The 57,005-nt window shown below is 73.4% G+C and carries 47 protein-coding genes and 1 pseudogene (1 of these 48 running past the window's edge); 35 read left to right on the top strand and 13 right to left on the bottom strand.

What is annotated here, in order from left to right; all coding sequences use genetic code 11:
- Nucleotides 1-1,111 carry the 5' portion of a CocE/NonD family hydrolase gene (locus tag Q7L73_RS22575; RefSeq protein ID WP_304691778.1) on the bottom strand. It extends 620 nt beyond the left edge of the window, so the window shows 1,111 of its 1,731 coding nt (coding positions 1-1,111); the start codon lies at nt 1,109-1,111; its stop codon lies beyond the left edge, outside the window.
- A 171-nt stretch (nt 1,112-1,282) separates the two neighbouring features.
- On the opposite strand from Q7L73_RS22575, the gene Q7L73_RS22570 reads away from it, so the two are divergent.
- The 17 genes from Q7L73_RS22570 to Q7L73_RS22490 are packed head-to-tail and all read left to right on the top strand — an operon-like array spanning nt 1,283 to nt 18,589.
- Nucleotides 1,283-2,899, top strand: coding sequence for an ABC transporter substrate-binding protein (locus tag Q7L73_RS22570; protein ID WP_304691777.1), 1,617 nt, complete (start codon nt 1,283-1,285; stop codon nt 2,897-2,899).
- Nucleotides 2,900-2,901: 2 nt separating this feature from the next.
- A complete protein-coding gene (locus tag Q7L73_RS22565) occupies nt 2,902-3,864 on the top strand; it encodes a dihydrodipicolinate synthase family protein (RefSeq protein WP_304691776.1) in 963 nt (320 codons plus the stop codon).
- Entirely contained in the window at nt 3,861-4,811 is a 951-nt protein-coding gene (locus Q7L73_RS22560) for an ABC transporter permease (RefSeq protein WP_304691775.1), read from the top strand. Before Q7L73_RS22565 ends, Q7L73_RS22560 begins: the two co-directional genes overlap by 4 nt.
- A complete protein-coding gene (locus tag Q7L73_RS22555; RefSeq protein WP_304691774.1) occupies nt 4,811-6,736 on the top strand; it encodes a dipeptide/oligopeptide/nickel ABC transporter permease/ATP-binding protein in 1,926 nt (641 codons plus the stop codon). The genes Q7L73_RS22560 and Q7L73_RS22555 overlap by 1 nt, the downstream gene beginning before the upstream one ends.
- A 5-nt stretch (nt 6,737-6,741) precedes the next feature.
- Nucleotides 6,742-7,704 (top strand): ABC transporter ATP-binding protein, encoded by a 963-nt coding sequence (locus Q7L73_RS22550; protein ID WP_370552416.1) that lies wholly within the window; start codon nt 6,742-6,744, stop codon nt 7,702-7,704.
- Between the two features lie 14 nt (nt 7,705-7,718).
- Nucleotides 7,719-8,519, top strand: coding sequence for an IclR family transcriptional regulator (locus tag Q7L73_RS22545; RefSeq protein ID WP_304691772.1), 801 nt, complete (start codon nt 7,719-7,721; stop codon nt 8,517-8,519).
- Between the two features lie 2 nt (nt 8,520-8,521).
- On the top strand, nt 8,522-9,325 hold the full coding sequence (locus tag Q7L73_RS22540) for an SDR family NAD(P)-dependent oxidoreductase (RefSeq protein WP_304691771.1): 804 nt from the start codon (nt 8,522-8,524) through the stop codon (nt 9,323-9,325).
- Entirely contained in the window at nt 9,322-10,134 is an 813-nt protein-coding gene (locus tag Q7L73_RS22535) for an SDR family NAD(P)-dependent oxidoreductase (RefSeq protein ID WP_304691770.1), read from the top strand. The genes Q7L73_RS22540 and Q7L73_RS22535 overlap by 4 nt, the downstream gene beginning before the upstream one ends.
- 50 nt (nt 10,135-10,184) lie before the next feature.
- Nucleotides 10,185-11,324: a Zn-dependent alcohol dehydrogenase gene (locus Q7L73_RS22530; RefSeq protein WP_304691769.1), complete on the top strand. Its 1,140-nt coding sequence runs from the start codon at nt 10,185-10,187 to the stop codon at nt 11,322-11,324.
- A complete protein-coding gene (locus Q7L73_RS22525; RefSeq protein ID WP_304691768.1) occupies nt 11,324-12,115 on the top strand; it encodes an SDR family NAD(P)-dependent oxidoreductase in 792 nt (263 codons plus the stop codon). Before Q7L73_RS22530 ends, Q7L73_RS22525 begins: the two co-directional genes overlap by 1 nt.
- Nucleotides 12,116-12,161: 46 nt before the next feature.
- Nucleotides 12,162-12,815: an RraA family protein gene (locus Q7L73_RS22520; RefSeq protein WP_304691767.1), complete on the top strand. Its 654-nt coding sequence runs from the start codon at nt 12,162-12,164 to the stop codon at nt 12,813-12,815.
- Between the two features lie 4 nt (nt 12,816-12,819).
- Complete coding sequence (locus Q7L73_RS22515; RefSeq protein ID WP_304691766.1) at nt 12,820-14,355, top strand: M81 family metallopeptidase; 1,536 nt, start codon at nt 12,820-12,822, stop codon at nt 14,353-14,355.
- The gene (locus tag Q7L73_RS22510) at nt 14,352-14,819 is read left to right on the top strand and encodes a RidA family protein (RefSeq protein WP_304691765.1); all 468 of its coding nucleotides are present in this window, start codon (nt 14,352-14,354) and stop codon (nt 14,817-14,819) included. The genes Q7L73_RS22515 and Q7L73_RS22510 overlap by 4 nt, the downstream gene beginning before the upstream one ends.
- Nucleotides 14,819-15,901, top strand: coding sequence for a succinylglutamate desuccinylase/aspartoacylase family protein (locus Q7L73_RS22505; protein ID WP_304691764.1), 1,083 nt, complete (start codon nt 14,819-14,821; stop codon nt 15,899-15,901). Before Q7L73_RS22510 ends, Q7L73_RS22505 begins: the two co-directional genes overlap by 1 nt.
- Nucleotides 15,898-17,007, top strand: a complete 1,110-nt coding sequence (locus tag Q7L73_RS22500; RefSeq protein WP_304691763.1) for a pyridoxal-phosphate dependent enzyme — start codon at nt 15,898-15,900, stop codon at nt 17,005-17,007. The genes Q7L73_RS22505 and Q7L73_RS22500 overlap by 4 nt, the downstream gene beginning before the upstream one ends.
- Entirely contained in the window at nt 17,004-17,861 is an 858-nt protein-coding gene (locus tag Q7L73_RS22495; RefSeq protein WP_304691762.1) for an SMP-30/gluconolactonase/LRE family protein, read from the top strand. The genes Q7L73_RS22500 and Q7L73_RS22495 overlap by 4 nt, the downstream gene beginning before the upstream one ends.
- 23 nt (nt 17,862-17,884) lie before the next feature.
- Nucleotides 17,885-18,589: an SDR family NAD(P)-dependent oxidoreductase gene (locus Q7L73_RS22490; RefSeq protein ID WP_304691761.1), complete on the top strand. Its 705-nt coding sequence runs from the start codon at nt 17,885-17,887 to the stop codon at nt 18,587-18,589.
- Between the two features lie 4 nt (nt 18,590-18,593).
- Here Q7L73_RS22490 and Q7L73_RS22485 read toward each other — a convergent pair whose 3' ends face one another.
- On the bottom strand, nt 18,594-18,839 hold the full coding sequence (locus tag Q7L73_RS22485) for a DUF2630 family protein (protein ID WP_304691760.1): 246 nt from the start codon (nt 18,837-18,839) through the stop codon (nt 18,594-18,596).
- Between the two features lie 68 nt (nt 18,840-18,907).
- On the opposite strand from Q7L73_RS22485, the gene Q7L73_RS22480 reads away from it, so the two are divergent.
- The gene (locus Q7L73_RS22480; protein WP_304691759.1) at nt 18,908-19,435 is read left to right on the top strand and encodes an Lrp/AsnC family transcriptional regulator; all 528 of its coding nucleotides are present in this window, start codon (nt 18,908-18,910) and stop codon (nt 19,433-19,435) included.
- A complete protein-coding gene (locus tag Q7L73_RS22475; RefSeq protein ID WP_304691758.1) occupies nt 19,432-20,853 on the top strand; it encodes an FAD-binding oxidoreductase in 1,422 nt (473 codons plus the stop codon). Before Q7L73_RS22480 ends, Q7L73_RS22475 begins: the two co-directional genes overlap by 4 nt.
- A 431-nt stretch (nt 20,854-21,284) precedes the next feature.
- On the opposite strand, the gene Q7L73_RS22470 is transcribed toward Q7L73_RS22475, so the two are convergent.
- A complete protein-coding gene (locus Q7L73_RS22470) occupies nt 21,285-22,376 on the bottom strand; it encodes a HoxN/HupN/NixA family nickel/cobalt transporter (protein WP_304691757.1) in 1,092 nt (363 codons plus the stop codon).
- Nucleotides 22,377-22,614: 238 nt separating this feature from the next.
- On the opposite strand from Q7L73_RS22470, the gene Q7L73_RS22465 reads away from it, so the two are divergent.
- The 3 genes from Q7L73_RS22465 to Q7L73_RS22455 all read left to right on the top strand — a co-directional run bounded on the left by Q7L73_RS22465 (nt 22,615) and on the right by Q7L73_RS22455 (nt 28,223).
- Nucleotides 22,615-25,902: an HtaA domain-containing protein gene (locus Q7L73_RS22465; RefSeq protein WP_304691756.1), complete on the top strand. Its 3,288-nt coding sequence runs from the start codon at nt 22,615-22,617 to the stop codon at nt 25,900-25,902.
- Nucleotides 25,903-26,030: 128 nt separating this feature from the next.
- A complete protein-coding gene (locus Q7L73_RS22460; protein ID WP_304691755.1) occupies nt 26,031-26,720 on the top strand; it encodes a YoaK family protein in 690 nt (229 codons plus the stop codon).
- Between the two features lie 93 nt (nt 26,721-26,813).
- A complete protein-coding gene (locus tag Q7L73_RS22455) occupies nt 26,814-28,223 on the top strand; it encodes an ATP-binding protein (protein WP_304691754.1) in 1,410 nt (469 codons plus the stop codon).
- Nucleotides 28,224-28,239: 16 nt separating this feature from the next.
- Here Q7L73_RS22455 and Q7L73_RS22450 read toward each other — a convergent pair whose 3' ends face one another.
- The 3 genes from Q7L73_RS22450 to edd are packed head-to-tail and all read right to left on the bottom strand — an operon-like array spanning nt 28,240 to nt 31,969.
- Nucleotides 28,240-29,400, bottom strand: coding sequence for an ROK family transcriptional regulator (locus tag Q7L73_RS22450; RefSeq protein ID WP_304691753.1), 1,161 nt, complete (start codon nt 29,398-29,400; stop codon nt 28,240-28,242).
- Nucleotides 29,401-29,447: 47 nt separating this feature from the next.
- Complete coding sequence (gene eda / locus Q7L73_RS22445) at nt 29,448-30,101, bottom strand: bifunctional 4-hydroxy-2-oxoglutarate aldolase/2-dehydro-3-deoxy-phosphogluconate aldolase (RefSeq protein WP_304691752.1); 654 nt, start codon at nt 30,099-30,101, stop codon at nt 29,448-29,450.
- Nucleotides 30,098-31,969 carry a phosphogluconate dehydratase gene (gene edd / locus Q7L73_RS22440; RefSeq protein ID WP_304691751.1) on the bottom strand — a complete coding sequence of 624 codons (1,872 nt, stop codon included), beginning with the start codon at nt 31,967-31,969 and terminating at the stop codon, nt 30,098-30,100. Before edd ends, eda begins: the two co-directional genes overlap by 4 nt.
- 138 nt (nt 31,970-32,107) lie before the next feature.
- Here edd and Q7L73_RS22435 point away from each other — a divergent pair, with 138 nt between their 5' ends.
- Nucleotides 32,108-35,497, top strand: coding sequence for a pyruvate carboxylase (locus tag Q7L73_RS22435; RefSeq protein ID WP_304691750.1), 3,390 nt, complete (start codon nt 32,108-32,110; stop codon nt 35,495-35,497).
- 21 nt (nt 35,498-35,518) lie between these two features.
- Here Q7L73_RS22435 and Q7L73_RS22430 read toward each other — a convergent pair whose 3' ends face one another.
- From Q7L73_RS22430 to Q7L73_RS22420, 3 genes are all read right to left on the bottom strand, one after another.
- Nucleotides 35,519-35,821 carry a hypothetical protein gene (locus tag Q7L73_RS22430; RefSeq protein ID WP_304691749.1) on the bottom strand — a complete coding sequence of 101 codons (303 nt, stop codon included), beginning with the start codon at nt 35,819-35,821 and terminating at the stop codon, nt 35,519-35,521.
- Nucleotides 35,822-35,915: 94 nt separating this feature from the next.
- Nucleotides 35,916-38,963: a M14 family zinc carboxypeptidase gene (locus Q7L73_RS22425; RefSeq protein ID WP_304691748.1), complete on the bottom strand. Its 3,048-nt coding sequence runs from the start codon at nt 38,961-38,963 to the stop codon at nt 35,916-35,918.
- Nucleotides 38,963-41,281, bottom strand: coding sequence for an Ig-like domain-containing protein (locus Q7L73_RS22420; RefSeq protein WP_304691747.1), 2,319 nt, complete (start codon nt 41,279-41,281; stop codon nt 38,963-38,965). Before Q7L73_RS22420 ends, Q7L73_RS22425 begins: the two co-directional genes overlap by 1 nt.
- A gap of 391 nt (nt 41,282-41,672) precedes the next feature.
- Here Q7L73_RS22420 and Q7L73_RS22415 point away from each other — a divergent pair, with 391 nt between their 5' ends.
- The 7 genes from Q7L73_RS22415 to Q7L73_RS22385 all read left to right on the top strand — a co-directional run bounded on the left by Q7L73_RS22415 (nt 41,673) and on the right by Q7L73_RS22385 (nt 48,829).
- Complete coding sequence (locus Q7L73_RS22415) at nt 41,673-41,990, top strand: L-rhamnose mutarotase (protein WP_304691746.1); 318 nt, start codon at nt 41,673-41,675, stop codon at nt 41,988-41,990.
- Nucleotides 41,991-42,095: 105 nt separating this feature from the next.
- Nucleotides 42,096-43,211, top strand: a complete 1,116-nt coding sequence (locus tag Q7L73_RS22410) for a sugar ABC transporter substrate-binding protein (protein WP_304691745.1) — start codon at nt 42,096-42,098, stop codon at nt 43,209-43,211.
- Between the two features lie 7 nt (nt 43,212-43,218).
- Entirely contained in the window at nt 43,219-44,718 is a 1,500-nt protein-coding gene (locus tag Q7L73_RS22405) for a sugar ABC transporter ATP-binding protein (protein ID WP_304691744.1), read from the top strand.
- Nucleotides 44,715-45,731, top strand: coding sequence for an ABC transporter permease (locus Q7L73_RS22400; RefSeq protein WP_304691743.1), 1,017 nt, complete (start codon nt 44,715-44,717; stop codon nt 45,729-45,731). The genes Q7L73_RS22405 and Q7L73_RS22400 overlap by 4 nt, the downstream gene beginning before the upstream one ends.
- Entirely contained in the window at nt 45,728-46,861 is a 1,134-nt protein-coding gene (locus Q7L73_RS22395; protein WP_304691742.1) for a mandelate racemase/muconate lactonizing enzyme family protein, read from the top strand. Before Q7L73_RS22400 ends, Q7L73_RS22395 begins: the two co-directional genes overlap by 4 nt.
- Nucleotides 46,862-46,946: 85 nt before the next feature.
- Nucleotides 46,947-48,059: a Gfo/Idh/MocA family protein gene (locus Q7L73_RS22390; protein ID WP_304691741.1), complete on the top strand. Its 1,113-nt coding sequence runs from the start codon at nt 46,947-46,949 to the stop codon at nt 48,057-48,059.
- A complete protein-coding gene (locus Q7L73_RS22385; protein ID WP_304691740.1) occupies nt 48,056-48,829 on the top strand; it encodes an SDR family NAD(P)-dependent oxidoreductase in 774 nt (257 codons plus the stop codon). Before Q7L73_RS22390 ends, Q7L73_RS22385 begins: the two co-directional genes overlap by 4 nt.
- A gap of 5 nt (nt 48,830-48,834) precedes the next feature.
- Here Q7L73_RS22385 and Q7L73_RS22380 read toward each other — a convergent pair whose 3' ends face one another.
- Complete coding sequence (locus tag Q7L73_RS22380) at nt 48,835-49,629, bottom strand: SDR family oxidoreductase (protein WP_304691739.1); 795 nt, start codon at nt 49,627-49,629, stop codon at nt 48,835-48,837.
- Between the two features lie 66 nt (nt 49,630-49,695).
- Between Q7L73_RS22380 and Q7L73_RS22375 the strand changes: the two genes are divergently transcribed.
- A complete protein-coding gene (locus Q7L73_RS22375; protein WP_304691738.1) occupies nt 49,696-50,241 on the top strand; it encodes a TetR/AcrR family transcriptional regulator in 546 nt (181 codons plus the stop codon).
- On the opposite strand, the gene Q7L73_RS22370 is transcribed toward Q7L73_RS22375, so the two are convergent.
- The 3 genes from Q7L73_RS22370 to Q7L73_RS22360 form a co-directional block, all read right to left on the bottom strand.
- Nucleotides 50,238-51,173, bottom strand: a complete 936-nt coding sequence (locus Q7L73_RS22370; RefSeq protein WP_304691737.1) for a hypothetical protein — start codon at nt 51,171-51,173, stop codon at nt 50,238-50,240. The genes Q7L73_RS22375 and Q7L73_RS22370 overlap by 4 nt on opposite strands.
- Nucleotides 51,174-51,239: 66 nt before the next feature.
- The gene (locus Q7L73_RS22365; protein ID WP_304691736.1) at nt 51,240-52,304 is read right to left on the bottom strand and encodes a LacI family DNA-binding transcriptional regulator; all 1,065 of its coding nucleotides are present in this window, start codon (nt 52,302-52,304) and stop codon (nt 51,240-51,242) included.
- 13 nt (nt 52,305-52,317) lie between these two features.
- A complete protein-coding gene (locus tag Q7L73_RS22360; protein ID WP_304691735.1) occupies nt 52,318-53,469 on the bottom strand; it encodes a mandelate racemase/muconate lactonizing enzyme family protein in 1,152 nt (383 codons plus the stop codon).
- 160 nt (nt 53,470-53,629) lie between these two features.
- Here Q7L73_RS22360 and Q7L73_RS22355 point away from each other — a divergent pair, with 160 nt between their 5' ends.
- The 4 genes and pseudogenes from Q7L73_RS22355 to Q7L73_RS22340 all read left to right on the top strand — a co-directional run.
- On the top strand, nt 53,630-54,511 hold the full coding sequence (locus tag Q7L73_RS22355; protein ID WP_304691734.1) for a sugar phosphate isomerase/epimerase: 882 nt from the start codon (nt 53,630-53,632) through the stop codon (nt 54,509-54,511).
- Nucleotides 54,508-55,467, top strand: a complete 960-nt coding sequence (locus Q7L73_RS22350) for a thiamine pyrophosphate-dependent dehydrogenase E1 component subunit alpha (RefSeq protein ID WP_304691733.1) — start codon at nt 54,508-54,510, stop codon at nt 55,465-55,467. Before Q7L73_RS22355 ends, Q7L73_RS22350 begins: the two co-directional genes overlap by 4 nt.
- Nucleotides 55,464-56,441, top strand: coding sequence for an alpha-ketoacid dehydrogenase subunit beta (locus Q7L73_RS22345; protein ID WP_304691732.1), 978 nt, complete (start codon nt 55,464-55,466; stop codon nt 56,439-56,441). Before Q7L73_RS22350 ends, Q7L73_RS22345 begins: the two co-directional genes overlap by 4 nt.
- Before the next feature lie 350 nt (nt 56,442-56,791).
- Nucleotides 56,792-57,005, top strand: a pseudogene (locus tag Q7L73_RS22340) (sugar isomerase); the annotation flags it as partial.

Here is a 57,005-nt window from a genome sequence, read left to right as displayed (position 1 = left end):
CGCCGCCGAGGTGCCAGCGCTGCTCGCGCATCCGCAGCGGCGGCCAGGTCTGCTCCTCGCGCCAGCCGGCGCCGAGCGTGTACAGCCGGACCGGCGGGCCGGGCGGCTGCTCGCCGCGCAGCACGGCGGTCGCGAAGTCGAGCTGGAGCGAGACCGGGTCCAGCCAGGCGCGCGCGGCTCTGCGGCCGAGCAGCAGCTCGCCGACCGCCTCGCCGCGGGCGGCGTGGGTCCAGGGGCCGACGATCAGCCGCTGGCCGGCGCGCGCCTGCTCGGTCAGCGCCCGCTCGTGCAGGCGCGTGTAGTTGGCGATCGTGCCCGGCAGGAAGATGTCCCACCAGCCGGCGAGGTGGAGCGCGGGGACGGCGATCTCGCTGCCGCGCTCGCGCGGGGAGACGCGCCGCCACCAGTCGTCGCGGGCGGGGTGGGCGAGCCAGTCGCGCAGGTACGGCGTCAGCGGCGCGAGCGCCTGCGCGAGCCGCTCGGGCGACTGCAGCAGCGCGCCCTCCTGGTCGTCGGCGAGCGGGTCCAGCGCCGCCGCGAGCCGCTCCGCCAGCGCCGGCTGCTCGCGCCGCAGCCGCGCCAGCTGGTTGGGCGCGAACGTGTTCAGCAGCCAGCGCATCACGAAGCCGTGGCAGAGCGCGCCGCCGCGGTAGGTCCAGCCGTCGTGGTAGTCGTCGGCGGTCATCCACGGGATCACGCCGCGCAGCGCCGGCGGTCGGCGGGCGGCGGCGAGCAGCTGCGTCGCGCCGTTGTAGGAGGCGCCCCAGGTGACGACGCGGCCGTCGCACCAGGGCTGTGCGGCGACCCACGCGATCGTGTCCTCGCCGTCGTCGCCCTCCTGCTGGAACGGTGCGAACTCGCCGCCGGAGGCGAAGCAGCCGCGCACATCCTGCACGACGACGGCGAACCCGCGCGCGACCGCGACCGCCGGCTCCAGGCCCGGCGCGCCGTAGGCGGCGAGCGAGCTGGTGCGGTCGTAGGGCGTCCGCTGCAGCAGCGCCGGTCGCGGGCGCTCGTCGCCGGCCGCCGTCCACACGTCGGCGCGCAGCTCGACGCCGTCGCGCAGCGGGACCGCGACGCCGCGCCGCAGCAGCAGTTCATCCACCGTCACCGTCACTCCGTTTCATTCACCGGCACAAGCGGGCAAGAAAGTTCGTGAAATTCTTGACACGTCTCTCTCGTGGCGGCAATCTATCGCACTGAGCGGACCACTGTTTGCACCTAGCGAAACGCCCCCCGCGTGAAGTGCTGGTGCCGCCAGTCCCCAAAGGAGAGGAAATCCATGGTGAGGGTGAGCGGGTCGGAGGACCCCAACGCGATCGGCCGCCGCAGCTTCCTGCAGCGCGGCGCGATGGTCGGAGCGCTGGTGGCGCTGCCGAGCACGGCGCTTGCCGCCTGCGGCAGCGGCGGCGAGGCGGTCGGCGGCGCGAGCACCGGCGGCAGCGGCGGGGCGGCCGCGCCGGCGGAGGCCGTCGGCGGCTTCTCGCACAACTTCCGCGAGATGGACCCGCACGTCGGCGTCGACGTCACGACCTACACGGTCGGCTGGCACGTGCACGAGGGCCTGATGGACCTCAACCCCGTCACGCGCGAGGTCGAGCTGGGGCTCGCCGCCGCCGACCCGGAGGAGGTCAGAGAGAACGTCTGGCACGTGAGACTGCGCGACGGCGCGACCTTCCACGACGGCACGCCCGTCAGAGCCTCCGACGTCGTCTTCAGCTTCGAGCGGATCCGCAACCCGGAGACGGCCTCCTTCTTCATCTCGTACCTCGACTTCATCGGAAGCGCGAGAGCGGTCGACGACACGACCGTCGAGTTCGTCCTCAGACAGCCGTTCGCGCTGTTCAGAAACCGCCTGATCTTCATCAGAGTCGTGCCGCAGGCGATCGTCTCCAGAGACGCCAGAGCGATGTCGACCAGACCGGTCGGCACCGGCCCGTACGCCTTCGTCGAGCTGGCCGCCAACGACCACATCACGCTCAGAAGAAACGGCAGCTACAACGGGCCGAAGAAGGGCTCCTACGCGACGATCAGACTGCGCGCGATGGAGGACATCAGCGCCCGTCTCGCCGCCCTGCGCGCGAGCGAGATCGGCGTGATGGAGGACCCCGCCGACCGCGACCTGCCGTCGCTCGGCAAGCAGTCCGGCATCAGAACGGCGTCTGAGAAGGGCTTCAACCAGACGATCCTGATGTTCAACCACAGCAGAAGACCGTTCGACGACACGCGCGTGCGGCAGGCGATCATGTACGGCATCGACCGCGACGCGCTCGTCAGAACGGTCTACGCCGGCAACGGCACGGTCGCCGAGTCGATGATCCCGGCCGACTACCCGGCCTTCGCGAGACCGTCGACGATCTACACGTACGACCCCGAGCGCGCGAGAGCGCTGCTGGCGCAGGCCGGCCACGGCGACGGGCTCGACTTCGAGCTGATGGTCAACTCGCTCAGCTACATCGGCGAGCAGGGGCCGTTCATCAAGGAGCAGCTGGCGAAGGCCGGCATCAACGCAAACCTGCGGATGGGCGACTCCTCGGCGCTGTTCGAGCGCGTCTCGGCCGGCGACTACAGCGCCTTCATCACGATCAGCGACGTCAGCGTCTTCGGCGAGGACCCGGACCTGTGGCTGCGCTACTTCCACACCGGCGCGTTCGCGAGACAGTTCCTCTACTGGCAGGGCGCGCAGCAGAGAGAGGTCCAGGGCCTGCTCGACGGCGCGCTCTACGAGACCGACACGACCAAGCAGCAGGCGGCGTGGACGAGAGTGCAGGAGCTGCTCGCGGCCGAGGCCGTCTGCCCGACGCTGATCCACCGCTCGCAGCCGACCGCCTGGCGCGACTCGCTCGGCGGCTTCCAGCCGATCAACACGACCGGCCTCTACTTCCTCGAGGCGGCGTGAGCATGACGGCTCCGCAGGAGGCGCTCGCGCGAGCGCTGCCGGCCGGCATGCTGGCCGCGATGGTGACGCCGCTGGACGGCGACGGCGAGCTCGACCTCGCCTCGCTGGACCGGCTCGTCGACGCACTCGTCGGCGCCGGGCTCGACGGGCTCGTCCCGAACGGCTCGACCGGCGAGAACTGGAACCTCTCCGAGACGCAGCGCGCCGTCGTGCTCTCTCGCGTGCTCGAGCACGCGGCGGGCCGCGTGCCGGTCGTCGCGGGCGTGCCTCCGCTCGGCACGCCCGCGGCAGCCGCCGAGGCGCGCGCCGCCGCGGCCGCCGGCGCCGACGCCGTGCTCGTCTCGGCGCCGGCCTGGTCGGCCTGGTCCGAGGACGAGCTGCGGCGCCACTTCACGCTCGTCGCCGAGGCGGCGGGCGTGCCGCTGGCGCTGTACGAGGTGCCGACCCGCACGAACGGCAACACGCTCTCGGTCGACTTCGTGACGGCGCTGGCGGAGGAGGGGATCGCGCATGCGATCAAGGACTCCTCCGGCAACCTGCCGCGCGCGCGGCTGCTCAACGACGCGACCCGCGAGCTGCCGTTCTTCCGCCGCTGGACCGGCGTCGAGGAGGCGATCGACGGCGCGCTGCTGGGCGGCGCCGACGGCGCCGTCGGCGGGCTCGCCAACGTCGCTCCGCGCGCCTACGCGGAGCTGTGGAAGGCGGCGCAGGCGGGCGACTGGGCGGCTGCCGCGACGGCGCAGCAGACGCTCGTGGAGGCGCGCTCGATCTTCATGGTCCCGCGCCGTGACGCCTCCTTCACCGGCCAGGCGGTCGGCGCGCTGAAGGCGGCGCTGGTCGCTCAGGGCGTGATCGCGCAGGCGACGATGGCGGCGCCGCTGCTGCCGAGCGACCCCGAGCAGGAGGCGGCCGTCGCCGCGCTCGTCGCGCGGCTGGGGCTGGAGCGGGAGGTCGCCGCGACATGACCGCGCTGCGGCTGATCCTGCGGCGCGCCGCGATCGTCGTGCCGCTGCTGCTGGCGGTGACGGTGATCGTCTTCCTGATCGTCCAGCTGCTGCCGGGCGATCCGGCGACCGCCGTCCTCGGCGAGTTCGCCAGCAAGGAGCAGCGTGCCGAGTTCGCCGCCGCCAACGGACTCAACGACCCCCTGCCGACGCGCTACCTGCGCTTCCTCGGCGACCTGCTGCACGGCGACCTGGGCGTCTCGATGACGAGCGGCCAGGACGTCGGCGCACTGCTGCAGAAGGCGGTCCCGGTGACGATCCAGCTGACGCTGCTGGCGATGCTGCTGGCGGTCGTCTACGCGCTCGTCTTCGGGATCCTGTCGGCCGTCCACCGCGGCACGTGGTTCGACAAGCTCGGCCGCGCGCTGTCGATCGGCGGCCTCGCCGCGCCGTCGTTCTGGGTCGGCCTCGTGCTGGTGCAGATCTTCGCGCTGGAGCTGGGGCTGCTGCCCTCGGGCGGCTACCTGCCGATGAGCGCCGGCCTCGGCTCGTGGTTCGAAGCGATGATCCTGCCGGCCTCGGCGCTGGCGCTGTCGACCGGCTCGACGCTCGTGCGCGTCGTGCGCGCCTCCGTCGTGCAGGAGCTGGAGCGCGACTACGTCCGCACCGCGCGCGGCCTCGGCCTGCCGCCGTACGTCGTCATCGGACGCAACGTGCTGCGCAACGCGCTGATCACGCCGATGACGGTGCTCGGCCTGCGGATCGGCTACATGCTCTCCGGCGCCGTCGTGATCGAGTCGATCTACTCGCTGCCCGGCGTCGGGCGGCTGCTGCTGTCGGCCGTCGACTCCGGCGACCTCGCGATCATCCAGGGCGTCGTCCTCTTCGGCACGCTCGCCTTCATCGTCGTGAACCTCGTCGTCGACGTGCTCTCGATCCTGCTCAACCCGCGACTGAGGACGGCGTGATGCTGCCGAGCTGGCGACAGGACCTGACCCGCCGCCTCGTCAGGGACGGCGGCCGCAGACTCGACCTCAGCCGCCTCGGCTGGGGCTCGCGGATCGCGCTCGGCTGGATCGTCGTGCTCGTGCTGGTGGCGATCTTCGCGCCGCTGATCGAGCCGTTCTCGCCGACGCAGACGAACGCCGGCCCGATCGCGACCGGGCCGAGCCTCGACCACCTGATGGGCACCGACCAGTTCGGCCGCGACGTCTTCTCGCGGCTGATCGCCGGCACGCGCGTGTCGATCGCGGTCGGCCTCGGCGCGACGCTGCTGGCGCTGCTGCTCGGCGCGCTGCTGGGCGCCTTCGCGGCGACCTCGCACAAGCTCGTCGACGAGGGCATCATGCGCTTCCTCGACGTCTTCATGGCCTTCCCGGCGGTGATCATCGCCGTCTGCGTCGCGGCCGTGACGCGCGCCGGCGTGCTGACGACGACGCTCGTCGTCGCGGTCATCTACACGCCGCAGCTGGCGCGCGTCGTCTACGCGAACGTGCGCGAGCAGCTCGGCGAGGACTACGTCGCGGCCGCGAGCGTGATGGGCAGCGGCAAGGTCCGCGTCGTCGTCCGCCACGTCGCCGTCAACTGCGCGGTGCCGGTGCTCGTCTTCACCGCGACGATCGTCGCCGACGCGATCGTGTTGGAGTCGACGCTGTCGTTCATCGGCGTCGGGATCCAGCCGCCGACCGCCTCGTGGGGCAACGTCGTCGCCGAGGGCAAGGACCTGATGTACACCGGCGGCTGGTGGGTGACGACCTTCGGCGGCCTGACGATCTTCGCCGCCGTGCTCGCGCTGAACGTGCTTGCCGAGGGGTTGACCGACGCGCTCTCGCGGCCGCCGCGCGGGGCCGGCGAGGAGGCGGTCGACCGGCAGCGGCTGGAGAGCTGGGAGCGCCCGCTCGACGAGCTGCTGGCCGCGCCCGAGCGCGGCGCGCTGCTGCAGGTCGACGACCTCACCGTCCGCTTCCCGGACGCCTACGGCCCGCTGCCGCTGCTGTCGGCGATCTCGTTCGACGTGCGCGAGGGCGAGGTCGTCGGCCTCGTCGGCGAGTCCGGCTGCGGCAAGTCGCTGACCGGGCTGGCGATCATGGGCCTGCTGCCCGACGGCGCCGAGGTCAGCGGCTCGATCCGCTTCCAGGGGCGCGACCTGCTGCAGATGGCGGCGCGCGAGCGCCGCGCGCTGCTCGGCGGCGAGATCGCGATGATCTACCAGGACGCGCTCTCCTCGCTCAACCCGGGGATGACGGTCCGCCAGCAGCTGCGGCAGGTCTGCCGCCGCGGCGCGCGCCGCACGCCGGAGCAGCTGCTGGAGCTGGTCGGCCTGTCGAGCGCGCTGCTCGGCTCCTACCCGCACCAGCTCTCCGGCGGTCAGCGCCAGCGCGTGCTGATCGCGCTCGCGCTCGCGCGCGACCCGAAGCTGCTCGTCGCCGACGAGCCGACGACGGCGCTGGACGAGACGATCCAGGCGCAGGTGGTCGACCTGCTGCGCGAGCTGCAGGCCGAGCTGGGCTTCTCGGTCGTGCTCGTCTCGCACGACCTCGCGCTCGTCGCCGAGCTGGCCGACCGCGTGCTGGTGATGTACGCCGGCCAGCTGGTCGAGGCCGGCGGCGCGCGGCGGGTCGTGGAGGCGCCCGGCCACCCGTACACCGACGGCCTGCTCGGCGCGATCCGCTCGCTCGAGGAGGGCCGCGAGCGGCTGGCGCAGATCGACGGCGTCGTGCCGCCGCCGGCCGCCTTCCCGTCCGGCTGCCGCTTCGCCGGCCGCTGCGCGCGCGAGACGGCCGAATGCCGCGTCGCGGCGCCGCCGATGCTCGACAACGGCGACGAGCGCTTCCTCGCCTGCTACCACCCGGTCGTCCCGGCAACCCGCGAACGAGAGGCGGTGACGCAGTGACCGCGATCAGCACGGGCGGCCTCGCCTGCGAGCAGCTCAGCGTCCACTTCCCCGTGCGCGAGGGGCTGCTCGGAAAGGCGGTCGTGCACGCCGTCGAGCAGGTCGACTTCCGCGTCGCGCCGGGCGAGGTCGTCGGCCTCGTCGGCGAGTCCGGCTGCGGCAAGTCGACGCTCGCGAAGGTCCTCGTCGGCCTGCAGCGGCCGACCGGCGGCACGCTCCGCTACGGCGAGCGCGACGTCTGGTCGATGAGCCGCGACGAGCGCCGCAGGCTGTTCGCGCGCGAGGTCGCGATGGTCTTCCAGGACCCGGCCTCGTCGTTGAATCCGCGCTGGCGGGTCGGGGACCTCGTGCGCGACCCGCTCGACGTCCACGAGGTCGGGACCGCGTCCTCGCGCAAGCAGCGCGTCGCCGAGCTGATCGAGCTGGTCGGCTTGAGCGCCTCGGTCGCCGACCGGCTGCCGCGGCAGCTGTCGGGCGGCCAGCGCCAGCGCGTCGCGATCGCGCGGGCGCTCGCGCTCGACCCGGCGGTCGTGATCGCGGACGAGCCGACCTCGGCGCTCGACGTCTCGGTCAAGGCGCAGATCCTCAACCTGCTCGACGACCTGCGCGCGCGGCTCGACCTCAGCATGGTCTTCATCTCGCACGACATCCACGCCGTCCGCCATGTCGCCGACCGGATCGCGGTGATGTACCTCGGGCGCGTCGTCGAGGAAGGCCCCGCGGAGGCGCTGGCAGCGTCCCCGCGCCATCCCTACACGAAGGCGCTCTTCTCGGCCGTGCCGACGCTGGCCGGCCGCGCGACGGAGCGGATCGTGCTCGAAGGACCGGTGCCGTCAGCGCGCAAGCCCCCTCCGGGCTGCCCGTTCGCGACCCGTTGTTGGAAGGTTCAAGACGACTGCCGGGCGGGTTTCCCCGTCCCGAAGGTCGACGGAGATCGGAGGCATTGGTGCTCCCATCCGCTCGCGTGAGCGACGATGCAGATGTGAACGAGCCCGCACACGACGCGAGCGAGGGCAGCGGCCGGTACTCGGTCCGCGCCGTCGAACGCGTCGCCGACATCCTCGACACGCTTCAGCGTGCCGAGGGCGGCGTGTCGCTCGTCACGCTCGCGGAGGTCACCGGACTGCCGAAGTCGTCGGTCTTCCGCTACCTCGCGACGCTGGAGGCGCGCGGCTACGTCGAGAAGGATCCCGATGGCGGCGACTACACGCTCGGCGTCGCGCTGCCGTCGCAGCAGCGCCACTTCGAGCTGCTGTCGGCGCGGGCGCGGCCGGTGCTGGAGCGCTTCCGCGACCGCTTCGGCGAGACCGTCAACTTCGGCGTGCTCGACGGCGACCGCGTGCTCTACCTGGAGATCGTCGAGAGCCACAGAGCGATGCGGCTGGCGGCCAGACGCGGCGACCGCGACTACGTCCACTCGACGGCGCTGGGCCGTGCGATCGCGGCCGGGCTGCCGGAGGAGCAGGTGCGGCGGATCGTCGCCAGCGCGGGCATGCCGGCGCTGACGACCCGCACCGTCACCTCCGCCGAGGAGCTGGTCGCCTCGCTCGCCGACGTGCGCGCCAACGGCTACGCGATCGACGACGAGGAGAACGAGGAGGGCGCCCGCTGCGTCGCGATCGCGCTCCCGGGCGCGCGCGTGCCGGCCGGCATCAGCGTCAGCGCTCCCGCCGTGCGGCTCTCACGCGAGGACGCGGCCAGAGTCGCGGCCGCGCTCGCCGAGGAGGCGAGCTACCTGGGCAGGCGATTGCGCCCGAGGGGAGGCGACCGGGTCGAGGCGTGAACGTGCGACCGCGCGTTGCGCTCGTGATCGGCGCCGCCAGCGGGATGGGGCGGGCGACCGCCCTGCGGCTGGCCGCCGACGGCTGGAAGGTCGCGGCGGCTGACCGCGACGAGGAACGGCTGGCCGGGCTCGCCGAGCAGCTGGAGGCCGCGGGCGCGGCGGGGGCGATGACGCTCCCGCTCGACCTCGCCGGCTCGGCCGCGTCGGTCGAGGCCGCGGTCGCCGAGGTTGTCGAGCGGCTCGGGCCGCCGTGGCTGCTGGCGGTCGCCGCCGGCGTGCTGGAGGGCGGGCTGGCGCTCGACGCCGACGAGACGCACTGGCAGCGCGTGCTCGGCGTCAACTTCCACGGCGTCGTGCGCGCGAACGTCGCGGCGGCGCGGGCGATGGTCGCGGCCGGTGAGGGCGGGCGGATCGTCAACTGGTCGTCGAACAACGCCGCCGGCGGGACCGCCGGCTACGCCGCGTACGCCGCCTCGAAGGCAGCGATGGAGGCCTTCTCGCGCTCGCTCGCGATGGAGCTGGGGCCGGACGGGATCACCGTCAACACGATCCGTCCCGGCTCGGTCCGCACGCCGATGCTCGGCGCGCTGACGCAGGCCGAGATCGACGCCGAGAACGCGCGCATCCCGCTCGGCCGCTTCGGCGAGCCGGAGGACGCGGCCGGCCTCGTCGCCTTCCTCGCCAGCGACGACGCCGGCTGGATCAGCGGCGCCGACATCCCGCTCGACGGCGGCACGCTCGCCGCCCGCGGGCGCGCGAACGTGCAGCAGATCCGCGCGCGGCTGGCGCGGGAGGCGGGCAGATGAGCGCGGCAGCGCCGGCAGGCGCGGGCGCGGCGGGCGCGGGCGGCGGGCGCCTCGCGGGGCGGGTCGCGCTCGTGACCGGCGCCGCGCGCGGGATCGGCGCGGCGCTCTGCCGCGGGCTCGCGGCCGAGGGGGCGGCGGTCGCGATCCACCACCGGCCCGGCGCGCAGGACGCCGCCGAGGCGGAGGCGCTCGCGCGCGAGCTGCGCGCGAGCGGCGCCCGCGCGGCCGTCGTCAGCGGCGACGTGAGCGACAGGGCGCAGGTCGAGGCGTTCGCCGCGCACGCACGCGAGCAGCTCGGGCCGGTCGACCTGCTCGTCGCCAACGCCGCCGCGACCGCGCGCGTCGCCTGGACGGAGATCGATCCGGACGAGTGGCGGCGCGTGCTCGGCGCCAACCTCGACGGCCTGCTGTGGTGCGCGCAGGCGGTCCACCCGCAGATGCTCGAACAGGGCGGCGGCGCGATCGTGACCGTCTCCAGCGTGACGGTCGAGCTGGGCGCCGCCGGCGCGCTCCACTACGTCACCAGCAAGGCCGGGATCCTCGGCTTCACGCGGGCGCTCGCGCGGGAGGCCGGCGGCGCCGGGATCCGCGTCAACTGCGTCATGCCGGGCGCGATCCGGACCGAGGCGGAGCTGGAGCAGTTTCCCGACCAGGACGCGCTCGCGGCCGAGCAGGCAGCGCTCCAGAGCATCCCGCGGCGCGGCCTGCCGGAGGACCTCGTCGGCGCCGTCGTCTTCCTCTGCGCGCCCGAGAGCAGCTTCGTCACGGGTCAGGTCCTGACCGTCGACGGCGGCTGGACGATGCGCTGATGCGCGACTCAATTGTCATCACCGAGATCGATTGGTAGAGTGTTTTTGAGATGAGCGTTTCACTTAATGAAACGTCGCAGACGGCGGGGACGACGCTGGAGGTCGACGTCCCGGTGCTCGTCGCGACCGGCCGGCCGCTGGAGATCCAGCGCCTCACCGTCGACCCGCCGCAGGCCGGCGAGGTGCGGATCCAGATGGCCGCCTCCGGCGTCTGCCACAGCTGCCTGCACGCGGTCGACGGCAGCCACGAGGGGCTGCCGCTGCCGCTCGTGCTCGGCGACGAGGGCGCCGGCACGATCGAGTCGGTCGGCACGGGCGTCGTCGGGCTCGCGCCGGGCGATCGCGTGATCATCTCGTGGGCGCCCGGCTGCGGCCGCTGCCGCTCCTGCCAGGCCGGCAAGCCCGGCGTCTGCCTCGACCCGCCGCCGTTCGGCGGCGGCATCGACGGCACGCCCCGCTTCCACCGCGACGGCGAGCCCGTCCACCACTACGGCCCCGCCACCTACGCGCCCTACACGGTGATCCCGGCGCGCGGCGCGATCAAGCTGCCCGACGCGATGCCGCTGGAGCTGGCCGCGCTCGTCGGCTGCGCCGTCACGACCGGCTGCGGCGGCGTGCTGAACGCCGCGCGCGTCCGCGCCGGCGAGTCGGTCGCCGTCTTCGGCTGCGGCGGGATCGGCCTCAGCGCCGTGCTCGGCGCGGTCGTCGCCGGCGCCACGCCGATCGTCGGCGTCGACACGCGCGCCGCCAAGCTCGACTACGCGCGCGAGCTGGGCGCGACGCTGACCGTCGACGCCTCCGCCGGCGACCCGGCCGAGCAGATCAAGGCGCTCGTGCCCGGCGGCGTCGACCACGCGATCGTCGCCGTCGGCGACGCGACCGCCGTCGAGCAGGCGTTCGCCGCGCTCGCCGTCGGCGGCACCTGCGTGCTGCTCGGCAACCCGCCGACGAGAACGAAGCCGATCGAGCTGCCGCCGCATCAGCTGCTCGTCGGCGAGCGGACGCTGGTCGGCTCCGTCTACGGCTCCTCCAACCCGCCGCTCGACTTCCCCCGCTTCGTCGACCTCCACCTCGCCGGCCGGCTGCCGCTGGACCGGCTCGTGACGCGCCGCTACCCCCTCGACGAGGCCGACCAGGCGTTCGCCGATCTCGCCGCGGGTGAGCTGGCACGAGGGCTGATCGTCTTCTGATGCGGGTCGCGATCGTCACCGGAGGCGCGACAGGGCTCGGCCGCGCGACGGCCGCGGCGCTGAGCGCCGCCGGCACCGCCTGCGTGATCGCCGGCCGCCGGCAGGAGCGGCTCGACGCGACCGTCGCCGCGCTGTCCGCGCGCGAGGGCGTCGCCCCGGTCGTCGCGGTCGTCGCCGACGTGACCGACGGCGCCGACCGCGCGCGGCTGCTGGCGACCGCCGTCGAGCGCTTCGGCGGCCTCGACGCGCTCGTCAACAACGCCGCCGTCTCCGCGCTCGCGCCGCTGCTCGACTACCCGGAGGAGGCGTGGGAGCGCGTCCTCACGACCAACGTCAGCGCCGGCTTCGAGCTGGCGCGCGCGGCGCTGCCGCTGCTGCGCGAGCGCGGCGGCGGGCGGATCGTCAACATCGCCTCGGTCTACGGCTCGGTCGCGTTGAACAACGCGCACTACGAGCCGCTCGTGCCGGGCGAGACGGCCGGCGACCGCGGGCCGATGCGCGAGGTCGCCTACGCCGCCTCCAAGGGCGCCGTCAAGCAGCTCACGCGCGAGCTTGCGGCCGCCGTCGGCCGCTGGAACATCACCGTCAACAGCGTCAGCCCGGGGATGTTCCCGGTCGAGGACGCGCCGATCGATCCGTCGGTGCGCGAGCAGCTCGCGCAGGCGACGCCGCTGCGCCGCGTCGGCCGGCCCGAGGAGCTGGCCGCGGCCGTGCGCTTCCTCTGCTCAGAGGACGCCTCGTTCGTGACCGGCGCCGATCTCGTCGTCGACGGCGGCTGGTCGATCTGGTGACACCACCGAACCCACCACACCTGAATGAAACGCGGGGAATCAACTGATGAGCGCTGACTACGACCTGTTGGCGGAGAAGCTCTACTCGGCGGTCGTCTCCGACGTGCTCGACACGATCGGGCTGCCCGACCAGGTGATCCGCAGCGAGCTGAGACCGGTCGTCGAGGGCGACTGGGTGCTCGTCGGGCGGCTGCGGCCGACGCGCGCGATCGCGGTCGCCGAGCGGCCCGAGAAGCCGTACGCGAAGCTGCTGGAGATGATCGACTCGCTGCAGCCCGGCGACGTCCTCTTCATCGACGCCGGCGGGCGCAACTCCTCCGGCCTCTTCGGCGGGCTGCTGGCGACCGCGATCAGAGCGGCCGGCGGCCGCGGCGCCGTGATCGACGGCGGCACGCGCGACGTGCGCGAGCTGAACAGGCTCGCCTTCCCGACGATCACGCGCGGCCTCTGCCCGGCCGACTCGCTCGGCCGCGACGAGGTCGTGACCGCCGACGAGCCGGTCGAGTGCGGCGGCGTGACGATCCACTCCGGCGACCTCGTCGTCGGCGACGCCGACGGGCTGGTGGTCGTGCCGCAGGACGTCGAGGAGCGCGTGATCGCGCTCGCGCTGGAGAAGGTCAGCGGCGAGAACCACGTCCGCCGCGAGCTGGCCAACGGCATGAAGGCGTCGGTCGCCTTCGAGCGCTACGGCATCCTCTGAGGCGGTGACGGCGGTGGCACGGGTCGCGCTCGTCGGCATCTGGCAGGAGACGAACACGTACTCCGCCCGCGTCACGACGCTCGCCGACTTCGAGCGCTTCGAGCTCGTCTCGGGCGACGCGCTGCTCGGCCACCATCGCGGGACGGGGTCGGTGATCGGCGGCTTCCTCGACGGGCTCGCGGACGCGGGGCTTTCGCCGGTCGGCGTGCTGTCGGCCGGCGCCTGGCCGGGCGGGCCGCCCGACGCCGAGACGACGCATGCGCTGCTGGAGCGGTTGGAGGACGCGCTGGCGTCCGCTGGCGACTGCGACGCCGTGCTCGTCAACCTGCACGGCGCGATGGTCGCCGACGGCGCGTCCGACATGGAGGCCGAGACGCTCCGCCGCGTGCGCTCGCGCTTCGGCGCGGTGCCGCTGGCGGCCGTGCTCGACCTGCACGCGAACCTGTCGCCGGAGGCTGCCGCGCTGTGCGACGCGATCGTCGGCTACCGCACCTACCCGCACGTCGACATGCACGCGTGCGGACGGGACGCGGCGGGGATCGTGGCCAGCGCGGTGGGCGCTGCGGCCGGCGAGGCGTCGGACGCGGACGCGGACACGGCGCGCGGCGGCGTCCCGGTGACCGCCTACGGCAAGCTGCCGGCGCTGACCTCGCCGGTCGCGCAGGGGACCGACGACGAGCCGATGCGCGGGCTGCTCGCGCGCGCCGAGGCGCGCGCCGCCGCGGCCGGCGCGCTGCGCGTCTCGCTGCTGCCCGGCTTCCCCTACAGCGACGTCGCGCGCGCCGGCTTCGGCGTCGCGGTGACGGCGCCGGCGGGCGCGCTGGAGACGGCGCGGGCGGTCGTCGCGGAGACGCTCGCGGACGTCGAGGCGGCGCTGCCCGCGTTCGCGGGGTCGTATCCGCCGCCCGCGGAGGCGGTCGCGCGGGCGCTGGAGAGCGCGGCGCGGCCGGTCGTGCTCGCCGACCTCGCCGACAACGTCGGCGGCGGCGGGCCGGGCGACGGCACCGCGCTGCTGGCGGCGATGGTCGCGGCGAGAGCGCGCGGTGCGATCGTGACGGTCGTCGACGCCGCGGCGGTGCGCGCGGCGCACGCGGCCGGCGCCGGCACCGTCCTGTCGCTCGCGCTCGGCGGCCACACCGACGACCTGCACGGCCCGCCGGTCGAGCTGCGCGCGCGCGTCGTGCGGCTCGGCGACGGCGACTACACCTCCGGCGGCAGCTACATGACCGGCCAGCGCTTCTCGATGGGCGCGACGGCCGTGCTGGAGGTCGAGGGCGCCGGCGTGACGGTGCTGGCGATGGAGCGCGCGACGCCGCCCTTCCACCTCGAGCAGCTGACCTCGTGCGGCATCGACCCGGCGCGCGCGAGCATGATCGCGCTGAAGGGCGCGGTCGCCTGGCGGGCGCCGTACGCCGAGGTCGCCGCGGCGGCGATCGAGGTCGACACGCCCGGCTGCTGCCCCGCCGACCCGTACCGCCTGCCGCGCACGACCGCGCCGGCCGCGGTCGATCCGTTCACCACCACAGGAGTCCCCACGTGACCAGCCCGACTGAGCGCCTGCGCGCGCTCGGCCTCGACCTGCCCGCCCCCGACGCCGTGCTCGACTGGCATCTGCCGGTCGCCGACGACGACGGCCTGCTGTGGGTTTCCGGCCAGGTCCCGTTCGTCGACGGCAGACTGCTCCACACCGGCCCGTTGACGTCGGAGGCGGACGTCGCCGTCGGCTATGACTGCGCCCGTCGCGCCGCCGCCCACGTGCTCGCCCGCCTGGCACGCGCGGCCGGTTCGCTGGAGCAGATCGCGGCGGTGCCGAAGCTGACCGTCTTCGTCGCCAGCGCGCCGCAGTTCACCTTGCAGCCCGAGGTCGCCCACGGCGCCTCCGAGCTGATCCACGAGGTGCTCGGCGACGCCGGCCGCCACGCCCGCTCCGCCGTCGGCGTCGCCGCGCTGCCGCTCGGCGCCCCGGTCGAGGTCGAGGCCGTCGCGCGGGTGCGGCGGGGCTGATGACGGCGCCGCCACGCACGGCCGAGCTGACGCGGCACGCGGTCGCGGCCGGCGCGGCGACGCTGCCCGTCGATGAGCTGCGCGGCGGCGCCGGTCCCGTCGTCGTGCTGCTCGGCGGCGTGCACGGGGACGAGCCGGAGGGCGTGCTGGCGGTGCGGCGGATCGTCGCCGAGCTGCGCGGGCGCGAGCTGCGCGGCAGCATCCGCGCGCTGGCGGTCGCGAACCCGCTCGCACATGCGGCGGATGCGCGCTGCACGCCGGCGGAGGCCGCGCTCGCCGACGCCGCTCGCGCGCCGGATCCGGCGGGCGGCGGTGCGGCGGGCGCGGAGCCGGACGGCGGCAACCTCGCGCGGGCCTTTCCCGGCGACGCCGCGGGTGGGCCGACGGCGCGGCTGGCGGCGGCGATCATGCGCGACGTGCTCGTCGGCGCCGACCTGCTGATCGACCTCCACTCGGCTGGTCGCGCCGGGGCGATGCCGCTCTTCTGCGGCTTCCTCGCCGGCGGCGACGCGGCCGTCGCGGCGCGCTCGCGGGCGGCCGCGGAGGCGTTCGCGGCGCCGCTGACCTGGGCCCACGACGCGATCGGCCCCGGCCGCACCCTCTCGGCCGCCGCGACGCTCGGCATCCCGGCGATCTACGCCGAGGCCGGCGGCGGCGGCGAGGTTCGCGGCGCCGAGCTGGACGCGCTCGTCGGCGGGACGTTGCGGGCGCTCGCGTCGCTGGGAATGCTTCCCGCCGAACGTGCAATCTCCGGGTCTGACAGACCCAGAGATTGCCCGCGCGGGCTGATCCGCGGCGGCGATGGCGACCTCGACGCCTCGCTCATCGCTCATGCTGACGGCTTGTTCATCACGCGCACACACGCGGGCGCACACGTCAGAGCTGGCGATCTGCTCGGCGAGATGTGGGAGGGCGAGCGGCTCGTCGCGCCCCGCGACGGGATCGTCATGTTCCTGCGCCGCGACGCGCGCGTCGCCGCGGGCGATTCGCTCGCCCTGATCGCGCCGCCGCCTGCGCTCGCCGCGCCGCCCGCGCCACCCGCGACGCCCGCGCCCGCCGCCCCCGAGGAGGCCGCGCGATGACCGGGATCGCCCGCCACGCCGCGCTGCTGCCGCCGGTCGCCGGCGAATGGGTCACGCTCGGCGAGGGCGCGACGCCGACCGTCGCGCTGCCGCGACTCGGCGCCGCGATCGGGCTGCCGCGGCTGCGGGCGAAGTGCGAGCACGTCAATCCGACCGGCTCGTACAAGGACCGCATCGCCGCGCTCTCGCTGACGCTCGCGTGCGAGCGCGGGCAGCGCGGCTGGATCGCGACCTCCTCCGGCAACGCCGGCACCTCGCTCGGCGCCTACGGCGCGCGCGCCGGCCTGCCCGGCCTGCTGTTCGCGACGCCGACGATCACGCGCGAGAAGCTCGTCCCGATCGAGGCCGTGGGGACGACCGTCGTGCGCGTCGCCGACATCGGCACGGGCGGCAGCGCGGCCGCCGCCGAGCGGGTCTTCGCGACCGTCCGCGCGCTCGCGGCCGAGCACGACCTCTTCCTCGGCGTGACCGCCAACGCGCTCAACCCCGACGGCATGCGCGGCGCCGACACGATCGGCCACGAGCTGGCGGAGGCCGACCCGCCGGACGTCGTCTACGTGCCGACCGGCGGCGGCGGGCTGAGCGTCTGCGTCGCGCGCGGCCTCGCCGACGCGGGCGCGGCGGGCACGCGCGTCGTCGTCGCCCAGCCGGATGGCTGCGCGCCGATCGCGCTCGCGCTCGACGGCCGCCTCGACCAGCCGCGCGTCGAACGCTGCACGACCGCGATCTCCGGCCTGCAGCTGCCCGCCCCGCCCGACGGCGGGGCGTCGGTCGCGCGCGTGCGGGCGAGCGGCGGCTGGGGCAGCGCCGTCGCCGACGCGGCGATCCTCGAGGCCCAGCGCCAGCTCGCGCGGTTGGAAGGCGTCTTCGTCGAGCCGGCCGCCGCGACCGGCGTCGCCGCCGCGGCCGCCGACCGCGCCGCCGGCCGCCTCGCCGCCGACGCCGACGTCGTCGTGATCCTCACCGGCAGCGGCGCGAAGGACCTCGCCAGCGCCGCCGTGTGGGCGGGCGGCGCGGGCGATTGTCAGCCGGAGGAGGTCGAGCGCGTCGCCGCCGGCTGGCTCGCAGGGCTCGCCGGAGCGTCCGCCGAGGACGCCGCGCGATGACGGCAGCGGCGTCGCGCGTGACGATCGCCGACCCCGGCCCCGCCCGGCTCGGCGAGGGCCCGGTCTGGGACGCGCGCGAGCAGCTCCTCCATTGGGTCGACGTCGAGGCCGGCGCCTGGCACCGCTTCGATCCTGCCGACGGCCCGCGGGCGCCGCGCACGCTCGGCGCCCGCCTCAGCCTCGTCGTCCCCCGGCGACGCGGCGGCCACGTCGCGGCGGTCGACGGCGCGCTGCTGCTGCTCGATCCCGCCGGCAGGACCGAGGAGACGATCGAGCTGCTCCCGCCCGACGGCGACCTCGTCCTCAACGACGGCGCCTGCGACGCGCGCGGCCGCCTCTGGATCGGCAGCGCCTCGCGCGCCGGCCGGCCCGACGGCGCGCTCTTCCGCGTCGACCCCGACGGCACCGTCACGACCGCTCGCGAGGGCCTCGCGATGGCGAACGGGATCGGCTGGAGCCCCCGGCACGACACGCTCTACCTCGTCGACTCCGGCACGCGCGAGCTGACCGCCGCGCCGTCCGACGCGCGCGCCGGCACGCTCGGCCCGCCGCGCACGCTCGCGACGTTCGCCGACGCGATCCCCGACGGCCTCGCCGTCGACGCCGACGGCGTGATCTGGCTCGCCCTCTGGGGCGCCGGCGCACTGACGCGCCTCGCCCCCGACGGCCGCGAGCTGAGCCGCCTGCCCGTCCCCGGCGCCGGCCAGGTGACGAGCTGCGCCTTCGGCGCCGGCCGCCTCTGGATCACCACGGCCGCCGACGGCGCGCCGAGCGGCGAGCCCCACGCCGGCGCGCTGCTCGCGCACGACGCCCCCGGCGCGAGCGGCGTACCGTCACATCCCTTCGGCGGCTGACGCCAGGACCAACAGGAGAGTCGATGGACACGCAGAGAGTCGCGCTGGTGACGGGCGCCGCATCCGGGATCGGCCGTGCGACGGCGCTGGAGCTGGCGGCGCGCGGGTGGGAGGTCGTCGGGCTGGACCGGGCCGCGGGCGAGGGCGTTGCGGTGACGGTCGACGTGACCGACACCGAGGCGGTCGCGCGGTCGCTTGCGGAGGTGGGCCCGATCGACTGTCTCGCGAACGTCGCCGGCACCGGCTCGACGCAGAACGTGGTCGACACCCCGCCGGAGCTGTGGGACGCGGTCTTCGCGGTCAACGTGAGAGGGATCTTCAACGTCTCGCGCGCGCTGCTGCCCGGGATGATCGCGCGCGGCTCCGGCGTGATCGTCAACGCTGCCTCGATCGCCGGGATGGTCGGCTTGAAGAACCGCGCCGCCTACTGCGCCTCCAAGGGCGCGGTGATCGCGCTGACGAAGGCGATGGCGATCGACCACGTCGGTGACGGGATCCGGGTCAACTGCGTCTGCCCGGGAACGGTCGACACGCCCTGGGTCGGCCGCCTGATCGACGCCGCCGAGGACCCGGCCGCGACGCGCGCGGCGCTCGTCGCGCGCCAGCCGATGGGCCGGCTCGGCCGCGCCGAGGAAGTGGCGAAGGCGATCGCCTATCTCGCCTCCGACGACGCCGCCTTCGTCACCGGCACCGAGCTGGTGATCGACGGCGGCCTCGTCGCCGGCTGAGCGGCTACTGCAGGTATCTCTCGACCGTCGAGGCCGGGCGTTCGACCGCCTGGTCGGGATCCCCGCCGGCGTCGCGCAGCGCGCGGCGCTGGCGCTGGAGGTCCCAGAGGCGGTCGAGCTCGACGCCGATCGCCTCGAGCCGGACGCGGTCCGCGGCGAGGTCGGGATCGCTGGCGCCCTCGCGCTCGCGAATGCTCAGCCGCTCGCTCTCAAGTGCCTCGATCTGCTGCTGGATCTGCTCGTCGTTCATGCCGCTGACGATACCCCGCTGCGCCAGGCAGCTTGCGTCCGTTCGCGGATACGGGTAGAAACTGCTGTATGGATCGAGGAGTTCGCAATATCGAGTCCGCTGAAGCGCAGAATCAGCAAGTCCGGCTTGACGATGTCGACCGCCGGCTGATCGCTGCGCTGCAGCCCGACGGGCGCCGGCCGTACAGCCGCATCGCGTCCGACCTCGGCGTCTCCGAGTCGGTCGTGCGCTACCGCGCGCAGCGGCTGGAGCGGGCGGGGATCCTGCAGGTCGTCGGGATCGCCGACCCGCTCAAGATCGGCTTCGACCTGATGGCGATGATCGGCGTGAAGGTGCGGCCCGGTTCGCTCGACGGCGTCTGCGCCGCGATCGTCGCGCTGCCGGAGACGTCGTACGTCGCCTCGGTCGCCGGCGGCTACGACGTGCTGGTCGAGGTGATCTGCCGCGACTCGGCCCATTTCGGCGAGCTGCTGACGCGGCGCCTGCACACGATCGACGGCGTCACCGGCGCCGAGTCGTTCCTGATCCTGGAGATGCACAAGATGGCGTACGGCTGGGGTGTCGGCGAGGTCGCGGCGGCGGAGGCGACGGCATGAGCGCGCTGCGCAACGGCGGCGTCTCCTTCTGGTACGCGAGCACGGCGCTGCCGGCCCGGCGCGATCCGCTCGACGGCGACATGACCGCCGACGTCTGCATCGTCGGCGGCGGCTTCACCGGCCTCTGGACCGCCTACCACCTCAAGCGCGCCCAGCCCGACCTCGACGTGCTCGTGGTCGAGCGGGAGTTCTGCGGCTTCGGCGCCTCCGGCCGCAACGGCGGTTGGCTGTCGGACCACTTCACCGCCCCGCGCGAGCAGCTGTCGGCCGAGCACGGCCGCGATTCCGTGATCGCGATCCAGCACGCGATGCGCCGCACGATCGGCGACGTGCTGGAGGTCTGCTCGCGAGAGGGGATCGACGCCGACGTCGTCCACAACGGCGTGCTGCAGGTCGCGCGCAGTCCGGCGCAGGCGGAGCGGCTGCGCGAGGCGATCGCGCACGAGCGCGCCTGGGGCTACGACCAGCCGGGCGACATCGTCGAGCTGAGCGCTGAGGAGACGGCCGCGCGGATCCGCGTCGCGGGCGGCTCGATCGGCTCCTGGAGCCCGCACTGCGCGCGGATTCAGCCGGCGAAGCTGGTGCAGGGGCTGGCGAGCGCGGTGCAGCGGCTGGGCGTGCGGATCGTCGAGTCGACGACGGTGCGCTCGGTGGAGCCGGCGGGCGCGGGCGCGGCCGGCGGCGCCGGTCAGGCGCGTGCCGTGACCGATCGCGGCGTCGTGCGCGCGCCGATCGTGCTGACCTGCCTGGAGGGCTTCACCGCCTCGCTGAAGGGCCGCAAGCGCGCATGGCTCCCGCTCAACTCGGCGATCGTCGTGACGGCGCCGCTGCCGCAGTCGGCCTGGGCGGAGATCGGCTGGGAGGGTCGCGAACTGCTCGGCGACATGGCGCACGCCTACATCTACGCCCAGCGCACCGCCGACGACCGGATCGCCTTCGGCGGCCGCGGCGTGCCCTACCGCTTCGGCTCGCGCACGGACACGCTCGGCCAGACCCAGCCCGAGACGATCGCGCAGCTGACGCGGCTGCTGCGCGAGTTCTTCCCCGCGGCCGCCGCGGTCCCGGTCGAGCACGCCTGGTGCGGCGTGCTCGGCGTCCCGCGCGACTGGTCGGCGACCGTCCGCCTCGACCGCGCAACCGGCCTCGGCACGGCCGGCGGCTACGTCGGCAACGGCGTCACCACCAGCGCCCTGATGGGCCGCACGCTCGCCGACCTCGCACTCGGCCGCGACAGCGACGCGACCGCGCTCCCCTGGGTCGGCCACGACGCCCGCCGCTGGGAGCCCGAGCCGCTGCGCTGGATCGGCGCCAACCTCGTCTACGCCCTCTACCGCACCGCCGACCGCCGCGAGACCGCCTCCACCAGCCCCCGCACCAGCCTTCTCGCGAAGGCGGCCGCGAAGCTGGCGGGGATGTGAGCAGGGCCAGCGAACTGAGCTCGCTTCATCGTTGATCCTAGAAAAGACGAGCAAAACTCACTGATCTAGTGGGTGGTGTATCGGCGCGTCGGCCCGTAGAGTCCTTGGGGACGGAGGGTGAAGCGCCGAGGACGGCGCAAACGGCTGATAACCGGGAGTCCGAGGTAGTGCCTCGGATGGAGTTCGAGTCTCCCGCCCTCCGCCAATCCTTGCTGGCCGGCGGCCATCCCGAGGGGGCGCGATCATCATGCGCCCGCGAGGGTCACTGCTCGCCATTGCCTCACGGCCGCCGGTCAGAGCGAGGTTGCGAAGCGCCCCCGCATGGCTAGAATCCAAGATGGTTATCAGCCGTTCCGGGCTCACTACCCGCGCTCGACCCGCTCTCCGGAGCGGGTCGATGTCGTTCTGGGCCGGAAATCCGCGGCGCCGCCTCACCGCAGCCGCGCGCTCCAGCGCTCCTCGATTCTGCCCATTTGCCAGACGGCGACGGCGGCGAGCCAGGTGAGCAGGAAGAGGGCGACGACGAGGTAGCCGACGAGGCCGAGGTCAACGCGCGCGACGAGGTCCCAGAGACCGCCGCTGAGGCCGAGCTTGTCGGCCAGCACGGCGAGCAGCTCGAGCGTGCCGATCACGAGCGCGACGGCGACCGAGAGGGCGGTGACGGCGATGTTGTAGAAGAGCTTGCGGACCGGTCTGGCGAAGGCCCAGCCGTAGGCGAAGCTCATGAAGGCGCCGTCGATCGTGTCCAGCAGCGACATGCCGGCGGCGAACAGCAGCGGCAGGCAGACGATCGCGTAGAAGGGCAGGCCGGATGCGGTCGCGGAGCCGGCCAGCACGAGCAGGCCGATCTCGGTCGCGGTGTCGAAGCCGAGGCCGAACAGCAGCCCGAGCGGGTACATCTGCCACGGTCTGCGGATCGCGCGCGTCGCGCGGCCGTAGACCCGGTTCATCACGCCGCGGCGCTCGAGCCGCCGCTCCAGCTCGGCCTCGTCGCAGGCGCCGGCGCGCATCCGCCGGAAGATCGCGACCAGGCCGGCCAGCAGCGCCAGGTTCAGCAGCCCGATCAGCACGAGAAAGCTGCCGGAGACGACCGGGCCGACGAGCCCGGTCGCGCGCTGCAGCGAGGAGTGGTCGTCCGACAGCGCGCCGGAGAGCCCGCGGACGCCGAGCACGACCAGCACGCCGAGCGCGAAGACGACGGTCGAGTGGCCGAGCGAGAACCAGAAGCCGACGCTGAGCGGCCGCTGGCCCTCGCCCATCAGCTTGCGCGTCGTGTTGTCGATCGCTGCGATGTGGTCGGCGTCGAAGGCGTGGCGCATTCCGAGCGTGTACGCGGTGATGCCGACGCTGAGCCCGAAGACGCCGGAGCCGAGCGCGTAGCCGTGCGGCACGACGAGCAGCAGCAGGATCCCGAAGCCGGCCAGGTGCAGCGCCGCGATCGCCGCCGCCAGCGCGCCGGCGCGGCGCCGCTCGGCCGGCGTCAGTCCGACCGCTACCCGGGTCCAGCGCCCCTGCCTCGTCATGCACGCCCTCCTGAGCCTCGGAATCGGCAGCGATGACGGTCGCCGTCGCGGCAGCTTCGCAAACCGGGTCGTCGCGATGCGCTGTTTGGATGCCAAATGGCGTACGTAAGGCATACCTGACGAAAGCGCGCTAACCTCGCGCCATCGCGTCCTTTTAGGGCGCCCTAATACGACAGGACGGGACGGGATGCACGGACGGTCAGACGGGTCGCCGGGACGGCGACGGACGGGTGCGGCGGTGCTCGTCGCGCTCGTCGTGGCGCTGCTGCTGAGCGCGGCGCCCGCGAGCGCGGCGCCGACCGCGATCACGAGCGGCGCCGGCCTCGACTGGGGCCTGAAGGAGTCGTGGCGCAACTACATCGGCCCGGCCGGGACGACGCTCTCGGACGGCGTCACGCGCAACGCCGACGGCACCTTCCACTTCCCCGTCACGGGCGGCTCCTACGAGCCCGACACCGGCACGACCGTCGTCAGATTCGGCGGCACGGTCGTCTTCCTCGGCCACTGCGAGGGCGAGGGCGGCACGCGCCCCTGCGCGCTCGACCTGACGCTCTCGAACCCGCGCGTCGAGATCACCGAGGACGGCTCCTCGCTCTACGCGACGGTCGCGAGCCGGCCGATCGAGGGCGGCGAGATCAGACCGTTCGAGAACCTCAACGTCGCGGCCCTCGACACCGAGGACGCGACCCCCGCGGTCGACGCGACGACGACCAGCTGGAGCGGGCTGCCGGCGCGCATGACGCTGGAGGGCAGCAGCGTCTTCACGTACACCGTCGGCACCGTGCTCGACGCGGTCTCGTTCGGCTACGACGGACCGGGCGGCAAGCCGGCCGGCGAGCAGTGGGCCGACCCGGCCGCGCCCGGGTACACGCGCACCGCGCTGACGGCGGCGGCCGCCGCGGCGAGACCGCGCTGGACGCTGCCGCTCGCCGACCCCGGCAAGCTGATCGGCATCCACCTCGGCCCGGTCGGCCTGTCGGTGATCGACCGCAGAGACTTCTCGCTCGTCCCCGGCAGCTTCACGAGCGACTTCAGCGGGGCCTTCAGCTCGGTCGCCGTCGACCCCGCCAGCGGCACCGTCTTCAGCGGCAGATCGGGCGCCAACACGACCCTGCGCGCGCGGCGCTTCGACACGGGCACGAGCGCCTGGGTCGAGGAGACCGTCAACGACAGCGCGATCGTCGCCTCCAGCAACGTCGGCGGCGCCGCCTGGGACCCGACGGGCAGACGCTATCTCGTCTCGCGCGCGGTCGGGAGCGACTCGCAGCTGTGGCAGGTGAGACAGGTCGCGGGCGTCTGGACCGCCTCCAACCTCGGCTCGGTGCGGCAGACCAACACGCTGCCGGCGCCGCTGCTGCAGCAGCTCGCGGTCGTGCCCGACGGCAGCGGCGGCTCGATGGTCGTCGCGACCTGGTTCGGCCAGCTCCAGCGTCTCCACCTGACCGCCAACGGCGTCGTCGCCGAGGCGCTCGCGCAGGCGCCGGGCGTGACCGCCTCCAAGCTCGTGCCGACGAGAGGCGGCCTCTACGCGATCAACGCCGACAGAGTCGTCTGGATGCCGCTCGGCGGCTACGTCTGGGCGCCGGCGCTCGGCACGGCCGAGCCGGCGATCTCGATCCCGTCGCCCAACGGCCTCGGCAGCCTCGACACCGGCTTCATCGCCGCCGACTACGAGCGCGACACGCTGTTCCTCGCCTCGCACGGCCTGCAGCAGGTGACGCGGATCGAGAGAGGCAGACTGCGCCACGCCTTCGCGCTGCCGCAGCTGCCGAGAATCACCTACTACGCGACCTTCCTGCCCGGCACGACCAGCGCCGGCGACCTCGTCGTGACCGACGACGCGAGCGCCTCGGCCGCCGCGTTCGCCTACGCGTCGACGACGCCGTCGTTCCCGACCCAGCCGCAGGACGCGCACGTCGCGCTGCCGGCCGGCGCTGAGACGGCCGACGCCACGCTGACGGTCGCCGTCGCCGGCGATCCTGCGCCCGCCGTGCGGTGGCAGTCGCGCGTGCCGGGCGCGAGCGCATGGGCCGACCTGAGCGCCGCCGACGGCGTCAGCGGCGAGCAGACCGAGACGCTGACGATCCACGCCGGCGCGCAGGACGGCGGCCGCCAGTACCGCGCGATCGCGACCAACGCGGTCGGCGCCGTCGCCAGCGCCCGCGCGACGCTCGACGTGCGCACGCCGCCGTCGGTCAACGTCCAGCCCGACAGCGTCTCTGTGCTCGAGGGCGCGCCGGCGCTGTTCAAGGCGATGCCGAGCGGCAACCCCGAGCCCGCGATCTCCTGGCAGCAGAAGGTCGGCGGCTTCTGGCGCGAGGTCGACGCCGACTCCGGCGACCTGACCGTCGACGGCGGCTTCCTGACCGTGAACGAGCCGTCGGTCGCGATGAGCGGGACGCAGTTCCGCGCGCGCCTGCGCAACGAGGTCGGCACCGTCTTCACGCGCGCGGTGACGCTGACGGTCGCCGCCGCGCTGACGCAGCCGGTCACGTTCGGCGGCGGCCACGTCGACTGGGGGATCGCGGAGCGCTGGCGCTGCTACGTCGTCGGCACCGTCGCGCGCGGCGCGATCGAGGTCTCCGGCGGCGCGACGCAGGTCCCCGGCACGCTCGCGGCCGGGACGCTCTGCAACGGCCGCAACGCCGGCTCGGAGGCGCTGCGCTTCCCGGTCCGCGGCGGCTCCTACGACCCGGCCAGCGGCCGGCTGGAGGTGCAGCTCGACGGCGCGGTCCGCTTCTGGGGCCACGATTACCACGTGCCCGGCAACACGACGCCGCAGCTCGACACGCGCTTCTCGGGGCTGCGCGTCGTCGTGCAGGACGGCGTCGGCACGCTCTACGCCGACGCGGTCGGCGCGACGATGGACAGCCCGACACCGAGAACGTACGCGCAGGTCGCGCTGGTGCGGATCGAGCTGACCGGCGTCAGCCCGGCGCGCACCGCCGCCGGCCTCGCCTGGGCGGCCGCACCGACCGTGCTCACGGCCGACGGCGCGGCGGTCTTCGGCAGCTACGCGGCCGGCGAGTCGTTCGACCCGATCTCGTTCGACCTCGCGATCGGCGAGCCGCGCAGAGACCCCGAGCCGACGCCGCCGCCGGCAGAGCAGCCGCCGGCGCCGCAGCCGCAGCCGCCGGTTTCGACGCCGACGCCGAGCGCGGCGAAGCCTGCGTTCGCGCTGCCGAAGGGCGTACAGCGGGTCGGCGCCGCGCGCACGGCGACGGTCGCGACCGTCAGCTGCCCGCAGGGCGCCGCCTGCACGCTCGGCGCGGCCGCGCGCGTGAAGCTGACGATCGGCGGCAAGCGCTACACCGCGACGGTGCTGGCGCCGAAGCGGGTCGCCGCCGGCAAGCGCGCGACCGTGCGCCTGCGGCTGACGAAGGCAGCCGCCGCGCGCCTCGCCGGCCGCCGCGCCAACGCCCGCCTGACGCTGACCGTCAAGAGCGGCGGCGCGACGACCAGAAAGGTCGTGACGGTGACGCTGACGCGCGCGAAGGCGAAGCAGGCGGTCGCGAAGCGGCGCTGAGCCGCGCGGGCGGCGTCCGCGCGGCGTGCGTCCGCGCGGGCGCCGCGGGCCGGGCACGCCGCCCGCGCTCGCCGCGCGCCGCCCGTCGAGCCCGACGCCCGCGTGCCGCGCGCTCTACGTTGTCCGACGTGGAGCGCGCCGCACCGACCGACCACCGCCGCCGCCGCGAGCTGCTCGTGACGCTGCTCGCGGTGCTCAGCGGCGCGACCGACGCGGTCGGCTTCCTCGCGCTCGGCGGCGCCTTCACGAGCGTGATGACAGGCAACATGGTGCTGCTCGGCCTCTCCGCCGGCACGCGCGACGCCGACCTTGCGTGGCACGCCGGCGCCGCGATCGTCAGCTTCGCGGCCGGCGTCGCGCTCGGCGCCCGGCTGGCCGGCGCGCCGCGCCCTGACGACGGCCTCTGGCCGCGCGCCGTCACGCGCGCGCTGACGGTCGAGCTGGCGCTGTTCACCGTCTTCGCGGTCGCCTGGCAGATCGCCGGCGGGAAGCCGTCGGCGGAGCTGACGCAGGTGCTGCTGCTGGCGCTGACCGCGGTCGCGCTGGGTCTGCAGAGCGGCGCGATCCTGCGCTTCGGCGTCCCCGGCCTGTCAACGACCTACCTGACCGGCACGCTGACGACGGCGGTCACCGCGCTCGTGCGCGGCCGCCCGCTCGGCCACGTCGCCCAGCAGGGCCGGCTGCTCGCGGGCGTTATCGCCGGCGCGGCTGCCGGCGGCGTGCTCGTCACCGAGGCCCCGCGCCTCGCGCCGCTGCTCCAGCTCGCCCTGCTGGCCGCCGTGCTCGCCGGCGCGCGCGGCGTGGTGCGGGCGGGCTGAGACCGGACGGCTCTGCACAGGAAATATCTTGTATCTGCGGTCAAGCGCAAAAAAAGCATAGTTTTTCTGCATCCTTGCGCTAATCTGTCGTGTATGAACGAAGGGCAGCTCACTCGCATGCTTGCGGCGGGCAACCCGTGGTGGCGAGACCCCGACTGGGCCCGAGACGATCGCGACCTGCGCCGTCTCGCGGCTGCGCCCCTCGACTACGACCCCGCGCCGCTGGCAAACGTCGAACCAGATGGTCTCTACGTCCTGCGGGGGCCGCGCCGTGTCGGCAAGAGCGTCGAGCTGAAACGGGAGATCGCTCGGTTGCTCGCTGCGGGCGTCGAGCCGCGGCGCATCGTGCACTTCGCCTGCGACGAGCTCGCCAGAGGCGATCTCCAGCGGCTCGTCAGAGCTGGTCGCGACGTGCTCACGCGTGGCGTGGACGGGCCGCGGTACTGGTTTCTCGACGAGATCACGAGCGTGCCGGCGTGGCCGGAAGCGATCAAGTGGCTCCGCGACAATACGGCTTTCGGCGAGGACTGCGTCGTCCTCACGGGGTCCTCGGCCCGCGACCTGGCAACCGCCCAGAAGCAGCTCGCCGGTCGGCTCGGTTCGGCGAGGCAGCCGGATCGTCTGCTGCTGCCGATGGGCTTCCGCAGCTTCTGCAGGGCGATCGGCATCGACGACGTACCGCAGCTGGAGCCGGTCCGTCCGCGCGACTTCCTCCATGCTGACGTCGACCTGGCGCTGATCGAGCTGCTGCCGTGGACGGACACGCTGCTGACCGCGTGGGAGCTGTTCCTGCGGGTCGGCGGCTTCCCGCGCGCGGTCGCCGACCAGCTCAGGTTCGGCGAGGTGCAGGACGACTTCATCCGTGCGCTGTGGGACGTCGCCGCCGGCGACGCGCTGCGCGGAGCTGGCACGAGCGGGGCGCAGGCGCAGGCGCTGCTCGCGCGGCTGGCGAAGAACCTCGCCAGTCCGCTGACCGTCTCGACGGTGCGTGAGGAGATGGCGGTCGACAGCCCGCACACCGCCAGAGCGCGGCTGCAGGATCTCGTCTTCTCCTATCTCGTCTGGCCGTGCCATCGGCGCGAGGGCGATCTCCCGAGACTGTCTTCGCAGGCGAAGTACTACTTCGTCGATCCGCTGATGGCTCGTCTCGCCGCCTTGCGCAGCCCGGGCGCGGCACTCGAGCCCGACAGCTCGGTGCTCACCGAGCAGCAGCTCGGACTGGCGCTGCTGCGCAGCGTCGAGCGGGAGCGGCCGGGCGGCTACGCGGAGTTCAGCGACGTCATGTACCAGCGCACCTCCAGCAAGGAGGTCGACTTCTGCGGCCCGCGTCTCGGTGCGTTCGGATTCGAGGGGAAGTACGTCGACGCGGGCTGGCGGCAGGAGGCGAAGACCGTCCGAGCGGCATTCGGCGCCGGCGTGCTCGCAACTCGCGGGTTGATCGACACGAGCGGCGACGTGTGGGCGGTTCCGGCCCCGTTCGTCGCCTGGATGCTCGACGGCTGAGCGGGCCGCAGCGACGCTAAGCCGCCAGCGCGGCGACGTCGAGCGCGTGCTCGATCGCGACCATCGCCGCGCCGCGGGTGCCGGCGCGGTCGCCGAGCTGGCTGGGGACGATCTGCAGGTGCTGGCTGGCGAGCGGGGCGGCGCGCTGGTAGACCAGCTCGCGCAGGCCGGCGGAGAACGGCTCGGCGGTCGCCAGCTCGCCGCCGAGCACGACGACGCCCGGGTTGAGGGCGTTGACCAAGGCCGCCAGCACTTCGCCGAAGACGCGTCCGGAGTCGCGCGTCAGCGAGACCGCGACCGGGTCGTGGCGCTTGACCAGCTCGACGAGGTCGCGCGGGCCGTCGATCTCCAAGCCGCGCGCGCGTGCGCCGCGCACCAGCGCGACCGTGCCGACGACCGCCTCCAGGCAGCCGACGTTGCCGCAGACGCAGAGGTCGTCGTGATCGCGCACGGCGATGTGGCCGATCTCGCCGGCCGCACCCTGCGAGCCGCGGAAGATCCTGCCGCCGGCGACGATCGCGCAGCCGATGCCGGTGCCGGCCTTGACGAACAGCAGGTTGTCGGCCTGCTGCCAGCGGTCGGCGTGCTCGGCCAGCGCCATCAGGTTGACGCCGTTGTCGACCAGCACCGGCGCGTCGAACGCGGCGGCCAGCTTGCCGACGATGTCGTAGCCGTCCCAGCCGGGCATGATCGGCGGGCTGACGGGGCGGCCGGTCGCGTACTCGACCGGGCCGGGGACGCCGATCCCGACCGCCAGCGGTCTGCGCCGGCGACGGCCGCCGAGCGCTCTCAGCAGCTCGCCGCCGAGCCGCTCGACGATCGCCAGCACCGTGCTCGGCCCGTCGGCGATCGCGATCGCGCTGTCGGCCGCCTCCAGCACCGTGCCGTCGAGGTCGGTGACGGCGAGATGGGCGTTCGTCGCCGCCAGCTCCACGGCCAGCACGACGCCCGCCGACGGGTTGAACGCGAACGTCGAGGCGGGGCGGCCGCCGGTCGACGGCCGGCCCTCGGCAGGGCGGATCAGGTCGCGCTCGGCGAGCGCCTCCAGCCGCAGCGCGACGGTCGAACGGCCGAGGCCGGTCCGCAGCGCGACGTCAGCGCGCGTCAGCGGGCCGTGCGTGCGGACGACGCTGAGGACGTCGCCGAGCCCGACCGCGCCGTCCCGTTCCGTTGCCATCCGCCAACTATAGGTGCGGACGGCTTCGCGCACGCTCAGCCAGCGCGTCAGACGGCGGCGCGCAGCGCAACTGCCTCACGCGCGCGCTGCTCGATCGCGTCCCACTCGTGGGCGGCGATCTCGGCGCGCGGGGCGATCCACGAGCCGCCGACGCAGGCGACGTTGTCCAGCGCCAGCCAGGCCGGCGCCGTCTGCGGCGTGATGCCGCCGGTCGGGCAGAAGCGGACGCCGTCGAAGACCGAGCCGAGCGCCTTCAGCGCGGCCGTGCCGCCGGCCGTCTCGGCCGGGAAGAACTTCGCCCGTCTGATCCCGCGCTCGTGCAGCGCGAGCAGCTCGGAGGCGGTCGCGCAGCCGGGCAGGAACGGCACGCCGACCTGCTCCAGCGCGTCCAGCAGCGTCGGCGTCGCGCCCGGCGTGACGAGGAACGAGGCGCCCGCGAGCTGCGCGTCGCGCGCCTGCTCGGCCGACAGGACGGTGCCGGCGCCGACGGCGATCTCCGGCACCTTCGCGGCGATCCGCTCGATCGCGGTCAGCGCCGCCGGGGTGCGCAGCGTCAGCTCGATCGTGCCGATCCCGCCGTCCAGCAGCGCATGCGCGAGCGGGACCGCGTCGGCGGCCTTGTCGAGCACGACGACCGGGATCACCGGATCGCGCTCCAGCACGCTGTCGAGGGTGGCGACGGCGACGGCTGCGGCGCTCATGCGTGGACTCCGATCGGGGCGACGGGGGTGGTCGGTTCTGACACGGTGACGCCGCCGATCACGGAGGCGCCTTCGTCGGCGCGGCCGACGAGATCGCGGAAGCGGTCGAAGAGGTCGCGGCCGGTGCCGGCCCAGGCGCCGGCCGGCGCGGCGTGGTCGAGCGGCTCGCGCGTGGAGAGGTCGACGCCGATCAGGTCGAGCGTGCCGGCGTCGCAGTTCAGCTCGATCAGGTCGCCGTCGCGCACGCGTGACAAGGGCCCGCCGTCGCGCGCCTCCGGCGTGCAGTGGATCGCCGCCGGCACCTTGCCCGAGGCGCCCGACATCCGCCCGTCGGTGACGATCGCGACCGCGTGGCCGTGGTCCTGCAGGATCCCCAGCACCGGCGTCAGCTTGTGCAGCTCCGGCATGCCGTTGGCGCGCGGGCCCTGGAAGCGGACGACCGCGACCATGTCGCCCTCCAGCTCGCCACGGTCGAAGGCGGCGAGCAGGTGCGCCTGGTCGTCGAAGACGCGCGCGGGGGCGCGCACGACGCGGTGCTCCGGCGCGACCGCCGAGACCTTCACGACCGCGTGGCCGAGCGAGCCGGTCAGCAGCCGCAGGCCGCCGTCGGCGCTGAACGGGTCGCGCGCGGGGCGCAGCACGGAGGCGTCGAGCACCGCGCGCGAGACCGGCTCGAAGCGCAGCTCGCCGTCGCCGCCCAGCTCAGGCCGCGAGGCGTAGCGGCGCAGGCCGGGGCCGGCGACCGTCTTGACGTCCTCGTGCATCAGGCCGCGGTCGAGCAGCTCGCCGATCAGGAACGAGGTCCCGCCGGCGGCGTGGAAGTGGTTGACGTCGGCGGCGCCGTTGGGGTAAATCCGCGCCAGCAGCGGGACCGCGCGCGACAGCTCGTCGAAGTCGCCCCACTCCAGCCGGATGCCGGCGGCGGCCGCGATCGCGACGAGGTGGAGCGTGTGGTTGGTCGAGCCGCCGGTCGCCAGCAGCGCGACGACGCCGTTGACGATCGCGCGCTCGTCGACGATCTCGCCGATCGGCGTGTACTGCTCGCCGAGCGCGGTGATCTGCGCGACGCGGCGGCCGGCCGCCTCCGTCAGCGCCCGGCGCAGCTCCGTCCCTGGGTTGACGAACGCTGAGCCGGGCAGCTGCAGACCCATCGCCTCGACGACAAGCTGGTTCGAGTTGGCGGTGCCGTAGAAGGTGCAGGTGCCGGGCGAGTGGTAGGCGGCCGACTCGGCCTCGAGCAGGTCGTCTCTCGTCAGGTTGCCTTTCGCGTGCTCCTGGCGGATCCGCGCCTTCTCTCTGTTGGAGAGGCCCGACGACATCGGCCCGGCCGGCACCAGCAGCGCCGGCAGGTGGCCGAACGAGAGCGCGCCGATCAGCAGCCCGGGGACGATCTTGTCGCAGATGCCGAGCAGCAGCGCGCCGTCGAACATGTCGTGCGCGAGCGCGACGGCGGTCGACATCGCGATCACGTCGCGGCTGAAGAGCGACAGCTCCATGCCGGCGCGGCCCTGCGTGACGCCGTCGCACATCGCGGGCACGCCGCCGGCGAACTGGGCGACGCCGCCGGCCTGCAGCACCGCCCGCTTGAGCGTCTGCGGGTAGGTGAGGTACGGCTGGTGGGCCGACAGCATGTCGTTGTAGGCGGAGACGATCGCGACGTTCGCGCGCGGGGTCGTGCGCAGCAGCGCCTTCTCCTCCGCGCCGCAGGCGGCGAAGCCGTGCGCGAGGTTCGCGCAGCCGAGGTCGCCGCGCGCCGGGCCCTGCATCAGGGCGGCCTGCAGACGGTCGCGGTAGGCCGCGCGCGAGCGCGCGCTGCGTGCCGCGATCCGCTCCGTGACGGCCGCGACGGTGGCGTCCAGCATCTCCATGCCCGCAATAATGCCGACGACTACGCAAAAGTCAATTGGTAAACGGCAAAAGACACGAGATCGTCACCGGACTTTCACCTCGGTCAGAGCGCGTTTGCGGAAGTCCATTTCCACGTGCAAAGCGCCATGATCCGCCGCATGATCGAGAAAGTGCTGGTCGCAAACCGGGGGGAGATCGCGACTCGCGCCTTCCGCGCCGCCAACGAGCTGCGGATCCGCAGCGTCGCCCTCTACGCGCCGGAGGACCGTGACTCCGTCCACCGCCTGAAGGCCGACGAGGCGTACGAGGTCGGCACGCCCGGTCATCCGGTCAGCACGTATCTCGACCCGCAGGTAGCCGTGGCGCTCGCCGTCAGGGTGGGCGCCGACGCGATCTATCCCGGCTACGGCTTCATGTCGGAGAACCCCGAGCTGGCGCGCGCCTGCGCCGCCGCCGGGATCGTCTTCGTCGGCCCGCCGCCGGAGGTGCTGGGCCTGGCCGGCAACAAGACGCGCGCCCGCGACGCGGCGATCGCCGCCGGCGTGCCGGTGCTGGAGGCGTCGGAGCCGGTCGCCGACGGCGAGCAGGCGATGAAGGCGGCCGAGTCGATCGGCTTCCCGGTCTTCGTGAAGGCCTCGCACGGCGGCGGCGGGCGCGGCATGCGGCTCGTGACCGACCCGTCGAAGCTGACCGCCTCGGTCGAGGAGGCGCGCAACGAGGCTGAGGCCGCCTTCGGTGACGGCACCGTCTACCTCGAGCAGGCGCTGATCCGCCCGCGGCACATCGAGGTGCAGCTGCTGGCCGACGCGACCGGCGAGGTCGTCCACCTCTACGAGCGCGACTGCTCGCTCCAGCGCCGTCACCAGAAGGTGATCGAGATCACGCCGGCGCCGAACCTTGACCCTGAACTGCGCGACCGCATCTGCGCCGACGCCGTCAAGTTCGCCCGCCACGTCGGCTACGTCAACGCCGGCACCGTCGAGTTCCTGCTCGACCCGGCCAGCGGCCGCTACGCCTTCATCGAGATGAACCCGCGGATCCAGGTCGAGCACACGGTCACCGAGGAGACGACCGACCTCGACCTCGTGCGCGCGCAGCTGCGGATCGCCGGCGGCGCGACGCTCGCCGAGCTGGGCGTCTCGCAGGAGGGGATCAGACAGCGCGGCGTCGCGCTGCAGTGCCGCGTCACGACCGAGGACCCGGCCAACGGCTTCCGCCCCGACGCCGGCCGCATCACCGCCTACCGCTCGCCGGGCGGCGCCGGCGTCCGCCTCGACGAGGGCTCGGCCTTCGTCGGCGCCGAGGTGTCGCCGTTCTTCGACCCGCTGCTGGTGAAGATCTCCGCCCGCGGGCGCGACCTCAACTCCGCCGTCGCGCGCGCCCGCCGCGCCGTCGCCGAGCTGCGCGTGCGCGGCGTCAAGACCAACCAGGGCTTCCTGCTGGCGCTGCTCAACGACCCCGACGTGCTCGCCGGCAGAACCCACACGACCTTCGTCGACGAGCGGCCCGACCTGTCGGCCGCCGGCCCCGGGCAGGACCGCGCCAGCCGCCTGCTCTCGCGCCTCGCCGAGGTGACCGTCAACCACGAGCGTGCGACCGACGCGCTCAGCGGCGACCCGCGCGCGAAGCTTCCGGCCACGCCCGGCGGCGAGCCGCCGGCCGGCTCGCGCCAGCGGCTGCTCGAGCAGGGCCCGCGCGCCTTCGCGCAGGCGCTGCGCGCGCAGCAGGCGGTCGCCGTCACCGACACGACCCTGCGCGACGCCCACCAGTCGCTGTTCGCGACGCGCATGCGCACGCACGACATGCTCGCCGTCGCGCCCCACCTCGCGGCCGAGCTGCCGCAGCTGCTGTCGATGGAGGTGTGGGGCGGCGCGACCTTCGACGTCGCGCTGCGCTTCCTGCACGAGGACCCGTGGGAGCGGCTGGCGCAACTGCGCGAGCTGGTCCCGAACGTCTGCCTGCAGATGCTGCTGCGGGGGCAGAACCTGCTCGCCTACTCGCGCTTCCCGGAGCCGGTCGTGCGCGCCTTCGTCGCCGAGGCGGCGGCCGCCGGCATCGACGTCTTCCGCATCTTCGACGCGCTCAACGACGTCGAGGGGATGCGCGCGGCGATCGAGGCGACGCTGGAGACGCACGCGATCGCCGAGGGGACGCTCTGCTACACCGGCGACCTCTCCGATCCGCGCGAGACGCTCTACACGCTCGACTACTACCTCAAGCTCGCCGAGCAGCTGGTCGAGGCCGGCGTCCACGTGCTCGCGATCAAGGACATGGCCGGCCTGCTGCGGGCGCCGGCCGCGCGCACGCTCGTGACCGCGCTGCGGAGCGAGTTCGAGCTGCCGGTCCACCTGCACACGCACGACACCGCCGGCGGCCAGCTCGCGACCTACCTGGCCGCGATCGAGGCCGGGGTCGACGCCGTCGACGGCGCCGCCGCGCCGCTGGCGGGGATGACCTCGCAGCCGTCGCTGGCGGCGATCGTCGCCGCGACCGCGACGACCGACCGCGACACCGGCCTGTCGCTCGACGCGCTGCTCGCGCAGGAGCCGTACTGGGAGGCGGTGCGCGGCATGTACGGCGCCTTCGAGACCGGCCTGAAGGCGCCGACCGGCCGCGTCTACCGCCACGAGATGCCGGGCGGCCAGATCTCCAACCTGCGCCAGCAGGCCGACGCGGTCGGCCTGAGAGGGCGGTTCGAGGAGGTCGAGCTGGCGTACGAGCGCGCCAACGCGCTGCTGGGGCACATCGTCAAGGTGACGCCGTCGAGCAAGGTCGTCGGCGACCTCGCGCTGTTCGCCGTCTCGGCCGGGATCGACCTCGACGAGCTGGAGCGCAGACCGGGCTCGTTCGACCTGCCCGACTCGGTGATCGACTTCCTCCGCGGCGGCATCGGCACGCCGCCGGCCGGCTTCCCGCAGCCGTTCACCGAGCTGGCGCTCGCCGGCCGCGGGCCGGCGCCGGCGCCGCTCGCGATCGAGGGCGAGCTGGCGCAGCGGTTGGAGACGCCGGGCGAGGACCGCCGCGCCGCGCTCGCCGAGCTGCTCTTCCCCGGCCCCGCGAGAGAGTTCGCCGAGGCGAGCGCCGAGTGGGGCGACGTCTCGCTGATCCCGACGCCGGAGTTCTTCCGCGGCCTGCGCGAGGAGGAGGAGCTGGCGATCGAGCTCGGCCCCGGCGTGACGCTGCTGTTCGAGCTGGAGGCGATCGGCGAGGCCGACCACCGCGGCATGCGGACGGTGCTCGTGCGCGTCAACGGCCAGCTGCGGCCGATCGAGGTGCGCGACAGGTCGGTCGAGGCGGCCGGCGAGCAGATAGAGCGCGCCGACGCGAGCGACCCCGGCCAGGTGCCGGCGCCGGTCACCGGCATCGTCACGCTGCTGGTGAGAGCCGGCGACGTCGTCAGCGAGGGCGACCCGGTCGCGACGCTGGAGGCGATGAAGATGGAGTCGACGATCACGGCACCGCTGTCGGGCACGGTCCAGCGGCTCGCCGCCGCCTCCGGCAGACGGCTGGAGCAGGGCGACCTGCTGCTGGTCCTCAGCGCCGGCTGAGCCGCGACGGGCGACCCCGCGTCAGCGCGCGCCGGCCCGGCGCGCGCTGACCGCGAAGGCCGCCGCGACGGCCCCGGCGAGCGCGCCCGCGAGCGTCGCCGCGAGGTCGGCGATCGTGTCGTAGTAGGCGGTCGCGTGCGCGATTCTGAAGGCGTACTCGGCCAGCTCGACGACGGTCTCCGCCGTCATCGCGACGCCGAGGCCGAGCACCGCCAGCAGCAGCCGGCCGCGCACGCCGAGGCGGGCGGCGACGACGATCGCCAGCGCTGCCGCGAACGCGCCGCCGACGAAGTGCTGCGGGCTGCCGAGCCAATCGGGATGCATGCGGCGGATCCTCTCGTCAAACGCACTGCGCCCGCCGTCCCGACCTCAGAGAGGCCGGGACGACGGGCGCGGATGCGGGGAATGCGGAAGCTGGCTAGAGCTGCGCCATCTTCGCCTGGACGCCGCGCTGCTTGAGGCCGCCCATGATGCGGGCGACCCACATCTGACGCTCGTGCGCGTCAGCGGTGCGGACGTTCTTGACGGTCAGCGTCACGGTCGTCTTCGTGACCTTGTAGCTGACCCGCTTGCGGACCGACTTGCTCAGCTTGGCCGTCTTGACGGCCGCTCTGAGCTTCGGCCCCTGCTTGCGCGTGACGCGGATCATCACGTGCTTGTCGATCGACGCGACCTTCTTCGTCGGGCGCGACGTGACCGCCGGCAGCTTCTTCGCCGCCACCGGAGCCGCCGCCGGCTTGACCTGCTCGGCGGCCGGCTTGGCCGTCTCGCGGGAGGCCGCCGTGGCCGGCAGCGCCGCGCCGAGCGGGTACAGGACCGAGTTCAGCACCAGCCGCTCGTCCTGCTCCTTCCAGGAGCGGTAGAACGGGTTGAAGCCGAACATGACCGCGCGGCCGGAGCCGAACGGCTGGTCGACGACGGCCGGGCGGCCGCCGAGCTGACCGCTGCCGAGCGCGTTGACGGAGAAGCCGTAGCTGCGCATCGGCGCGCCCGCGTAGGAGACGGCGGCGGTCGCCGTTCCCAGCGTCGCTCTGTCGAACACCGGGTTGCTGGTCGAATCGCGGTAGATCCAGCCGCCCTCGTCGAAGCCCCACGCGACCGGGCTGGTCGTGTCGAAGCTCGCGTCGAAGGTCGAGCCGGGGGTGTTCAGCCCCGAGATCGAGGCCGTGTTGAGCGTCGTCACGCCGGCGTTGCGAGCCGACGTCGCGCCGCCCGCGTTGTAGCCGACGTAGATGCCGCCGTCGTTGACGAACGTCTGCAGCGCCGTCGCGCCCGCGCCGGCGGCGATCGTGCCGGCGGGGTTGACGAGGGCGGTGAAGCCGTTGCCGACGGTGACGGCGCCGGCGGCCAGGTCGGTCGACGTGACGGGCACGAAGATCGACGCCGGCAGTCTGTCCTTCTGCGTCAGCACGAACATCGCCTCGCAGTACGCGGAGGCGTTGTTGCCGGTCTCCGTCGGGCACTGACCGTTGTTCGCTCTCGTCGCCGTGCCGTTGTTGACGGCGGCGGCGTCGAGGTTGAGCGGGTTCGTCGGGTTGGTCGCGAGCGTCGTGTAGACGCCGATCTTCGGCGCTCTCAGCTGCTTGCGCGCGACCGGGTAGTTCGCCAGCCCGGTGACCGGGATGCTGTGTCTCGTCGCCAGCGCCGACAGGTCGGCGCCGCTGCTCGCGAGCGAGGCGCCGTCGACCAGCGCCGCGCCCGACTCGTAGTGGACGCCGTTGGCGTCGAACGAGCTCGTCGCGCGGTAGACGTTGACGCCTCTGTCCAGCAGCTCGACGACCAGCGCGAGCGCCTCCATCGAGTCGGTGTCGAACGCGTAGACGGTCGATCTGGCGGGGACCGAGCCGAAGTTGACGTTGTCGACCTCGGTCATCGGCGTCCCGGCCGGCATCTGCTCGGTCAGGTGACCGTCGCCCGCGAGGCCGCGCTGCATGCCGAACGACCACGTGACGACGTCGTAGTAGTAGTTGTACGGGATGAACGGGTCCTCGCCGAGGATCGCCTGCAGCCAGTGCTTCTGCGGCTGGCTCATCGGGATCCAGAGCGTGCCCTTCGGCAGGATGCCGGCTCTGCCGATGCCGGTCGGCATGCCGTAGGTGTGGATGCCGAGCGAGGCGGTGTCCTGGTCGAGCGTGTAGATGTGCACGCCGACCTCGCGCAGCGCTCTCATCAGGCGCGCGACGTCGCCCTCGTGCAGGTCGGGGCGGTAGAAGTAGCCGCAGACCTTGCCCTGCGGCTGCTGGAGGATCGACTCGTGCAGCGGCGAGACGAGCTTGTTCTCCTGCAGCGAGCAGCTCTCACCCTGCTGTCTGGCCTCCTCCCACTGCTCGACCCATCTGCGCGTCAGGTTGACCTTGTCGTTGGAGGTCAGGTTGATCGTCGTGTCGATCGCCAGGTAGTGGTCGTAGACCTGCTTGCCGTAGTTCTCGTCCGAGCCCTTCTCGTACGTCATGCCGGCCGCGCCCATCAGCAGCGAGGGGACGGTGTCGCCGTACTCCGGCGTGAACATGTCGTACGAGTTGTAGTTCTGGTACTGCGACGACTGGTCGTTGAACGTCTGCTGCAGCTTCGGGCCGATTCTGTTCTGGATGAAGTCGAGCGCGAAGTTCGAGATCTCGTGGTGGACCGGATCCTCGTTGGGCGGGAAGAAGTAGCCCGCGCCCTGCTGGTGGGCGTCGATGAAGAACAGGCCCGGGTATCTCGCGATGTACGGGAGGAAGCTGCCGTTCTCGACGTAGTTGCGGACGCCGAAGTCGCGGTTGGGGTCAAAGCCCCACGACGTCGTGCGGACGTTGTTGTCGCGCCCGTCCGGGTTGCGCACCGGGTCGAGCACGACGTCGAGGTTCTGCAGCCGTCTCAGGTTGGCGCAGTCGGTCCGCGCGACCAGCTCGTAGAGCTGACGCGTGATCGCCTCGCCGGCCGCCGGCTCGTTGCCGTGCGGCGTCGCCGTGACCCAGCCGATCGCCGGTCGCGTGCGGATCGCCGCCAGGCCCTCGGCCTCGCTGCGTCTGCCGTCGCGGACGTCGGCCCAGAAGGCGCCGTCGTCCTCGAAGTTGGCGATGTTCTGCGGCGTCGAGACGACCCAGAAGCCGAGGTCGCGCCCGTTGACGCCTCTGTTGCCGAGCTCCGACTTGCCGAACATCACCTCCTTGACCGCGACCCGCTCGCGCATCTCCGGGTCGTTGTTGATCTGGTTGGTGACCGCCTGGAAGTAACGGTCGATGTTCGCGGTCGTGTTCTTGCCGGTCGAGCGGCCGGGGGCGCCGGCGGCGAACGGCACGATCGCGTCGCTGTATCTGGGGTTCGCTCTGAAGAAGTCGTCCCAGGTCAGGACGTTCGTGTCGTAGGTGACGCCGTCAGGCGTGCACTGATCGGCGGCCAGCGCGGCGGCCGGGAGCGCGAGCGCCCCCAGCGTGCCGGCGGCCGCGATCGCGAGCGCCCTGCGGAACCGGGAACGGGACGACATCAGGTGAACCTCCGGCTCGTGCTGGCCGAGCGCAGGACGGCGTTGCCGCTGTACTTCGCGCTCAGTCTGAAGGCGCCGCCGCGGCGCGGGGCCGTGACGGAGCGGGTGAACGTGCAGGAGCCGGTGAGGCGGACCTGCTGGTTGATGACGGTGCGCTCGCCGCGCTTGACGACAAGCGTCACGTGCGCGCCGGTGCAGGCCTGCTTGGCGGTGACGCCCTTGGGGCGGGCCACGGTCGTGCGGATCGTGCGCTTGACCTTGCCGCCCTTCGCCTTCTTGCTGGTGACCTTCGTCGTCACCTTGGTGGCGAACTTCGGCACCGTGACGGTGACGGCCGCCTGGGCCGAGGAGCCCTTCGCGTCGGTCACCACGACACGCAGCGTCTGGCTGCCGACGTCGGCGCCCGTGGGCGTGACGGTGCAGCTGAACGGCGCCTTCGTGACGGTGCAGACGGTGCGCGACCCGAGCAGCAGCTGCGCCGAGGCGAAGCCGGCCGGGGCGGTGACGGCGAAGTTGACCTTCGTCGCCTTCGACAGCGTTCTCGGGGCGTTCTCGAACGCGACCGTCGGCGGCGCCGGCGGCGGCGGGTTGTCTCCGCCTCTTCTGTCGTCGGGGCAGGTGACGGCGACCGCGACGGGCGTGCTCGTCGACGGCTGGTCGAGCGAGTCGGTCGCGACGGCCGTGTAGCTGCGCGTGCTGCCGCAGACGGCGTCGGCCGGCAGCGTCACGGAGGCCGTGTAGGGCGGCGCGCTGAGCGTCGTCAGCTTCGTCGCGCCGTCGAACAGGTCGACCGAGCGGACGCCGAAGTCGTCGCTCGCGTCGGCCGTCAGCGTCACGGCGGTGCCGCGCAGCCCGCTGGCGGGCGCGCTGAGCGCGACCGTCGGGAACGCGTCCTCGACCGCCTGCGGCGCGTCGAGGACCGTGTACTGGCCGTTGAAGCCGTCGCCCTGCATGCCGTTGCGGTACGGGAAGAAGTCGACCGATCTCGACGTCGTGCCCGTGCCGTCGGCGGTGGAGACGCCGTTGACCGGGTTCTCCGGGAACGGCGTGTTCGCCGCCGGAGCGATCTCCGGGCCGGCGTTGCTGCTGCGGTAGTAGCCGAGGCCCCACCAGTTTCTCTCGGCGCGGAAGACGTTGCCGAGTCTGCCGGTCGAGGTCGGGTCGCCGCTGACGTCGGTCGTGCCGTCGGCGGCGAGGTTGAGCACGCCGTAGGCGTTGTCGGTGATGTTCGAGCGCGTCGCCGACGAGTAGATCGTCTGGCCGTTGGCGCCCGAGTAGTTCGTCAGCGAGGCGCCGAGCAGGCGGATGCCAGCGGCCAGCCGGAGGTTGGCGTTGTCGGTCGTCTGCGTCGTGTAGACGGCGTTTCTCGAGTCCCACGTCGGGCGGACCGGGGCGCCGGCGCCGTTGACGAGGTTCTGCGAGATCAGCGAGTCGGCGACCTCGACGCGGCTGTTGTTGGTGACGCGGATGCCGTCCTGGCCGAACAGCGGGCCGGTCATCAGCAGGCCGACGTTGGAGCAGTTGCCGTCGGCCTCGAAGTTCGCGCACTCGACGCGACCGACGACCTGCGAGCCTCTGACGACGCCCTTGTTGGTGACGCCCGACGGCGCGAACGGCGCGCTGTCGTTGGAGGCGCCGTCGATCAGGATGCCGGCGCGGTTGTAGCTGTCGACGCGCGTGTTGGAGATCGCCAGCCGGCGCTCGCCGGGGATGCCGACGAGCGTGGCGCTCGTCTGGACGATGCCGTAGCCCGGCAGGGCGCCGCGCCAGCCGCCGACGCGGTTGTACGCCTCGGCGCCCTCGGACGTGACGATGTGGGTGACGCGGCTGCGCTCGATCGAGCCCTTCGCGTCGAGGTAGACGATGCCGGCGAGCGACGCGACGCCGCGGCCGTCAGGGCTCTGGCCGTCGACGGTGATGCCGGAGATCGCGACGTCGAGCGGTGACGTCGGCGTGCCGATCACCGAGACGATGCTGCCGACGCCGGCGCGGATGTCCGTCGCCGTGCCGGCGATCGAGGAGCCCGTCTGCGCGGTCACGCGCGGCGAGATCGAGACGAGATCGGCGCCGGCGCCCTTGAGCGTCAGCGACTTGCCGATCGTCAGCGCGTTGGTGTTCGGCGCGCCGCTGCCTTCGACGTAGCTGCCGGGGCAGATCGTGATCGTGTCGCCTGCGGCGGCGGCATCGACAGCCGCCTGGACCGAGGTGTACGTCGCCGCGGGGCATTCTGCGCGGTCATCGTCGACCGTCAGCGTCGCCGCTTGCGCGGCGCTCGCGCTTGCCAGCGGCAGCGCGGCGATCGCCGCGAACGCGGCCAACCTTCGATGGAGCAAGACCATCTCCCAGGGGAATGCGGATGTGCCCGGCGTGGGGAAGGCCGGGCTGGGACGCCGATGATCCTCTCAGGTGAGTCAATTGCTTCTCCAGTCCGGGAGGAGCGTGAATTTCGCGTTGCGTTTGGACACCGGGAGGGTGCGGCCCATACCCCTACTACCGTTCGTCGTACACACCTGTTTCCGCTTCTCCGCAGCGGCGCAATTTCGCTCGTTCACACGACGGAAACGTGCCAAAAGCATGCGGGTCAGCCGATAGCCGCCCCCCGATCTCCCGAACTCCTCGGGGACTGATCCGCTGACAGCTGGTGCGGTGAGCGGTAAGCGCGGCCCGTTACGATCCCGGGAACGGTTCCAGGCTGACTGAGGAGGAGAGATGATGGAGCGCTGCTGCTTCACCTTCACGCTGCGTCCCGGGATGGAGGCGGAATACCGCCGCCGGCACGACGAGATCTGGCCCGAGATGGTCGCAGAGCTGAAGGCCTCGGGGATCGCCAACTACACGCTCTTCCGGCGCGGGCGGGAGGTCTACGCCTACTGCGAATGCGAGCCCGACGCGGCGACCGCCTTCGGCCGCATGGGCGCGACCGAGGTCAACGCGCGCTGGGGCGAGTGGTTCGAGGACGTGATCGAGGCGCTCGCCGACGAGGCCGGCGAGCTGCGCTGGGCAGAGCAGGTCTGGCACCTCGACTGACGCCCGTTGACACGGGCGATTGACAACGGGATACGTTTGTGGAAACGTTTCCAACCGAGTGTGGGAACCCCCGTGCCCGCCACCGTTTCTTCGAGGAGGAGAGAAGTGAGCGAACTGATTGACCGGCTCGGCCGCGCCGCGGTCGCGCTCGGCGCCTGCGCCGCGCTCGTCGTCGGCGTCGCCGCCTGCGGCAGCAGCGACGACGACGGCGCCAGCAGCAGTGCCGACACCTCGGCCGCCGCCGCGCCGGCGGACACGAGCGCCAGCGAGGCGCCGGCCGCCGAGACCCCCGCCGTCTCGAGAGAGGGCATCGTCGACTTCGAGGTGCCGAGAGCCGGCAGCGGCAGAGGCCTCAAGCTCGGCTTCATCGCGCTCGGCGACTCCGTCCCCTTCTCCAAGCTCGTCACCGACGGCATGAAGAGAAACGCCGAGGCGGCCGGCGCCGAGCTGGTCGTCTGCGACTCGCAGCTCGACGGCCAGAAGGCGCTCGACTGCGCGAAGTCGTTCAAGACCCAGGGGGTGCAGGGCTACCTCAACTTCCAGGTCGACCAGAAGCTCGCCGGCGCGATCTGCGCCGCCGGCCCGGACGGCCCGGTGATCGCCGTCGACATCGTGCAGAAGCCGTGCCAGGTCGCCTTCTCGGGCGCCGCCAACGAGTACGCCGGCTTCATCGCCGGCGAGGCGATGGGCAGATTCGCGAAGGACAGATGGGACTGCGACTACGACGCCTACGTGTCGCTGGAGTCGACCGCCTCCCCGGATGCCTCCGCGCAGCGGATGGGCGGCTACCGCAAGGGCTTCCAGTCGGTCTGCCCCGGCGAGCTGAAGAACGAGAAGGTGCTCGACGCCGACCGCACCGACACCGCCCGCACGAAGATGACGGACACGCTCACGACGCTCCCGGGCCAGAAGAAGATCGTCGTCGTGGCGCTCAACGACGACGGCGTGCTGGGCGCGCTGGCGGCGGCCAAGACGGCCGGCCGCGAGGGCGACATCTACGTCTCCGGCCAGGGCGCCGACCCGTCGTCGTGGTGCGGCATCAAGACGAACCCGAACTGGGTTGCCGACACCGGCTACTTCCCCGAGCGCTACGGCGAGATCGGCATCCCGTACCTGATCAAGGCGGTCAAGGGCGAGAGAATCCCGGAGGAGCTGCTCGTGCCGCACACGCTCGTGACGGCCGAGAACGTCGACGAGATCTACGCGCCGAAGGACTGCTGAGCGCGCGATGACCTCAGCTCCCTTCCTGCTCCAGGCACGCGGGATCCGGAAGGCGTTCGGCGGCGTCGAGGTCCTCCACGGCGTGGACCTCGACGCGCCCGGCGGCTCCGTGCTCGCCCTCCTGGGCGAGAACGGAGCCGGCAAGTCGACGCTCGTCAAGATCGTCGCCGGCGACTACCAGCCCGATCAGGGCGAGGTGATCGTCGGCGGCGCGTCGCATGCCGCGCTGACGCCGCTGAGCGCGCGCGAGCACGGCATCCGCATGATCTTCCAGGAGCTCGCCGACGCCCCGACCCTGACCGTCGCCGAGAACATCTCGCTCGGCCGCTGGCCGACGCGCGGCCCGTTCGTCCGCTGGGACGAGATCCGCCGCCGCGCGCGCGAGGTGCTCGACCAGCTCGGCGTCGAGCTCGACGTCGACGCGCCGGTCGGCACGCTGCCCGTCGGCGAGCGCCAGATCGTCGAGATCGCGCGCGCCCTCTCCGACAGAGCGCGCTGCCTGATCCTCGACGAGCCGACCGCCGCCCTCTCCGCGCAGGAGACCGAGCGGCTGTTCGGCTTCGTCCGCCGCCTGCGCGAGCAGGGCACGGCGCTGATCTACATCACCCACCGGCTCGACGAGGTCGCCGAGATCGCCGACCGGGTCGCCGTCCTGCGCGACGGCGGCGTCGCGCTGGAGGGGCCGGCCGGCGACTTCGGCCGCGCCGACCTCGTCGCGGCGATGGTCGGCCGCGACATCGGCGAGGTCAGACGGCCGGCCGCGCCGGCCTCCGTCTCGCCGGCGCCGGTGCTGCGGTTCGACCGCGCGTCGGTCGACGGCGCCTTCGACGACGTCGCGCTCGACGTCCGCCCCGGCGAGGTCGTCGCGCTCTACGGCAAGCTCGGCTCGGGCATCGCCGAGGTCGCCGAGGCGGCCTTCGGGCTGCGGCCGCTGAGCCGCGGCGCGATCGAGATCGCCGGCAGAAGAGCGAAGCTGCGCGACCCGGCCGACGCGATCGCCGCCGGGATCGGCCTGCTGCCGGCCGACCGCCAGCGCGAGGGCGCCTTCCTCGTCCGCTCGGTCGCCGAGAACCTCGCCGCGCCGTCGTGGTGGAGCATGCGCACGAAGGGCCTCTTCATCTCCGACGCGCGCGAGGCGAGCGCCTACGGCCGCTGGCACGAGGCGCTCAGGATCCGCTCCCGCAACGACCCCGCGCAGCTGCTCGGGACGCTCTCCGGCGGCAACCAGCAGAAGGTCCTGCTGGGCCGCTGGCTGGAGCGCAGATCGCGCGTGCTGCTGCTGATCGAGCCGACCCGCGGCGTCGACGTCGGCGCGCGCCAGGAGATCTACCGCGCGATCCGCGAGCTGGCCGCCGGCGGCGTCGGCGTGCTCGTCGCCACATCCGACTACGAGGAGGTCGTCCAGCTCGCCGACCGCGCGATCGTGATGGCGCGCGGTCGCGTCGCAGCCGAGCTGGAGGCCGACCAGATCACGACCCAGAGACTGACCGAGGAGGTGGGCGGGTGACCCCCGTCGGAACGACAGGCGAGGCCGCCGCGACCGAGCCCGGGGCGCCCGCGCCGACCGCGCGCAAGAGCGGACCCGGCGAGCTGCTGACGCGGCTGCCCGACATCGCGCCGCTGGTGCTGCTGCTGCTCGCGCTGGGGATCTTCTTCTCGATCAAGTCGGAGTTCTTCCTCAACTACGACAACTTCCTCAACATCCTCACCGCCGCCGCGATCACCGGCATCATCGCCGCGCCGGCGACGCTGCTGATGGTCTCCGGCCAGGTCGACCTGTCGGTCGGCTCGGCGCTGACGTTCTGCGGCGTCGTGATGGCCTACGTCGCCGACAAGCAGGGGATCTTCCTCGGGATCGTCGCCGCCGTCGCGGCCGGGCTGCTGGTCGCCTGCATCAACGGCACGCTCGTGACGGTGATCGGCGTCAACCCGCTGATCACGACGCTCGCGACGCTGGCCGCCTTCGCCGGCCTCGCACGCGTGATCGCCGACGGCCAGACGCTGCCGCTGAACGGCTTCTCGACGCTCGGCACCTCGCGTCCCTTCTTCGACATCCCGCTGCCCGTCATCATCTTCGCCGTCGTGGTGATCGGCTTCTACGTCCTGATGCGCTACACGGTGATCGGCCGCTCGATGTACGCGATCGGCGCCAACCCGGTCGCCGCGCGGCTGACCGGCCTGCGCACCGGGCGGCTGATCTTCATCGGCTTCCTGCTGTCGGGCGCGTTCGTCGCGCTGGCGGCGCTGATCAACGTCTCGCAGCTGAGCGCCGCCTCGACGCAGGCCGGCAACGGGCTGGAGCTGTCAGTCATCACGGCGGTCGTGCTCGGCGGCGCGTCGCTGGCCGGCGGCCGCGGCACGATCGTCGGCACGCTCTTCGGCCTGCTCGTGATCGCGGTGCTCAACAACGGGCTGACGCTGCTGAGCGTCAACTCCTTCTGGCAGGACGTCGCGCGCGGCACGCTGCTCGCGCTCGCCGTCTCCTTCGACCAGCTGCGGCTGCGGCTCACGCGCGAATGAGCGTCGTGTCCGTGGAGGCGATCCCGGTCGCCTATCCCGAGCCCAACGACCACGGCGCCGAGCGCCACCTGCTGCTCGTGCGCGTGGTCGACTCCTCCGGCGCGGTCGGCTGGGGCGAGGCGGTCACGATGTGGCCGGAGGCCTCGCGCGCGACCGCCGAGCTGGTGCGCGGGCTCGGCGACCTCGTCGTCGGGCGCGACCCGGTCGCGGTCGACGCGATCTGGCGCTCGCTGCGCGAGCACACCTGGTGGTACGGCGGCGCCGGGATCGCCTCGTTCGCGATCGCCACGCTCGACATCGCGCTGTGGGACCTGCGCGGGCAGCTGCTCGGCCGCCCGCTGCTGGACCTGCTCGGCGGGCCGGCCAAGCAGCGGCTTCCGGCGATCGCCTCCTCGCACGCGACGCACGTCGCGATCGAGGACCTCGTCGGCGAGATCGCCGCGTGGGTCGACGGCCGCGCCGAGGGCGCCAAGGTCGGCTTCGGCAAGCGCGGCGACGCGAACCTCGGCTTCTCGCACGAGCGCGACGTGGCGTTCGTGGGCGCGCTGCGCGAGGCGCTCGGGCCGCAGGCGCAGATCATGGTCGACCTCGGCGTGAGAGTGAGATGGTCGGTCGCGGAGGCTGTCGCGCGGACGCGGGCGTTCGAAGCGTTCGGTCTGCACTGGATCGAGGAGCCGCTCGGCGCCGACGACCCGGCCGGCTACGAGACGCTGCGGGCGAAGACGACGACGCTGATCGCCTACGGCGAGCGCGAGTGGAACGTGCGCGGGCTGGAGCGGATCGTCGCCTCCGGCACCTGCGACGTGGCCGGGATCGACCCCGGCCGCGCCGAGGGGATCAGCGGCTTCCTGCGCGCGGCGCGCGCGGCCGAGGCGGCGGGGACGCAGGTCAACGCCCACTCGTGGTCGAGCGCGATCGTGCACGCCGCCAGCCTCGCGCTGTCGTGGGCGACCCCCAACGCCCACCAGCTCGAGTTCAAGCCGCACGCCAACGCGATGCAGCAGGAGCTGGCCGGCGACACCTTCGTCGCGCCGGCGGCCGGCGGCTGGGCGCTGCCGTCGAGCGAGCGGCCCGGCCTCGGGATCGAGGTCGACGAGACGGTCGTCGAGCGCTACCGGCTCGACCGATGAGAGGATGCGGAATGACTCGGCAAGAAGCCTCGCATTCCGTCGGGAACGCTCGCCTGGCGGCTCGCCTTCCCGGTGGAGGTGTGCCATGAGGCGGAGAGTGCGGCTGGGCGTGATCGGCGCCGGCTCGTGGGCGCTGTCGTCGCACCTGCCGGCGTTCGCGCGGCGGGCTGACGAGGTCGAGTTCGTCGGCGTCTCGCGGCGCGGCGCCGAGCAGCTCGCGCGGGTGCGCGACCGCTACGGCTTCGCCGTCGCCAGCGAGGACTATCGCGACGTGCTCGACGCCGGCGTCGACGTCTGCCTGATCGCCTCGCCGACCGGGCTCCACCACGAGCACGCGAAGGCGGCGATGGAGGCCGGCGCGCACGTGCTGGTCGAGAAGCCGTTCACGATCGACCCGGCCGACGCGTGGGACCTCGTCGACACCGCGTCGCGCCTGCAGCGCGAGATGGTCGTCGCCTTCGGCTGGAACTGGAAGCCGATGGTGCGCGGGCTGCAGGCGCTCGTCGCCGAGCACGGCATCGGCGAGGTCGAGCAGGTGTCGGTGCAGATGGCGAGCGTCACGCGCGAGCTGCTGTCGAACACCGGCGCCTACCCGGACGCCGCGCCCGACACAGTCCCCGAGCAGGCGACCTGGACCGACCCGCGCCTCTCCGGCGGCGGCTACGCGCAGGCGCAGCTGTCGCACGCGCTGGGGCTGGCGCTGCGGCTGACCGGGCTGCGCGGCGAGTCGGCGTTCGCGCTGATGAGCGCGCCGCTGGGCGCGCCGGTCGAGCTGCACGACGCGCTCGCGGTGCGCTACCGCGGCGGCGCGATCGGCACCGTCGCGGGCGGCTCCACGCACGAGGGCGCGGGCGGCAACAAGCACCAGCTGGAGGTCCGTGCGATCGGCTCCGCGGGCCAGTTGCAGCTCGACGTCGAGCGCGAGATCGCCTGGCTGTGGACCGACGGCGGCAGGGTCGACGTGAGACTGGACGTGCGCGAGGGCGACGGCGCCTACGACTGCGACGGCCCGCCCAACGCGCTGATCGACCTCGCGCTCGGCCGCGAGGTCGAGAACCACTCCTCCGGCGAGCTGGCCGCGCGCACGGTCGAGCTGCTCGACGCGGCGTATCGCAGCGCCGCGAGCGGGAGGCTGGAGCGCGTCAGCGAAGCGGGCGACGCGGCGGCGGCCGGCGCGGGCGAGGCGGCGGCGTCGTGAGCTGGGATCTCGGCGCGGGGCTCGACGGGCGCGTGGCGCTCGTGACCGGCGCCAGCGGCGCGATCGGGCGGCACGTGGCGGCGGCGCTGGCCGCCGCCGGCGCGCGCGTCGTCGCCGTCGACCTCGACGAGGCGGCGGTGCGCGCCGTCGTCGCCGGGCTGCCCGGCAACGGCGAGCGCCACGTCGCGCTCAGCGCCGACCTGCGGGACCTCGACGCGATCGAGCAGCTCGTGCAGCGCGCCGTCGCCGCGACCGGGCGGCTCGACGTGCTCGCGCACGTCGCCGGCGTGATCAAGCGCGTCGCCGACCTCGACGACGTCACACCCGCCGACTGGGAGCTGCAGGAGCAGGTCAACCTGCGCGCGACCTTCTTCCTCGGCCGCGCCTGCGCGAGAGCGATGCGGGCCGGCGGCGAGGGCGGCGCGATCGTCAACTTCACCTCGCAGGGATGGCAGTCGGGCGGCTTCGGCGGCTCGGCCGTCTACGCCGCGACGAAGGGCGGCGTCGTCTCGCTCTCGCGCGGGATGGCGCGCACCTTCGCCGCCGACGGGATCCGCGTCAACTGCGTCGCGCCGGGGATGGTCGAGTCGCCGATGCTGCGCAACGGCCTGCCGGCGGCGCAGATCGACGGCTTCGTCGACCAGATCCCGCTCGGCCGCTTCGCGCGGCCGGAGGAGCTGGCCGGCGCCGTCGTCTTCCTCGCCTCCCAGCACGCGACGTACATCACCGGCGCGACACTCGACGTCAGCGGCGGGCTGCTGATGTACTGACGCCGCTAGCCCTGCACGGCCGGGCGGATCGTCAGCTCGCCGATCTCGACGTCGCGCGGCTGCTCGATCGCGAAGGCGATCGCGCGCGCGACGGCCTCGGGCGCGATCGCGAGCGTCTCCATGTCGCGCTTGATGCGCGCCCGCGCGGTCTCGTCCTCGATCGAGTCGGCCAGCTCCGTGCGGACGTAGCCGGGCGAGATCGCGGTCGTCCGCAGGGCTCCGTCAGTCGACTCCTGCCGCAGCCCCTCCAGCAGCGTGCGGACGGCGTTCTTCGTCGCGGCGTACACGCTCTGGGTCGGGACGATCTTCAGCCCCGCGGTCGAGACGGTCGTGACGAGGTGGCCCTCGCCCTGTCTGCGGAAGAGCGGCATCGCCGCCGCGATGCCGTGCAGCACGCCGCGCAGGTTGACGTCGATCATCGCGTCCCAGCCGTCGAGGTCGCCGTCGGCGAGCGGGCTCAGTCTGCTGATGCCGGCGTTGGAGACGAGCACGTCGAGCCGGCCGCCGCGCTCGACGGCGGTCGCGACGAGCGCTTCGAGGTCGTCGCGGCGGGTGACGTCGACGACGCAGGTCGCGGCGCTGCCGCCGTCGGCGCGGATCTGCTCGGCGAGCGCGTCGAGCCGGTCGCTGCGGCGGGCGCCGAGCACGACCGTCGCGCCGCGCGCGGCCAGCAGCCGCGCGGTCGCGGCGCCGATCCCGCTGCTGGCGCCGGTGATCGCCACGACCTTGCCGGCGAGCGCGTCGGGGGTGGCTGCGGCCGCGTCAGGGGTCGCGTCGCTGCTGCCTTGGTGCGCTGACATGGTGGGCCTCCTGTAAGGTGGACACGTGTCCGGTTCCTTCAACGAGCATAGCGGACAGGTGTCCGCTTGACGCGCGCCGACGCCGCCGAGAACCGCGCGCGGATCGTCGCCGTCGCGCGCGCCGCCGTCGCCGACGGCGGTGACGAGGAGCTGAAGCTGAACGCGATCGCGAAGCGGGCCGGCGTCGGCCAGGGCACGCTCTACCGCCATTTCCCGACGCGCGAGGCGCTGCTGGCCGAGGTCTACCGCAGCGAGGTCGAGGAGCTGGTCACGCTGGCGCCGCGGCTGCTGGAGATCGACCCGCCGTTCGTCGCGCTCGCGCGCTGGTTCGACCGCATCGCCGACTACGCGCGCGTCAAGCGCGGCGTGATCGCCGCCGTCGAGGTCGCGCTCTGGAGAGACCTCACCGACCACAGCCTCGGCCCGATCGGCGCGGCGCTGACGCTGCTGCTCGACGCCGGCAAGGCCGACGGGTCGATCCGTGCCGACGTCGACGCGCGCGACGTGATCGTGCTGATCGGCTACCTCTCGCGGCTGCCCGAGCAGGAGTGGGACGCGCGCGCCCGGCACCTGCTCGGGATCGTGCTCGACGGGCTGCGCCGACGGCCCTAGCGGCCGGCGATCACGTCGTAGGCGGCGCGGCGCCGGTCGGCCGCGTCGTAGTCGGGCGGCTCGCCGTCGAAGGGGTTCGGCGACACCAGCCCGCGATCCTGGATCGCGCATCTGCTCGGCTGCGCGCACTGGTTGGAGTAGTTGTAGTAGTAGATCCGCTCGATCCGCTGGTCGAGCGTCGCGAGGCTGAGCAGGAACTGCGTCGCGCGCGCCTGCGAGCCGTCGCCCCAGATGACGCCGCGGGCGTCGCGGTAGCGCGCGCCGACCTCGTCGATCCAGATCCGCGCCTCGCCCCAGCGGCCGCGCAGCGCGCCGAGGTACTCGCGTGCGATTCGCGCGGCGGTGTCGCCGTGCTCCTGGAAGGCGTTGACGTCGCCGTGGTCGTGGAAGGCCCACACCGTCGGCGTCGCGTGCGCCTTCTGCAGGTGGCGCTGGTAGGCGTGGACATAGCGGTCGTCGCCGGGGATGCCGGCGAAGCCGCCCGCGACGACGGTCGCGCCGTCGCCGTCGCCGGCCAGCTCGTTCAGCCGCAGCCAGTAGTCGGCGGCCAGCCGCGGGTCGCCGCTGAGCGGGTAGCGGCGCGCGTCGCGGTTGTTCGGCTCGTTCCAGGCCGCGAGCGTGCGCTGCTCCGGGTAGCGCTGGAGGAAGGCCGCGACCGACGCCGCGTAGGCGTCCGCGGTCGGGGCGACGGCGGCTCGCGCGGGGCCGGCGCGCAGGTCGGCGCTGGGGGCGAAGACGACCAGCAGCTCGACGCCGGCCGCAGCCGCATTGGCGCGGTAGGCCTCGAAGCGCTCGCGCCGCCGCGTGCCGGCCGTGCCGCTCGTCGTCGCGACGTCGTAAGGGACGACGACGCGCGCGTGCGAGACGCGGAGGCCGGGCCAGTGGCGCTCGGTGACGGTCGGCGCGTCGGAGTCGGAGATCCCCAGCAGCATGCAGTCGGAGTACCCGCTCGGGGCCGCGATGCGTCGGGCGGGCGGCGCGCGCGTCGCGGCGCGGCGTCAGGCGGCGGCCGGCGCGGCCGGCGGCGCGCAGCTCGGCCGCGCGACGAACTCGGTCGGCAGCAGGACGGTCTCGGGCGCGCGCGTCGAGCGCATGCGGCCGTCGTCGCCCTCCTCCTGCGACTCGAGCTGGCTCAGCAGCAGCTCGGCGGCGCGGCGGCCGAGCGCGCGCGTGTCGCGGCGGACGACCGCGATCGGCGGCTGGTAGAGCTGCGTCAGCGAGATCTCGTCGCAGGAGACGAGCGAGAGGTCGCCGCCGACGCGCAGGCCGCGCTGCTGGATCTCCGCCAGCGCGCCGTTGAGCAGCTGGTTGCCGCCGGCCACCAGCGCGGTCGCCGGCTCGGCGGCGTCGAGCAGCGTCTGCGTCGCGGCGCGGCCGTGGCGCGGCTCCAGCTGACCCTCGACGACGGCGTAGGTCGGCGCCAGGCCGCGCGCCTCGTAGGCGTCCTTGAGCCCTTCCAGCCGCTCGCGCGAGAAGCGCATCGGCTGTCCGAGGATCATGCCGATGCGGCGATGGCCGAGGTCGAGCAGGTGGCCGACCGCGTCGCGCATGCCGGAGCGATGGTCTGACAGCACCGCGCTCGCGCGCCGGCCGACGTCGCCGCGCAGCTCGCGGTCGATCAGCACGATCGGCGTCTCGACCGCGCCCAGCAGCGCGAGCGTCTGCGGGTCGTCCTCGGCCGCCAGCGACAGCAGCAGGCCGTCGACGCGGCGCTGCTGGAAGAGGCGGATGTGGCTCGTGTCGAGCGCCGGCTCGTTCTCCGAGTTGGTCAGCAGCATCGAGTAGTTGCGCGACCGCAGCGCGGTCTCGGCGCCGAGCGCGATCTGCGACTGCAGCGGGTTGGAGATGTCGCCGACGACGAAGCCGACCGACAGCGTCTCTCTGCGCCGCAGCGACTGCGCCAGCAGGTCGGGCTGATAGCCGAGCGAGTCGACCGCAGCCATCACGCGCTGGCGCATCGCGGGGCTCACGTCCGGGTGGCCGGACAGCACGCGCGAGACCGACGACATCGCCACGCCGGCGAGGTCGGCCACTTCGCGCATGTTCGTCCGGGCCCGGGCCATGAAGCTGTCGATGCTACGGCTTCGGCAGGCGATACCGATCCACGTACTCCCAGTCCAGCTCCCAGCCGAAGCCGGGGCCGGTCGGGAGCGCGATCGCGCCGTCGACCAGCGGCGGCCGGTTGGCGATCAGGTTCCACCAGATCGGGTCGCGGTCGGGGTCGAAGCACTCGGCGTAGCCGCCGTGGGGGATCGAGGCGAGCAGGTGGCTGGAGCACTGCGGCTCCTCGTGGTGGCCCATCTGCACGTCGAAGGCGCGCGCCATGCCGGCGACGCGGCGCCATTCGGTCGGGCCGCCCGACCAGGAGGCGTCGAAGTTGCAGACGTCGATCGCGCCCTCGACCATCAGGTCGCGGCAGCCGCCGGCGGAGAACTCGCTCTGGCCGGCGCAGACGGGCACGCCCGCGACCATCCGCACGTCGCGCATCGCGCGGCGGTCGTTGTGCCACTGGCACGGCTCCTCGAACCACAGCAGGTCGTCGTCGGCGACGAGCTTGGCGAAGCGGATCGCGTCCCTGACGCTGTAGCCCTGGTTGGCGTCGGCGGCGAGCACGAAGTCGGCGCCGGCGGCGGCGCGCGCCTCCTTGAAGCGCTTGGCGTCCTCCTCCGGCGTGCGGCCGCCGACCTTGAACTTCATCCCCGCAAGGCCGCGCTCGCGCAGCTCCTGCACCTGCTGCGTGACGGTCAGCGGGCTGTCGTAGTAGCCGCCGATCGAGATCATCGGGATCGTGTCGCGGTAGCCGCCCCAGAGGCGCCACAGCGGCTGCTCCAGCGCCTTGCCGATCGCGTCCCAGATGGCGGCGTCGATGCAGGCGCAGGCGACGAGGCCGAGGCGGCGGTCGCGCAGGATGTCGAAGGTCGCGGGCCGCGCCAGCTCCCAGCAGCGCTCGACCGCGAAGGCGTCCTGCCCGACCAGCGCCGGCACGATCTCCTGGTGGATGATCGCGTCGATCTCCAGCAGCCCGGCGTCCTCGTCACCGGCGTACGCCTCGCCGACGATTCCCTCCTCGGTGTGGACGCGCGTGACGATCGTCGAGCGGTGGGTCATCTGGTAGTGGCTGCCGCGGTAGACGCGGCCGAGCGGCACCCGGATCGGGATCGTCTCGACGTGGCTGATGGTGAGCCGGGGCGTCAGCTCGACGCCGGCCGGTGCAGGTGAAGACGACAACTCCGGGTTCTCCTCAGAATCGCTACAACGCTTCCGGTAACGTTTCCAGCCTAGCCGAGGCGGCCTGCAAATGCCAACTGGGAATGTTCCTGGAAACGATTGTAGGATGACGGTGCGCGATCCTGTGCATTCCCATCGAACGGAGGAGACGGAGACCCTGATGAAGCTCGCCAGCGCAGACTTCACCTGGCCCGGCCTGAGGCCGGAGTTCGTCTTCGACCTGATCAGGGAGCTCGACCTCGACGGCGTCTCGATGGCCTTCTACGGCGGCTGGTCGCCGCGCACGCCGCAGCTGATCGCGCAGGACCCGGAGGGCTGGGGCGAGCGCGTCGCGGGCGAGCTGGGCGCGCGCGGCCTCGGTGCCGCCGACACCTTCTGCGTCATGAGCGCCGAGCTGGCGCCGCTCGCCGTCAACCATCCCGATCCGGCCCAGCGCGCCGAGGCCGACGCGCTGTTCGAGCCGTTCACGCGCTTCGCGCGCCGCGCCGGCTCCGGCGGCGTCACGCTGCTGCCCGGCCTCGTCTTCGGCGGCGAGCCGTGGCGCGCCGCGCTGGAGCGCGCCGCGGAGGGGCTCAAGCGGCGGGTCGAGGTCGCGCGGGCGGCCGGGCTGCGCTGCTCGGTCGAGCCGCACATCGTCAGCACCCACCCGTACGCCGGCAGCGTGATCGACACGCCCGCGAAGGCCGCGGCGCTGCTGGAGCTGGTGCCGGGCCTGGAGCTGACGCTCGACTACGGCCACTTCAACGTGCAGGGGATCCCCGACCGCGAGGTCGAGCCGCTGCTCGCGCACGCCCGCCACGTCCACGTCCGCGGCGGCGCGCGCGGGCTCGTGCAGACGAAGTTCGCCGACAACGTCACCGACGTCGGCCGCATCCTCGACGTGCTCGCCCGTCAGGGCTACGACGGCTGGGTCGAGATCGAGTACGTCCACGACGAGCGGCCCGGCTGCTCCGACTGCGACCCGATCCAGGAGATCCAGCGCTTCCGCGACTTCATCCGTGCGCACGAGCGCGCGGCCGGCCGTTCCCAGGAGGAGCAATGACCCCGCCAGACCGCGACGCGCAGCTGCAGATGCTGCGCGCGATGCACGAGATCCGCTTCTTCGAGGACGCCTGCCACCGGCTCTTCGCGACCGGCTCGGTGCGCGGCACGACCCACCTCTGCCAGGGCCAGGAGGCGGTCACCGTTGGCACGCTGCACGCGCTGCGGCCCGAGGACCAGATGACCTGCACCTACCGCGGCCACGGCGCCGTGCTGGCGAAGGGCGTCGCGCTCGACAGATCGTTCGGCGAGATCCTCGGCAAGGCCGACGGCCTCTGCGGCGGCAAGGGCGGCTCGATGCACCTGACCGACGTCGACAAGGGCGCGCTCGGCTCGTTCGCGATCGTCGGCGGCCACCTGCCGGTCGCGGTCGGCGTCGCCTTCGCCGCCAGATACCGCAGAACCGACGAGCTGAGCGTCTGCTTCTTCGGCGACGGCTCGACCAACATCGGCGCCTTCCACGAGTCGCTCAACCTCGCCTCGATCTGGAAGCTGCCGGTCCTGTTCGTGTGCGAGAACAACCTCTACGGCGAGTACTCGCCGCTGCACACGACGACGCCGATCGAGGTGCTCGCCGACCGCGCCGCCGCCTACGGCATGCCCGGCATCCGGATCGACGGCAACGACGTGCTCGGCGTCCACGCGACCGTCACCGAGGCGGCCGCGCGCGCCCGCGCCGGCGAGGGGCCGACGCTGATCGAGATGATGACCTACCGCCAGAAGGGCCACTCGCGGGCCGACCCGGCGGCCTACCGGCCCGACGGCGAGCTGGAGGCGTGGCTGGCGAGAGATCCGATCGTGCTGCACGAGCGGTCGCTGCTGGCCGATGGCGTCGCGCAGGAGCAGCTCGACGCGATCAGAGCGGCCGCCGAGGAGGCGGTCGAGGCAGCGCTGGAGCGGGCCCAGTCGTGGCCCGATCCCGATCCCGAAACCCGACTGGAGCACGTCTACGCATGACCGTCGTCACCTACAGACAGGCGATCACGCGCGGCATCGCCGACGCGCTGGCCGCCGACGAGGACGTCTTCCTGTTCGGCGAGGACGTCGCCCGCGCGGGCGGCGCCTTCAAGACGACGACCGGCCTCTGGGAGCGCTTCGGCGACGACCGCGTGATGGACACGCCGATCTCCGAGCAGGCGATCGTCGGGACCGCGATCGGCGCCGCGATCCGCGGCCTGCGCCCGCTCGCCGAGGTGATGTTCGCCGACTTCGCCGCCGTCTGCTTCGACGGGATCGTCAACGAGCTGGCGAAGTACCGCTACATGACGGGCGGTCAGGTCAACTGCCCGGTGACGATCCACATGGCCAACGGGGCCGGCACCGGCTTCGCCGCGCAGCACTCGCAGCCGGCCGAGAACTGGTTCCTCAACACGCCCGGCCTGAAGGTCGTCGTGCCGGCGACGGTGACCGACGCCTACGCGCTGATGCGGGCCGCCGTCGAGGACGACGACCCGGTCCTCTACTTCGAGCACAAGGGCCTGTTCGGGATGAGAGGCGAGCTGCCCGACGTCGTGGAGCCGGTTCAGCTCGGCGTCGCCGACCTCGTGCGCGAAGGCGACGCCGTCACCGTCGTGGCGACCCAGCAGATGCGCCACCGCGCGCTGAGCGCCGCCGACGCGCTCGCCCAGGAGGGGATCGAGGTCGAGCTGATCGACCCCCGCACGCTCGTCCCGTTCGACCACGCGGCGGTCCGCAGATCGGTCGAGAAGACGAACCGCCTCGTCGTCGTGCAGGAGGGCTCGGCCGGCGCCTCGTGGGGCGGGACGCTGATCGCGCACGTGCTGCAGGACGGCTTCGAGCTGCTCGACGCGCCGCCGCGGCTGATCAGCTCCGACGAGACGCCGGTCCCCTACGCCGGCGTGCTCGAAGCGGCCTGGCTGCCGAGCGTCGAGCGGATCGCCGAGGAGGTCCGCTCGATCGTGCGCTACTGACGCGGTGCTGCCGCCCGCCCGCCCGCCGGGGCGGGCGGCGGATGCGGCGGTGGGCGCGGATGCGGCGGATGGGCGAGGGCGGTGCGCGGGGTCAGCGCACCGCCCTCTCTTCGACCCAATGCAACTTGTCGGACGTCTAACACAAAATTTCGCCCGAGGGACTTGACAGCGGCGCGGCACCGGTCGTATCTTCTCGCCACGTTAGACGTCCGACAAGTTGATGTCGAACGCGAGAGATGAAGACCACCCACCGCGGGCGCCCGGCCGCCGGCGGCCGGACCTCGGCCGCCGTCGGCTCCTGTCCCCGGCCGACGACGGCTGGGCGCTCGCGGGATGACACGAGGACCCGCATGTTGAACTTCGACGAGGACCGCTTCCGCTCGATCCAAGGAGGTGTCGTCGCGCTCGCCGCGCCCCTTCGCGAGACGGTCGCCGGCCTCCTCGACGATGGCGCGCAGAATCTCTTCTTCCTTGGTGCCGGTGGCGCTGGGGTGCTGATGTTGCCGGCGGCGCAGCTGCTCGGCCGGCGCTCGTCGTTCCCGGTCAAGCTGGTGCATGCGGCCG

It is taken from the genome of Conexibacter sp. CPCC 205762, assembly GCF_030646155.1.
Lineage (GTDB): Bacteria > Actinomycetota > Thermoleophilia > Solirubrobacterales > Solirubrobacteraceae > Conexibacter.
Note: the sequence above shows the minus strand (reverse complement) of the source record. Positions and strands in the feature narration are given on the sequence as shown.

Bases quoted from the DNA above. Each gene is read 5' to 3' on its own strand.
- Q7L73_RS22565 (WP_304691776.1), top strand. From the start codon at position 2,902: ATGACGGCTCCGCAGGAGGCGCTCGCGCGAGCGCTGCCGGCCGGCATG.
- Q7L73_RS22450 (WP_304691753.1), bottom strand. From the start codon at position 29,400: ATGGCAACGGAACGGGACGGCGCGGTCGGGCTCGGCGACGTCCTCAGC.
- Q7L73_RS22475 (WP_304691758.1), top strand. From the start codon at position 19,432: ATGAGCGCGCTGCGCAACGGCGGCGTCTCCTTCTGGTACGCGAGCACG.
- Q7L73_RS22355 (WP_304691734.1), top strand. From the start codon at position 53,630: ATGAAGCTCGCCAGCGCAGACTTCACCTGGCCCGGCCTGAGGCCGGAG.
- Q7L73_RS22455 (WP_304691754.1), top strand. From the start codon at position 26,814: ATGAACGAAGGGCAGCTCACTCGCATGCTTGCGGCGGGCAACCCGTGG.
- Q7L73_RS22485 (WP_304691760.1), bottom strand. From the start codon at position 18,839: ATGAACGACGAGCAGATCCAGCAGCAGATCGAGGCACTTGAGAGCGAG.
- Q7L73_RS22480 (WP_304691759.1), top strand. From the start codon at position 18,908: ATGGATCGAGGAGTTCGCAATATCGAGTCCGCTGAAGCGCAGAATCAG.
- edd (WP_304691751.1), bottom strand. From the start codon at position 31,969: ATGGAGATGCTGGACGCCACCGTCGCGGCCGTCACGGAGCGGATCGCG.
- Q7L73_RS22430 (WP_304691749.1), bottom strand. From the start codon at position 35,821: ATGCATCCCGATTGGCTCGGCAGCCCGCAGCACTTCGTCGGCGGCGCG.
- Q7L73_RS22570 (WP_304691777.1), top strand. From the start codon at position 1,283: ATGGTGAGGGTGAGCGGGTCGGAGGACCCCAACGCGATCGGCCGCCGC.
- Q7L73_RS22395 (WP_304691742.1), top strand. From the start codon at position 45,728: ATGAGCGTCGTGTCCGTGGAGGCGATCCCGGTCGCCTATCCCGAGCCC.
- Q7L73_RS22555 (WP_304691774.1), top strand. From the start codon at position 4,811: ATGCTGCCGAGCTGGCGACAGGACCTGACCCGCCGCCTCGTCAGGGAC.
- Q7L73_RS22365 (WP_304691736.1), bottom strand. From the start codon at position 52,304: ATGGCCCGGGCCCGGACGAACATGCGCGAAGTGGCCGACCTCGCCGGC.
- Q7L73_RS22370 (WP_304691737.1), bottom strand. From the start codon at position 51,173: ATGCTGCTGGGGATCTCCGACTCCGACGCGCCGACCGTCACCGAGCGC.
- Q7L73_RS22345 (WP_304691732.1), top strand. From the start codon at position 55,464: ATGACCGTCGTCACCTACAGACAGGCGATCACGCGCGGCATCGCCGAC.
- Q7L73_RS22380 (WP_304691739.1), bottom strand. From the start codon at position 49,629: ATGTCAGCGCACCAAGGCAGCAGCGACGCGACCCCTGACGCGGCCGCA.
- Q7L73_RS22470 (WP_304691757.1), bottom strand. From the start codon at position 22,376: ATGACGAGGCAGGGGCGCTGGACCCGGGTAGCGGTCGGACTGACGCCG.
- eda (WP_304691752.1), bottom strand. From the start codon at position 30,101: ATGAGCGCCGCAGCCGTCGCCGTCGCCACCCTCGACAGCGTGCTGGAG.
- Q7L73_RS22560 (WP_304691775.1), top strand. From the start codon at position 3,861: ATGACCGCGCTGCGGCTGATCCTGCGGCGCGCCGCGATCGTCGTGCCG.
- Q7L73_RS22415 (WP_304691746.1), top strand. From the start codon at position 41,673: ATGATGGAGCGCTGCTGCTTCACCTTCACGCTGCGTCCCGGGATGGAG.
- Q7L73_RS22490 (WP_304691761.1), top strand. From the start codon at position 17,885: ATGGACACGCAGAGAGTCGCGCTGGTGACGGGCGCCGCATCCGGGATC.
- Q7L73_RS22525 (WP_304691768.1), top strand. From the start codon at position 11,324: ATGCGGGTCGCGATCGTCACCGGAGGCGCGACAGGGCTCGGCCGCGCG.
- Q7L73_RS22505 (WP_304691764.1), top strand. From the start codon at position 14,819: ATGACGGCGCCGCCACGCACGGCCGAGCTGACGCGGCACGCGGTCGCG.
- Q7L73_RS22405 (WP_304691744.1), top strand. From the start codon at position 43,219: ATGACCTCAGCTCCCTTCCTGCTCCAGGCACGCGGGATCCGGAAGGCG.
- Q7L73_RS22500 (WP_304691763.1), top strand. From the start codon at position 15,898: ATGACCGGGATCGCCCGCCACGCCGCGCTGCTGCCGCCGGTCGCCGGC.
- Q7L73_RS22530 (WP_304691769.1), top strand. From the start codon at position 10,185: ATGAGCGTTTCACTTAATGAAACGTCGCAGACGGCGGGGACGACGCTG.
- Q7L73_RS22350 (WP_304691733.1), top strand. From the start codon at position 54,508: ATGACCCCGCCAGACCGCGACGCGCAGCTGCAGATGCTGCGCGCGATG.
- Q7L73_RS22425 (WP_304691748.1), bottom strand. From the start codon at position 38,963: ATGTCGTCCCGTTCCCGGTTCCGCAGGGCGCTCGCGATCGCGGCCGCC.
- Q7L73_RS22435 (WP_304691750.1), top strand. From the start codon at position 32,108: ATGATCGAGAAAGTGCTGGTCGCAAACCGGGGGGAGATCGCGACTCGC.
- Q7L73_RS22535 (WP_304691770.1), top strand. From the start codon at position 9,322: ATGAGCGCGGCAGCGCCGGCAGGCGCGGGCGCGGCGGGCGCGGGCGGC.
- Q7L73_RS22495 (WP_304691762.1), top strand. From the start codon at position 17,004: ATGACGGCAGCGGCGTCGCGCGTGACGATCGCCGACCCCGGCCCCGCC.
- Q7L73_RS22390 (WP_304691741.1), top strand. From the start codon at position 46,947: ATGAGGCGGAGAGTGCGGCTGGGCGTGATCGGCGCCGGCTCGTGGGCG.
- Q7L73_RS22520 (WP_304691767.1), top strand. From the start codon at position 12,162: ATGAGCGCTGACTACGACCTGTTGGCGGAGAAGCTCTACTCGGCGGTC.